The following is a 55,880-nucleotide window of genomic DNA, read 5'->3' as shown; positions in this document are numbered from 1 at the left end:
ATCCACGGCTTCGACTGACGCTTCCCCATGACCACATCAACGAGCGATCAAGCTGACAGTCACATGATCAAACCACTTTTGTTAGAGCCACTTAGAGCGGCACCCTTCGGGGTAGCCGGTCAGGGCCCGTGAGGCTACCTGCGGGGCGGAGTCGGGGCGCGGCGCGAGGTGCGTGTCCCTGCTCGGGGGTGCACGTGCCGCCGCCCGAGCAGATAGTCGGTGGCGACCGCGATGGCCGCGGTGACGAAGACGACCATCACGACCAGTGCATGTCGATCATGGACAGCTGTTCCATCCGGTCCCTGGGCCAGTGTTACGGCGACGCTGCGCTGGTCCCTCGCTCCTTACGTTGCTCGGCTGTCACGAGATCCGGTGTTGTCAGCCCCGCGTCGTACAGTCCGTGTATGAACTGGGGAGATGCACCTGCGTGGGCGGCGTTCGTAGTGTCGGTGGGGGCTCTCTGCCTCAGCATCAAGGCAAGGAGCGACGGGAAGCGCTCGGCTGATGCCGCGGAAAAATCCGCTGCGGTGGCTGAGGACGCCCTGGCCCATCAGCGCCAGATGGACGCCGAACGCCGTGCCGCAGAGGACGAGGCCAATCGTCCTCGGGTCATGCTGAGCTGCGAGCATGCCAGCAGAGCCAAGTGGCAGTTGATCAACCACGGCACGGCGACCGCGACGAACGTGCGGATTACGGAGACGGTTGGCGCCCTGCACCGTCCCTGGCCTGAGAACCTGACACTAGCTCCAGGCGAGGTATATGACTTCCTGATGGTCGGTTCCATGCAGAAGCCTCTGCCCTCTGTGATCCGCGTTGTGTGGGACGGTCAAGAAGAGCCGGTGCCTCTTCGTGTGCCGCCTCGCATTGGCTAACTGGCCGTCGCGCGTCTATGTCCAGCGCATCCCGATGCAGGCGCAGACAGACACGACGCACCCGCACATCTACCAGCGCATGTCGAGGGCGTTGAGTTCGGCTCGTCGTTGTGGGCTGAGCTTGTCTGCTCGTCGTCGGGTGTTGTCGAGGAAGGTGCCGAGCCGTACCTCGACCGTGGTCTCTACGGCCGTCTGGTGGCTGCCCGGGTTGTCGCGGGGGTGGTGTTCGGTGTCTGGTCGCTTGAGTCGCTCGACGTGTTTCCTGGGGACGTTGAGGTGTCCTTCGCGTGCGTGGTATTGGCGGGCGGCGGTGAGGTTGAGGTTCCATTTGTCGTCTCGGGTGGGGGCCGCGACAGGCTGCTCCTGGGGGTGGGCGGGTTCCAGTCCGAGGATCTCCAGTAGGACTTGTTGTCCGACGCTGAGCTGGTCCCAGCCGTGTCGTTGTGCGGTGATCCATCGTCCGAGGTCTTCGCCCTGGACGATGACGTCACCCGCAGCCAGCGGCATCGGCCCGCCGTTGTCGACATGTGCTTTGATGAGTTGGAAGTTGCGTTGCCAGTTGGTGTCCCATGCGGGGCACCAGCCGGGGTCGAGGTCGTCCAGGGCGTCCATGCGCGTGGACGGCATCGCTCCGGCCGCATCGATGGGCAGCCCGGCCGCCCGGCGCGCGATGTTCACCAACGCCCGCCTGCCCGCCGCCCGCTGGTTCTTGGCCCACACCCCGATCGGATAGTCCTCCCACACGGCGGTGGCCGGGGGCAGGAAGTGCCCGTGCGCGGCCGTCCAGGACCGCGCCACCGCGAGCCCTTCCTCAAACGCCACGCCCTGGTGTGACCACACCATCCCCAGTGCATCGAGCTGGGCTGCGCGTGTCGCGGGTCAGTGGAACTGGCTAGTCGTCACGCTTCTGATCTGGGGTTGTTCAGTTTGGTTGAGTGGGGTTGCCGACTGGCTGGCTGCCTGAATCTGCGCAGGAAGCGATGCTGCCAGTCGTCTGACCTGCGGCGCTCCTAGCTTCTGGTCTGGCTGCGCAGTTTGGTTGAGTACTGCGCAGTTTCACTGTTCCTCGACAGGACCACCGGGTACATGCGGACATCGGGCGGCAGTACCGGGGACCACCCCCGCATGCGCGGGGACCACAGCCGCTCCGAATGGGACAACATGTAGGTGACGGGACCACCCCCGCATGCGCGGGGACCACCGGCGTCGATCAGGGCCTTGATCATCCGGGGCGGGACCACCCCCGCATGCGCGGGGACCACCGCGCGCATGGGGCGTCCCCGCGTAGGTACAAGGGACCACCCCCGCATGCGCGGGGACCACGTCCGCCCCGCGCACGCCCGCGGACCGCAGCTGGGACCACCCCCGCATGCGCGGGGACCACAGGTACCCGGCCCCGCCCACCCGGGTCAGCTCACCGCGCTGCGTGAGGGACCACCCCCGCATGCGCGGGGACCACCTGAAGTCCGGCAGCCAGGTCTGCACGAGCGGGGGACCACCCCCGCATGCGCGGGGACCACATGAGCACGGCGTAGTGCATGTGCTCGTAGCCGGGACCACCCCCGCATGCGCGGGGACCACGCGAGATCCACATCTCCGTCCCGTTCGAGGGCGGGACCACCCCCGCATGCGCGGGGACCACTCGTCGAAGCTCTGCTCGTCCTCGGCGCTCAGGGGACCACCCCCGCATGCGCGGGGACCACGAGCTGCCGCACGAGCGTGTCGCGGTCCGGCAGGGACCACCCCCGCATGCGCGGGGACCACGGTCCCGGAACCAGGCGGCCAGTGTGCAGGCCGGGACCACCCCGGCATGCGCGGGGACCACTTGAACACGTCGTGGCTCATGTTCGCGGCGGGGGGACCACCCCCGCATGCGCGGGGACCACCGGCAGGCGCCGCAGGTGGGGTACTGGTCGCTGGGACCACCCCCGCATGCGCGGGGACCACCCACCTTGTTGTCAGACCACTTCGCGGCGAGGGGGACCACCCCCGCATGCGCGGGGACCACGTGGAGTCGTCGGTGGCCGTGGTGTCGGCGGGGGGACCACCCCCGCATGCGCGGGGACCACAGGCGGCGACCTGCGGGTTCAGTCGGTCGCGGAGTGGAGTTCACTTACTTTCATCGAGTCCGACATTCCCGTCAAATCGCTTGTTCTGTCTCAGTGCTGTGTTTTCCAGCGGCAGTTTATCGGTTCTGCGGGGGGCCCCTATGTGTTTGGTCAAGGTCAAAGGCCAGTAGATTCGTGCGGTCGAGTGCGGGCTGAGTCGGAGGGGCGTGCATGAGTGATAGCCAGGTCACGATCAAGCTCACGAGTGACGAGGCACTGTTGCTGTGGCACTGGCTGGGGAAGCTCCAGATGAAGCCCGCCACGCTGCTGAAGCAGGCAGGTCGACCAACGGCCACTGGACGACGCCCGCTCCCCGGCGGAGGGCGCTCACCTGGCGTATCCAGTGCCTCACCCAGCTGTCCACTCCGTCCGACCGAGCATGAGCCGCGCGCTACCAAACGGTCCTGGCACCCGTATGGACCTCGCGGCCCAGCGTCAGCCGCTTCCTGCGCAGCAGCCAGGCTCGGCGCGGGGAAACGGCAGCCGCTGACTGCCAAGCGCTGCGCGTCGCCCAGCGCGAGCGGTCGGCCTTGCCAGACCCGGCCCGCCGTTGGGCTGCCATGGGTACCGTTCTGGGGGAGACGCCTGAACGGACGGAGGCACCATGCCCTGCCGCACGCTTGAGCCGACCCGGCCCATCAACAGGTCGGGGGCGAGCTGATGCTGGAAGAAGCCGAGGAGATCGGCCGCCGGGCTCGTCGTGCCCGCCTGCGCCTGGGCATGCCGCAGGCCGACCTTGCCGCCGCACTGGGCAAATCGCAGGGCTGGGTCTCCAAGATGGAACGCGGCTTGATCGAACTGGACCGGGTCGGCGTACTGAACCTGCTGGCGGCCGAACTGCACGTCCATCCCAATGACTTGATCGGCCGCCCTTACACCAGCTCTCCTGACGAGAACCAGTGGCAGGTCGCCGCGACCTCGATCCTGCGGGAGCTGCGCCGTTACGACCTGGCGCCGGTCTTCGACGGCATCCCGCGTCCGGCGTCGAGGCTGTGGCGGGAGATGACGCGGCTGCACCGGCTGCGGGATGCCGCTGCGAACGTGGCCATCATGCGTGTCCTGCCGGATCTGCTCCGTGAATCGCGTGCCCTTGCCGAGGTGGCCACTGGTCATGAGCGGGAGGAGGCTTACGCCATTTACGCGGTGTGCTGCAAGTTCGCACATACCGCCGCGCACTCTCTGGGCCATCCCGAGCTGGTCGCCATGGCCTGCGAGCGGGCGGCCTGGTCGGCACGGCTGTCCGGCGACCCCGTCCTGCCGGCGGTCGCCGACTGGATGCGGGTCTGGGACATGTGGGCGAGTGCGGACTGGGAGGACGCCATCGCCTTGTCCGACAAGGCCATCAGCACCGTTCAGCAGGGCTACGAGCGGGGCGAGCCCCTGGCCGTACGGGCGTGGGGCACGCTCCAGCTCCGAGCCGCCGTCTCCGCCGCGCGAGGCGGCCGGTCGTCGGAGACCGAGGACCGCATCGGTCTCGCCAAGGCGGCGGCCGACCGCATGGGCGAGTACACCGGTGCCCCGGTGTACGACCGGCACTCGCTGACGTTCTCCCCCGGCAACGTCCAGATCCATGCCATCAGCATGGCACTGGAGATGGGCCAGCAGCGCAAGGCGCTGTCGCTGAACCACCGCACCAGCCCGGAGCTGGTCGCTTCACTGCCCAACTCCCGTCAAGGGCATCACCACATGGATCTCGCGCGCGCCTGGCTGTGGGACGGGAACCGCGACAAGGCGCTGGGCGAGCTGGAGAAGGCGGAGCGGATCGCACCCCAGCTCATCCGCAACCACCCCATCGCCCGCTCCACCCTGCGCGGCATCGTCTACGCCGAACGGGCTTCCACGCGAGAGAAGTTGCGGCGCATGTCCGACCGCTTCCACCTGGACGGATAAGGGTCGTATTCCTCTGCTTCATATTCGCACCCCGGCCCCTCCCTAACGTCAGGGGCATGAGCAGACGACCAACTCCCCATCTGCCTTCGCAGGGGGCCGAGTTAGGCACGGCGGGCCCCCTTCTACCCGCAGCTCGGCGAACTCGCCGCCGACACCGCCAAGGACGGCCGCGTCGGCGTCGTCGTCACCCTCCCCGGCGCAGGCGCCGCGACCTACCACCTGCGCCCGCCGGGCGGCGGTGCGCAATGGTCCGCGCCGGCCGACGCCAGCACGTTGAAGCCGGTCCTTGCCAAGGTGACCCACGCGACCTTGCTCCTCACCGACGCGGTCTACGACCCGCGAGCCAAGCAGGTTTCGCTGCCCATCCTCGTGCATCACGAGGACGGCGACAGCAGCGAGGCCGCGCTGATCCTCACGCCGTCCGACATGGAACAGCTACACGCCCACACCGGGCGCATCCTCGCCGACCACGAGTGGTTACCGGGAGGGGCACCGTGATGCCGCACGGGCGGCACCGCGTCCCCGACCTCTGGCGAGCCACCCCGGCCCGCTGCGACTCCGGCGGCGTCGCCCTGACCGTCCTGGCCGTGCTCGGCCTCGCCGGACCCGCGTGGACCCTGCGCGACCAGGCCGCCGATCTTCTCTCCGCCGACCGGCCCGCGGCCATATCCGTGCCGGACACCGCCGAGCCGGAAACGTAGACGGCTCGCCAGGACCACAGCTGGTTGCCGCGCACGAGACGGGGCATTTCGGAGATGTGCACGGTGTCGCCCGGCCGGGCGTAGTCGAGGAGCGCGCGGAACCTTGGGGCGCTGGAGGGGGTGGAGGCGGCTGGAGGTGCCCGGGTCCTCCTCGAAGACGACTGGGTCCTCGATGCCGGCCTCGTGAAGGACGAGGTTCTGCCGGGCGGCGGACTGCTGGTCGGTCGAGACCCGCTTGTAGACCAGGTTCGCCACTCGGGGCCCCTTCCGTACGGAGGATCGGACCCTATCTGTCGTCAAACCCTGTCAGCAATCACCATCGGATCTGATTGGATTCGCGGCGCCGCGAACCCCCGGATTGCGGGGGTTCATTGGACGCGTCGCCCGCCTGTCGTCAAACGATCGTTTAACGACAGAGGGCGGACGCCGAGCCGGCAGGGCGCGTCACCCGGATCCACCGGGGGTCGGAGCATGTCGTAGGTGCCGATTCAGTCGGCGGATACGACGACCTTGCCGGCTTTCGTCTTGCCGGCCTCGACGAACGCCATCGCCTGCAGGGTCTGTTCGAAGGGGAAGACCGTGTCGACGACCGGGCGCAGCGCGCCGGCGTCGTACAGATGGGCCAGGTGGGCCAGTTGCTTGCCCCCAGCCCGCATGAAGAAGAAGGAGTAGCGCACTCCAGCTTTCTTGGCCGCGCGGCGGACCTTGCGGCTCAGCAGCGACAGCACCAGCTCGAAGACCCGGGGGGCGCCGAGCTGCCGGGCGAAGCCGACGTCCGGGGGGCCAGCCACTCCCAGGGCCAGGCCGCCGGGGGCCAGCACGGTCAGCGACTTCATCAGGTTCTCCCCGCCGAGCCCGTCGACGACGAGGTCGTAGCCGGAGAGCAGCGAGGAGAAGTCCTCCTTGGTGTAGTCGACGACGCTGTCGGCGCCCAGGGAGCGCACGAGTTCCTCGGACGAGCCCCGGGCGGTGGTTGCGACCTCGGCGCCCAGGTGCTTGGCCAGCTGGATCAGAGTGGACCCGAGACCCCGGCGCCGCCGTGGACCAGTACCTTCGACCCGGGCCCGATCCCGGCCGTGTCGACGAGGATCTGCCAGGCCGCAAGGGAGACCAGCGGCACTGCGGCCGCCTCGGGCATGGTCAGCGTGGCCGGTTTGTGCGCAACGTCGTCCTCGTCGATGGCGATGTACTCGGCGAAGGTGCCGATGCGCAGGTCACGGGGGCGGGAGTACACCTCGTCGCCGACGGCGAAGCCCCGTACCTGCGTCCCGACCGCCGTGACGGTGCCGGCGAGATCGTGACCCAGGACGAACGGCGGCTTGTACTTGAGGAGTTGTTTGAACTCTCCGTCGCGGACCAGCTTGTCCAGCGGGTTGACGCTGGCCGCGGCGATCTTCACCAGCACGTCCCGGGGGCCGGGCTGCGGTTCGGGCACGTCTACGGCGCGCAGGCCGTCCTTGCCGTAGTGCTCGACGACGAAAGCCTTCATGGTTCGCCGGTCCTTTCTTGGGGTTGCAGTTCCTACGGCCGGGCCAGAAAGGCTAGGGCCTTGGCGACGAACTGCTGGTGGTACTGGAAGATGCCGCCGTGACCGGCGTCGGGGTAGATCGCCAGCTCGCTGTCGGGCAGCCGCCGGGCCAGATCGGTGGAGTTGTGGGAGGGGACCATCCGGTCGGCGTCGCCGTTGGCCACCAGCACCGGCTGGGTGATCACCGACAGGCCCTGCGGGGTCTGCAGGCCCCAGCGGTGGATGGCCTTGAGCTGGGCGAGGTATGCCTTCGGAGAGATCGCCTTGTCCCGGTCGGCGGTGCGCTCCTTCAGGCGTGCCAGGAACTCCTGGCCGGCGCGCTTGCCGGCAGCAGTGCGGGTGAAGAACAGGTACTGCTTGGGGTCGGTGAGGGTCAGCAGCGCCCGCAGGGTGTCCAGGTGGGAGATGCGGGTGACGTTCTTGATGCCCTGGCCGCCGGCGGGGCCGGTCCCCGCCAGGATCATCCTGCGGACCAGCTGCGGCTCGGTCAGCGCGATCTCCTGGGCGATCATGCCGCCCATGGAAAACCCGTGCAGGTCGACGCGGTCGAGTCCGAGGGCCTTGATGAACGCGACGGCGTCGCGTGCCATGTCGGCGATGGTGGCCGGGGTGGTGCCGGTGGAGGCTCCGACGCCGCGGTTGTCGAAGGTGATGACGCGACGCTCGGCAGCGATGCCGTCGACGACGCGAGGGTCCCAGTTGTCCAGGACGGCGGCCAGGTGGGTCAGGAACACCACGGGAGTACCGGTGCGCGGGCCCAGGTCGCGGTAGGCATAGCGCACCCCTGCGGCATCGATGGTCCGGGTCACGGCGTCCTTGTAGGTTGCGGCAGGGGCCTGGTTCGCCGGGGGCGGGGTCGGGTGTGCATGCTTCGGGGCGTTCATGATGGCGCGCTTCCTCCCTTGGGGGTGCGGTCGTCGCCCTGTGACGGCGGTATGAGGGAAAGAGGAAAAGAGGTGTGGGCCGTGATGCCGTGCCTGGCTGCCGCTGTACTGCGGAGTCCGGCACGTTCCAGTAGCGCACGGGGCCGCGGCGCCTGCCCTGTGCGGGCAGGACGGCCTTCGCGGCTCGGCCGATGCGGACGGGCCACCGGTGGCCCCTGGGCCGCCGCGCCGGACGGGGTGCGCCTGGCGCGGGAGGTTGGGGCAGCGGCGCCCGTCGGCCCGGCGGTCAGGCCGCGGGTTCGCCCAGCTGCGGGTACAGCGCCTCCAGCGGCTGAGACAGGGCGGCCTTGACCTGTACGGAGACGTCGTCGGCGAGGACCTCGCGGCGGCCGGCCTCCGTGGCGTCGAACACCGTCCGCACCAGGTCGGCCGGGTCCGTCTTGGGGCCCTCGGCATCGGCGGCCATGGGGGTGTCGACCCAGCCGACATGCACTCCGACGACCTGGACACCGGCCGGGGCGAGCTCCAGGCGCAGGGAGTTCGTCACCGACCACAGGGCGGCCTTCGTGGCGCTGTAGATCCCGGCCACCGCGTACCAGCTCAGCGCGGAGTGCACGTTGATCAGTGCCGCCGGTGCGTTCCCCGACAGGATCGGGGCGAAGGTGCGAGACAGGTTCAGCGGGCCGACGAAGTTGGTCGCGACGTTGCGCGCGATGTCCTCGTCCGTGTGGGTGAGGATTCCCGGGCTCGGCACCGACGCCCCCGCATTGTTGATCAACACCGTGACATCCGGCGCGGCCTGGACCGCGGCGGCGATGGAGTCGGGATCGGTGACATCCAGGGCCAGCGGGACGACGCGGTCATCATCCCAGGCCCGGGGGGTTCGGGCGGTGGCATACACCTTCGCCGCGCCCCGCTCCAGCGCCTGCTGGACCAGCTGCGTACCGATGCCGCCGTTGGCGCCGGTGACCAGGACGACGGATTCCTTGAACGAAGTCATGACTTTCTTGCCTTTCAAAGAGGGCGTAAGAGGCGGAACGGGCCGTGGGCGCGGGCTCAGGCCCGATCCAAGGCCGGGTAGTCGGTGTAACCGGCGGCGCCGCCGCCGTAGAGGGTGTCCGGGTCGGCCTCGTTGAGCTCCGCGCCGGTACGCAACCGCACGACCAGGTCGGGGTTGGCCAGCGCCCACCGGCCGACCGGGGCGATGTCGGCCAGGCCCGAGTCCACATACTCGGCCAGTTCCTCGCGGGCGCGGCCGTAGCGCAGCACCAGCAGCGCGGTGGGCCACGCCTCGCGCAGGGAGCGAAGCAGCTCGTCGTCGCCGAGGTGGTGCACATGCAGGTAGGCCAGGTTCAACGGAGCCAGCTCACCGACCAGGTGCCGGTACTGGGCGCGTACCGCCTCCGCGTCGCCCTCGTCGATCCCGCCCAGCGGGAATCCGGGCGAGATACGAATCCCGACCCGGTCGGCGCCGATCTCCTCGGCGACGGCCGCGGCGACCTCGACGACGAAGCGGGACCGCTCGGCGACCGACCCGCCGTAGCCGTCGGCGCGGCGGTTGGCGTTAGGGGAAAGGAACTGGTGCAGCAGGTATCCGTTGGCGGCATGGATCTCCACGCCGTCCGCGCCGGCCTGCGCCGCGGCGTGCCGGAACTCCCCGACCACACCGGCCAGCTCCTCGGTGGCGAGCTCCCGCGGAACCGCGGTCTTCTGCATGCCAGACGCGGTGAACATGTCCTGCTCGGCGCCGATCGCGGACGGGGCCACCGGCTGCCGATGGTGCGGGGTGTTGTCCGGGTGGGACATCCGCCCGACGTGCATCAGTTGCACGAACAGCGCTCCGTCACCGGCGTGCACCGCGTCCGCGACCTTCCGCCAACCCTCGACGTGCTCGGGCGTGTACATGCCGGGAGTGTTCAGGTAGCCCTGGCCATCCGGCGAGGGCTGCGCGCCCTCGGTGATGATCAGACCCAGGCCCGCACGCTGCCCGTAGTACTCGGCCATCAGCTCGGTCGGAGTTCCGTCCGGCAGCGCTCGGCTACGGGTCATCGGGGCCATTTGCCAGGCGGTGCGGGAGCTTGACGCGGCTCAGCGCGAATGGCTGCCAGAGGGTGGAGGACGTGGTCATGGCGGAAGTTCCTCTACGTGGTTCGGTGTGCGGCGGCCGAGCCCCGACCCTCTGCAGGCGGCTGCGTGCCAGAATGGATCTGAACCCGATCGCTTATGACTGCAATCGTAACTGAGTCCAGTCATTAATTCATTCCCTGGAGGACCGCATGCCGTCCACGCCTGCCCCGTCGGGTCGACGGGAGCGGAACAAGCAGCAGAAGCTGGACCGCATCACCGCCGCCGCCCGCGAGCTGTTCGCCGAGCACAGCGTCGAGGACGTCACCACCCAGCAGATCGCCGAGAAGGCCGACATCGGCACCGGCACGTTGTTCCTGTACGTCAAGAGCAAGGGTGAGCTCCTGCTGCTGCTCCAGAACTCCCTGTACGCCGAGGCGCTCGCCCGGGGCCGGGCCGCCGCCGAAAGCGTCGACGACCCCGTGGAGGCGGTGCTCGCACTGCTGCGGCCGGTGGTGGAGTGCAACCGCGTGCACACCGGCAACGGCCGCACCTACCTGCGGGAAATGGCCTTCGGCGACCCCGAGGAGCCCCGGCACCACGAGGCGCTGACGATCGTCGGCCAGACCGAACAGGCTGTCGCCGAGCTGCTGCAACGCGACGGGAAGCGTGGCAGCGCCGACGCCGCGACCCTCGCCCGTGTCATCTCCGCAGTGATGTTCCTCGCCATGGCGGCGAGCCTGAACGCCGACCACGACGCAGAACAGGTGCTGGCCGACATCCGCACACAACTGACGGTGATCCTGCCCCACTGATGCCCGGCCGTGCCCCGGCCTCCCGTGGTCCGTCCAGCCCCACTGGTCGGACGAGCGGTCTACCAGGGCAACCGGTCCCCGGCTGCGGACGACGTACCTTCTGAGCGGAGGTGCTCGGAGCGCGTCACGCGACCGGTGCTGGACGGCGCATCCGGCACGTCCTGGCGAGATGCGCGACGATCTCCCCGCCGGTCAGGCCCTTGGAGGGAAGCGGGAGAGTTGTCTATTGCCCGCCGGCGTCGTCCTCGTCCAGCTCTGGGGCGTCCGGGTCGCGCAGCGGGCGCAGGGCGCCGGCGGCGGGGGTGGAGGCGGTGAAGCTGTAGCGGCCGAGCAGGTTCAGGTTGCGGTGCTTGAGGGGGGACAACCGGGCGGTGTCCTCGTCGCGGATCTCGTGTCCCCCGTCCTGCAGCTGGGCGACTGCGGCGCCGATGTACCTGGTGGTCCAGAGCACGATGGCGTTAAGGACGAGGCCGAGTGCGCCGAGCTGGTCCTCCATGCCGTCCCGGTACGCCTGGTGGATGGTGCCGCGCTTGCCGTGGCACACGCCGCGGGCGAGCTTGTGGCGGGACTCCTGCACGGTGAGCTGCCGGTTCATCTGCCGCCGGTAGGTGTCGTCCACCGGGTCGACCACGCGCAGCAGGTGCTCGGTCTTGGCGATCCGCCCGTACTCCGCGAACGCCGCCCCCAGCGGGGTCGGACGCCCCTCCCGTCCGAACATGCGCAGCAGGTCGTAGGCGCGGACCTGATTGGTGACCAGAGAACCGGCGTCCTTCAGTCGTCCAGGTCCAAAGAATCCGTGCGGCGCAGTTCAGCCAGCAGGGCGGCATGCAGGCGCGGCCAGACTCCGGCTTCGGTCCAGTCCCGCAACCGGCGCCAGGCCGTGACTCCGGAGCAGCCCACGGTCTCGGCGGGGACGTCGCGCCAGGAAGCACCGGTCCACAGAATGCCGGCGAGAGCTGTCCTGTCTGGAACGCGAAGTCGCCCGGGGTGGCGGTGGCGCCGCACGGGGCAGGTAGCAGAAGCGGAGGCACGCTGCCACAGGTCGTCCGAAACAAGAGCAGCACGCACCTGGCCATCCTGCCGGTCAAGATCTTGGACACGGGCTCGGGTGCAACTCATCCGGAAGGGGGCGGCCTGGAAGAAGGGATGCGGGAAATCCGCCTCCGGACAATCCCGTGACGGTTGCCGCTGCCCTGAGGGGCGCCGTGTGGGCCGGGGCGGTGGCCCGGACCCACACGGCGCGGTGGTCAGGCTTTCGTGCCGGAGTCCCCGCCGGACGCGGGGGTGGTCCCGGACGCCGGCGCGGGCGTGGGCTTGGGTGTGTCGGTCTTGCCGCCCTGGTTGAGCATGCCGCCAAGGGCGCTGAGGTTGCCGCCTCCGGCTCCGCCGGTGACGAGCGGTGCCGCCTTGCTGGCCGCGTCGACCGCGATCTGGGCCATCTTCTGGAGGTGTTCGGTGGCGGTCTTCAGGGCTTCCTGGGCGCGGACGCCGGCTTCCTTGTCATTGGTGGCGGCGGCTTCGATGCCCTTGCTGAGGACCTGGCTCATCTGGGCGAGGCCGCTCATGTCGCGGAACAGGTTGGCCGTGGTCATGGCCTGGACCGCCTGGAGGCCGTTCGGGTCGGGCATCGCCACCAGCGGGGTGAACTTGGCCTGGGAGGCGCCCATGCCGGCCGCTGTGGTGTCGAGGTTCTGCGCGCGTGAGGCGGTGGAGACGGGAGCGATGTCGGCGGGGGTGATCTGGAGGGGCGAGTCCTTCCAGTTCCAGAAGCGGGTGAGGTCGATCTTCTCGGCCGAGTTGGACCGGCCGAGGACGGCCTCGGCGAAGACGCCGTTGGTGGCGATGGCGATCGTGTTGGTCGCCGGTGCCCCGAACGTGTTGTTGCTCGCCTTGCGGGAGTCGGTCCACTCCTGTCGTTCCTCCTCGCTGGCGAAGTTCCAGCGGAAACCGAGGTAGTTGCCGGTGGCGGCGATCGGCTTCGGGTCCAGCAGCATGCCGAGTGGGACCGGCGCGGCAGTCGAACCCACCGGGGTGTACGAGTAGTTGGCGAGGATGCGGCTGAGCGTCAACTCGTCGGCGTTGGCCCACACGGCCTGGCTGTAGTGCCGGCGGTTGTCGTTCAGGTGGTCCAGAACCGCCTGGGGCACGTTCCCGCCCCGCACGTGGAAGCCGAGCGACGCGACGTAGGTGCGGCTGCCGGACTTCACTGTCGAGCCGAACAGCCCGCAGATGGCCGAGGCGCCCCCGGCGTCCTCGGACAGGTCAGGTGCGACGGTGGTGGTCGCGGCGACGCCGAAGTTGGCCACGCCCGAGGTCATCTTCAGGCGCAGCCCGGCGAGGCTGCCGCGTGCTGCCTTGCCGGACCAGGCTTCGTAGGAGAGCAGCTTGTCGGCGCCGGCGAAGGTGTAGGTCGCCTGCTGCGTGCCGGAGGCGGCGATGTCGCCGCAGCCGAAGGTGTGGCTGGGGAAGACGATCTGGATGCCGCGGATTGCGGTGTCGTCGGACCAGACGTCGATTCTGGACGCGTAGGAGGAGTCTTCCTTCGGCTGGTCGTCGAAGGCTACGGGTGTCTCTCGTCCCAGGATCCGGCGTACTGTCCCGTTGTTCATCAGTATCCAGTAGTCGGCGGCGGCGGCTGAGGCGATCTGTGCCAGGCCGGTGACGCTCTGGAGGCCGCTGGCCGTGGGGCGGACCAGAGTCGTCGCGCCGGACTCCACCAGGAGGGGCATGGTTTCGGTGCTGGACTGGGGTTGGACGACGGCCCAGAGCGCGCCGTCGGACGTGGCGGACAGACGCTGGACGCCCGTCGCGCTACGCTGCACCCAGTTGGTGCCACTGCGCTCATAGATCACCCCTCGCCGGGAATACCACAGCTTGTCCTTGCCGGTGACGGCGATGTCGTCGGCGGTGACGCCCAAGCCCGTCCATCCGTTCTGGCCACGCTGATAAATTATGTTGTCGGTACCGACCATGTAGACCGCGTCGTCCGTGCCGCATGCGATGCGCAGCCCCCCGGTGGCCGGGTCGGTCCGCCAGGTCGTCCCGTCGAACTGGACAAGCAGGTGGTCTGTGGCTCTGAATGCCCAGACGGTGTTCTTGCCCGGTGCGATGCGTGACAGGCCCCCGACGAGCCCCGTGGTGGGCAGCGCGTTCCACCGCTGCGTCGCCGGATCGAACCGGACCGGGATGCCGTCGGCCTTGCGCACCCCGTACACACCCATCGCCGAAGCAGCGATGTCGGCCAGCTCCACCCCGTCGAACTCCTGCTTGGTCGGCACCTCCGGCGCCGAGCACGCGTCGAGCCTGCGCACGGTGGTGTCGAACGGGTTCGCCGCGCGGATCTTCGCCGCCCAGTCGACCGGAGCCACCGACGCGAGCACCTCCTTGTACCGCTGAAGGCTGGTGTGGGTGAAGGTGAGCTCCTGCAGCGGGATGAACAGGCAGCGTTCCAGATTGGTCGGCCTGGTCGTCACGTTATAGACCTGGACGACCTCGTAGTACTGCACCGACATCGCGTGCATGTGGTTGTAGTTGGTGACGACCCGGGTAAGGACCTGGTCCTTCTCCGTCTGTGTCGTCTCGCGCACGACGGTCATGTTCCGGCTGCGGGCCGCGGTCGCCAGTTGCTGCGTCCGCGCGCTGATCCGCTGCGTCGCCTCCGCCGCGACCGTTTTCACGCCCGTGGAGCGCGATACCGACGTCGCGATGCCCGTGTTCGACGACTTGCTCCAATTGCCGCCGCCGCCGATGCCGAGGAGCGCGACGCCGACGCTGCCGCCTGAGCTGGACGACTGGCTGGACTGGAACCCCAGGGAGTTGCCGTACTGCTCCTCGCGGGCGATCGCGTTCGCGACCTCGCTGATCGACCGGTTCTGCTCGGTGGTCCCGGACAGTGCCTCGGCCTCGGACGCCGTCTCGGTGCCGGTAGCCCTGGTGGTGCGCTGCCAGTCGACGACCGCGACCCTGGTGCTCTCGCCGGGTGCGAGCGCGAGGCTGTGCAGCAGCCGGCCGAGCGTGACGCCCTGGGCCGACCAGCTCTGCTCCGTCGTGACGATCATGCCCTCGGCCGGGCGGTCGTAGAACGGCAGGTTCTCCTCGCCGAGGTCGATGGCACCAGTCAGGGCGCGTGCCGGCTTCGCCCCGGGAATGTCGGTGAGCACCACCGAGCGGTACCGGACGATCTCCGTCGGGTAATTGCCGGTGGTGGGGAGCAAGTCCTTCGGCGTCGGGCCGTCGAGCATCGTCTTGTCCGCTTCGGACGCGGCAGGCGTACTCGCCGAGGTGGGCGGGGCGGTCGCGGGTGTTCCGGCGCTCGGAGTGCTCATCAAGTGTCCCGTCTCAGGAGGGGAGAAGGGCAGTCGCCAGGGCTGCGCCAGGCCCCCACGGCGTCTGGCGCAAAGGCAACGACGCCTTCCGTACCGCTCGAAAGCTACACAGCTTGATCACAGCAGCAGCAAACTCTGCCGGAAGTGGCCAGAAATGGGCGTCTGAGAGGTCAATAACGCTTCCACAGCATGGAGTTGAGGGCGGTGTCCTCCCACCTGACGGGCTTCATGACGATGACCGCACGGCCTTCCTGGTCTCGGAGCACGGATCAAGGCCGCAGCACGTATGGCGCGGTGGCCTCTGCCCTCCGGTGAGAACTGAGGAGCGGAGTAACCACGCGCCAAAGCCGGTTGTTGTCCATGGAGGGGACCAGCCTGTGCTTGATCCGGGTTGGCAGCGCATGACTCCAGAAGCTCCGAAGCTCTTTCTGAAACGAGCAGTAAGGCTCTTGAAGCCGTCGGCCTCGATCGCCTTGAAGTGGACGAAGAGGTCATCACCTCCGCCTTCGGGGGTGATGAAGCCGAACCCCTTCTCATCGTTGAACCACTTCACGGTGCCTTGCTGGCGATTACTCAATGTATTGCCGCTCTCTCTGAGGGTAGTGATTGGCTCTATCAGACCACGGCGTTCCCGCGCAGTTGAAGCGATCAGGCGCCTATGCCGAGACCTTGCCGTGGTCGGGCGGCGGCTGGCAGGACGTAGTAGTTGTCCAACTTCCCTGGCAATCGGTCCAGGTTCAATGTCAGGGGACACCCGGGCTGCCCCGGCGGCTGGCGCCCGTCCGTCTGTCCCCGCGTGAGCTCGCCCCGGGCGGTAGCGCGCCGGCCGTGCCTGCGGCGCACTGTTGGTTCTACTGCTTCGTGGCCCACTGCCGTTGCACCACGCGGGGACGGACCACATGGGAAGGGCATGTCAGATGGTGTAGCGCACGTAACGCTCGCCCTTGAACAGGTAGACGTCCTTTCCGCTGCCGGGGACGGCGCAGCCGGCCTGGAGGTTGTAGGCGAACTCGGTGTCGGCCAGTCGCGGCCAGCCGGTGATGATGTTTTGGACGCCGTTGCGGATCCGTTCGTTGCGGCAGTCGTAGCGTACGTACTTGTCGCCTTTGAACAGGTAGACGTCAGTGGAGCTGCCGGGAACGCTGCAGGCGGCGTCGAGGTTGCTGGTGAAGTCTGTGCCCCTCAGGCCAGGCCAGCCGTCGGAGAGCCTGCCGATGCTGGCCCGCTCATTGCGGCAGTCGTAGTTGACGTACTGGTCGCCTTTGAACAGGTAGACGTGGGTCGTGCTGCCCGGAATGAGGCAGGCGGCGTCGAGGTTGCTGGTGAAGGTTGTGCCCCTCAGGCCAGGCCAGCCGTCGGAGAGCTTCTTGGTGCCGTAGCCGATGTCCTCGCTGCGGCAGTCGTAGCGGACGTACTGATCTCCTTGGAACAGGTAGACGTCTGTGGCGCTGCCCGGAGCGAGGCAGGCGGCGTCGAGGTTGCGGGTGAAAGAGGAGCCGAGCAGCCCGGTCCAGCCGGTGGCGAGGAACTGGAAGCTCCCCTCCGGAGGAGGTCCCGGAGGGGTGTCGCCCGTGTACTTCACACTCAGGGCGAAGTGGCCCATCCCCGAGGAGCGGGCATTGAACTGCAGGGTCATGCGTCGGCCTTCGGTGTAGTACAGCGCCTTCAGATCCGATCGGTTGAGGGCGAAGCCGCGGGTGAGGACCATGTCGTCGTGGTTGCGCAGGGCTTCCCAGAACGTCGCCAGGAGGTCCATCGCGACGATCATGTAGCCGAGCATGTCCGCACCAGGGACGAAGTTCAGCGCGAAGTCGACCAGACTCAGCGAGTCGACGGCGTCCCCGAGCGCCTTCCCGAGCGCGGTGTACCACGCGTCGTTGGACTGGTCGGCCTCCCAGCATGTGATCATCAAGGCGCTGAGGTTGCCGGTGAAACTGGCATCGAAGAACGCCATCCTCCCGGTGCCATGTTCGCCGGGGATGGGGTAGTCGTTGTTGCCAGACACACTGCCTGTCTCGCCGGTGCGCGTGTGGAACTTGTAGTTGTGGGACTGACAGGCCGCGGTCCAGTAGATCTCGTCCCGTCCGCCCCACTGGTCGCCGGCCGCCTGGCGGCAGCGGAACCCGGCCCACTCCAGCTTCGCCCTGAACGGCGTGTTGGATGCCGCCTCATCCGTGGGCGCGCTGCCGTCTGTCTGTTCCTGAGCAGCGGTACCGAACTGGGCGCCGTCGAACAGGGTCAGGCCGTAGCCGTAGGCATCGGCTGCTTCGCTGAACGCATCCGTCTCCAACTGCTCCCCCGCCAGCAGGCGAGTGCGATTGACCCACGCGACGTTGGGCTGGTTGGCCGCCAGTTCCCCGACGGCCCGGATGCGCGCAGCGACGTCCTCGGGCGTGAACGGCTCGTCGAGGCCACGCCGCGCGACCGCCTGCGGCACTAGCGCCACCGTGCCGACATCCCGCTGCTCACGGTAGGCCCGCCCCAGCGCCCACACCTCGCCCTCCCCCAGCACACCGACCAGCGGCGCCAAGAACGACTGCTCCCACTCGGTCAGCTCCAGCCCCATCTCCGCGCGCGCCGCAGCGTGCAGCCATACCCCTGTCGCCACATTCGTTTCCGGGTTCTGGCGCCGCTGCCGTCGACGTGACGCGACAGCCGGCGCTCCCGCCAGCATCCGCCGCCACCGGTCCAAGCGCTCCTGCCCGCCCTCGACAGATGCTTGCCACGTACTGGTGTTTGCCGTCATCTGATCTCCATCTCGAAGCACTTCAGCCGCGGCATGAAGCCGCGTTCCGTATCGAACTGGACGCATCCCCGTCTCGGACGAATCGACGGAAGCATCACTCGACTGAGCGGGCCCCCGCGGCGCATCCGGTCGTAGCCGACACCCTCGACTACGGTCTGCGCCGGCTCACTCTTCTGCGTCGTCGTCATCGTCAGGTGCAACCGCGTCAGGGTCCCGCAACGGACGCAGGGCGCCGGCGGCGGGGGTGGAGGCGGTGAAGCTGTAGCGGCCGAGCAGGTTCCACGAGCTGTTCTCGGCCGTCCCCGGACGGTGGGCCGCTTTGGGGCCTCGATGGGACCTCGCCGCACCGTATCTGCTGCGACATCTTATGGAGCATGCCGTCGCTGTACCTGGCGGGTCCGCAGTCGACCAGTTGTTCCTGGAACCGGAGTACCTAGTCCGTGCCGACCACAACAGCATCTGGGAAGCCGTTCACCGGACGAAAACCCCCACAGCTCGGCGGGCCGGAGCCGCGTACCAGAAAGCATTCGGCCGTGACGGCCTCGTCGGCCAGGACGGATTTCTGGAGACACGGCGTGCGAGGCTTCAGCAGAGCCTTGTGACCTACCGGGCGGCCGGACTCGCGCGCCACCTCCAGGACGAACAGGCTGTGCTCTGCACGCGCTGGAGTACGGGCTTGCCTGAGGAGGCCCTGCTGCACGTCATCAGCAAGGACGAGTTGGGCGCCACAGTGTCGGCCCTGGCACTGGGAGTTGTCAATCGACGGCTCCCCGCCGTGTTCGGCGGCACCGACGGCTCCCTCCAAGCGTGGGACATCACACCGAGCCGTGCCGGCGCGGTCCTCCGATATTCCTCGACACTCCGGACAAACAAGGATGCCATTTCGCAAATGGTGATCGTGGATCTGGAGGAGCGGGTCGTCGTTGCCTTGGTGACTGACCAGAACGCTCTCCGGCTCCACGATCTCGCCACCGGTGCGATCGTTGCCGAAGCGCACCTCGACGGCACGGAGGTCTCAGCCCTGACAGTCGTCGGCACCGGCGACGAGGCGTCCCTTGCGGTCGGTCGGGTCAGTGGTGAGATCAGCCTGGTCGGCCTGCTCGGCGAGTCATTCGGCAGGGTCCTCGACACCGTCGAAGCCGGGGATGCCGCCATCACTTCGCTGCTCAGTGTGGAGTCCGCAGACGGGTCCTTTGCCTTCCGCTGCGTTTCCGCCGAGCCCCAGGGACGTGGGCCGAAGGTGCTGCGGAATCTGGGCCAGCGGCCCGTCACCGTCTCGTCGGAGGGACCGCTCCAGGAGGTGCGGATCCAGCCCACCAACGAGCGCCTCCCGCTGTTCTCCCTCATCGCCTACCACCCCGGCATGTATGCGGTGAGAGGGGACGGCGAGACCGTCTACGTCGTCACGATGCCCGAAGACCGCGGGCTGACACTCGCAGACATCAGTTATGTCGACCGCTTTCAGCTCGCGCTGACCGCCCATCGCGACGGCAACATGAGGGTGTGGGACCTCGACGTTTGCCCGCGGTTCGGGCACGGGCAAAACCACTGGGACCACGCTGCAATCCTCGGCACCATGCGGCTCGGCGGCTCGGAGTTCACCCTCAGCGCCGAACTTGCGTCCGGCGAGATCAAGGCATGGGACTTGAGCACCGGCGCCCAAGAGCACGAGCTGACCGACTTGGGCACGCTCAGCCATGCCGCCGCCGTAGCCGTTGGCGACGCGTCCTACGTCGTCACCGTGACCTCGGAGAACGAGCTTGATACCTGGAATGTCCGTGAGGATGCCCTGGAATCGACCATTCACCTCCCCGCCCGGGCCACCGCACTGGCCGCTGTGCCGCACGGCGATTCTGTGTGGGCCGTGATTGGCGGTGCCGACGGCGGTATCCATGTGTGGGACACGACCAAGGAGTCGCCTTCCCATATCCTCGCCGGAGCGGAGGGGCCGGTCACGCAGCTGGTCGCGGGCGACATCGGCGGCGAGTCTCTCCTGATCAGCGTCCACAACGAACGCAGGGTCTGCCTCTGGTCCCTGGCTGACAGCATCCTGCGACAATCGATCACGCTGAACCGGATCGGAGCGATCGTGATGCAAGGCGGGCGCCTCTTTGCTGCTGAGCAATCGCCGGACGACGATCAGGTGTGTATCTGGGATCTTGTGACGGCCTCACGCGTGGGCTCCGTCCCCGTGGCCAACCCTCGGGCGATGACTGTCAGCCAAGTCCACGGCAGGCCGGTACTCGTAGCCGCTGTCAACGAGGCGGAGGTCCAGGCATGGGATGCCGAATCCGGCGTTCCACTCGGACCTCCGGCCCCAGTACCCGATCAAGTGCACACGATCGCCCCCTACGAGAACGGCGTGCTGGTAGGCAGCAGGGCCGGCCATGTCACGGCCCTCGGCTGGGCCGCATCGGCGTCGGCACTCCGTCCGACGCGGCCGGCCGTCCACGTCACCCACGTCCTGGCATGGTTGCCGGGCGAACTGCTATGTGGCGATGCCCGTGCAGACGGGTGGGACTTGCACACAGTCAGCGAGTGGGAGGGAGGACAGCCGTCCTCCGCCGGACTGATCTCCGCCCGCCCCATCACTGCGACGGCGGCCGAACTCCACAATGCTCTCGCCGACGTACTGACGCCCGACGGATTTGAGGTCGTGTGGCTGGAAGCACACTGGTACGAGATCGCCAAGGTCAACGGCGTGGCCACCGGCGGCCCGTGGCGATTCCCGGCGTACTCCGTTTATTGCCACGTGGAGGAAGGACCAGAGCAGTGACGATTGTCGCAGTGCACGGCATCGGCAACCACCTGAGCGGCCGCTCGCCGGAACAGGCGGCTACCGAACTAGCAAGGCAGTGGCGGCTCAAACTTCAGCATGGGTTCGCGGCCGCTGGACTGAACGACCACCGGCTCCCTGCCCTGCACGCCGCGTACTACGCCCACCACATCCACGCCGCGGAGCGGCAGGGTGCCGTGCCCGACGTACTTGCCATCGACGAACTAGAACAGTCAATCGTCATCGACTGGGCACTGGCCCTAGGGTCACCCATCCTCCAGGAACGGCAGGGACTCATGACTGCACCACTGCGGCAGATCCTGTCCTGGGTTTCCCGACGCCGCAACGTCCCCATCAGCACGGTCATCCGGCTCGCCGTCCACCTGGCGGGCGAGGTCCGCCGCTACCTCCACGTTCCGCAGATACGGGCTGCCACCCAATCCGCCGTGGCCGAGTCAATCCGACGGGTACGCCCCCGCGTGGTGCTGGCGCATTCCCTCGGCTCCGTTGTCGCGTACGAGGCTCTCCATGCTCACCCAGAACTGACCGTGGATTGCTTCGTGACCTTGGGCTCCCCCCTTGGCCTGCCGGGCGGGATCTTCGATCACCTGGTGCCCGCGCCCATCGCCGAGCGAGGTGCCCGACCTGCCGGGGTCCGCTACTGGGTGAACCTTGCCGACACAGGTGACCTGGTGGCAATTCCTCGTCGGCTCGGCGACCGATTCCCCGTCGACCAGCACGCCGACACTCCGATCGGCCGTATCGACTTCCATACCTTCGGAGCGTACTTGTCCTCCCCACTCACCGCTGTGGCGATCACTCCCTTCGTTCGCAACCCGACAATCCCGGACCAGATCGCCTGAGATGTCAGCAGGTGCGTCGTACATGACCGTCGTCGCAGGTAAACCCTTGCACGCAGGCGCACTCACCTCGCACGACTAAATTGACTGTCAAACGACTCGATTGGATGGCAAAAGACGGCAGCGCACCCGAGCTGCACAGGGCGAAGCCCGGCTGCTGGGGCTGCGTCCGCTTGATGGCGCCGGGCTGGCTGGTTCGGTGGAGATCGACGGCCCGGTCCACCACGGCGAGGTCCTCACCCTCACTGGCGACTCCTACCGGACTCGCCAACGACGCGAGCTCCTGGCGAAAGAGAACCGGTAAGGCCGGCCATCGGCAGGACGTTGTCCTGTTTTCCTGGTCAGCGAGGGTCGGCTTGCTGGTCGTTCGGGCCGTGGATGGCCTGTGCTCGCGCCTCCACTCACGCATTCAACCCACCTGAGAACCGGGTTCTCACCCGCTGCCATCATCACGGGGAACCAAGGGGCTGCTGTCCCTCAATGCGCAGTGCCCGGCATCGTCACCGATGCCGGGCACTCCATGCGTTCAGCCGGGTCTGGGCTCAGAGCAGATCGCGCTCCATGAAGTCGTCGGCCTCGGCCCACGTGATGAAGTCACACACCCCGGTGGCGAGGTCGACACAGATCGGCAAGTTGCCCGCAAGCCGGGAGTACTCGTCACCGTGGTCGAGGAACTCGATGCGGTCGTACGGCGCGATGAATCGCCCTCCGTCCACGAAACAGTACTCCGAGATAATCCGAACGTTGTTGGACGGCCAGGATTGGCTCTGTTCGGCAAGGTACGCCGCAGCCCGTCCCTGTGCTTCTTCCCGGTCGAGCATCAGTTGGTCCTCATGAGGTAGTAGTTCTGGTAGGTCGGTTTGGCAGGATTCGCCCGCCCTACCTGGAAGTCGAGGAAGACAACCTTGCCATCTACGTTGATCACGTTGAAGTAGTGGCCAAGGCCCTTCTTCGGCCACGCTCCGACGATCCCTCGGGCTCCAGGCCCCCACCTAAGTACATCCTGCACGATGGGATTCAGGCCCCCCTTCTTCTCGAAGGAACGTCCCGTCAATGCCGAAACTTCCGTCATGGTCATCGGGCGGTCAGCTCCAGGAACCGAATTGGGGTTTCTGCCCGCCATGAGGTCATCGCCAGCCGTCGCGCAGAGCCCGCAGTTCTTTGTACCTCCCTCGGGGTTGATCAGTTTCTGCGAGGAGGGATGATCCGGGGTATAGTAGGGCAACCCGAAACGGGTCTCGCTTCGGCCACCGTAATACCGACCGCCTGCACCTGGATTCACCGCCTCGCGGCGCCAGCCACGGAGCCCGCTGAGCCCCGTGACAGCGATCTGGCCGGTCAGATCCGCCGCAGCTGTGCTGTAGACGTCGTAGAGCGCCTCGCACCCCTGGTCACGGAACATCTCCGCAGCGCGGTAGAGCCGGTAGGCGGGGCGGACGGGCAGGTACTTGTCGAGGAAGCCGCCGGCACCACCGTTCTTGCCCGTGAAGGCGTCGTAGATGTCTCCGACGAACTCGAAGGGCATCTTGAGGCCCTGGACGAAGCCCTTGCCGAACTCCTTGAGCCCCTCGCCGAAGGACTCGACGTGGTCACTATTCGGGTCGTCGGGGGTACGCCCAGTGGGGTCGGCGTACTGGGTTGGGCTGTTGTTGGCGTAGGCGTACGCCGAGATGTAGGGGGTACCGGCCGGGAGGGGTGCCGGGTCGGCCGCTGTGAGGCGTCCGGTGCTGGGGTCGTAGTTGCGGGCGCGGAGGTAGTAGCCGGCGCTGTTGGTGGTTGGTTCGGTGTACGCGCCGGTGTAGGTGAAGGGGTTGGACGGCGGGCTGGCGGCCATGTCTGTCCTGGTGGCCTCGCCGAAGGCGGAGTAGCTGTAGCGGATGCGGTTGGCACCGGTCGCATCCGTCACGTCGGTGACAGAGCCGATCTGGTCGTGGTGGAGGTAGTAGCCGCTGCCTCCCACCGTCTCGGTCTGGGGCTGGCCGAGGGGGTTGTACTGGTACTCGGCGGTCATTGCGCCGCTTGCGTCGTACTCGGCGCCGATCGTGGCGAGCGGGCCGTTGGTGTCCCAGGAGGTGGTACGGAGCGCCGTTGTGCCCTTGGACGCCTTGGTCCGGTAGCCGTCCGCGTCGTAGGTGAAGGCGAAGGTGTCGGCCCCGGCGGTGACTGATGTCAGCTGGTTCTTGGCGTCATAGCCGAAGGTGTTGGCCCCGTCCGAGGTCTGGTTGCCGTCCGCGTCGTAGGCGAAGGTGCGGCTGGTCGATCCGGCGGCCGTCGCGGTGAGTTGGTCGGCACCGTCGTACGAGTACGTAGTGGTGGTGCCGTCCTTGACCTGGGTCTTGCGGTTTCCCACGGAGTCGTAGGTGTACGTGGTGGCACCCGCGCGGTCGGGACAGGACACCGCTTGTGTGGCGGATGTGCAGTCTGTGAGGAGCCGATCCGCGCTGTCGTAGGTGTAGTACTGGTAGCTCGCGGCCTGGCCTGCCCGGGTGACCGCGGTCCTGGTGGGACGTCCTGCGTCGTCGAGTGTGAGCTGCCATCCCGCGAGGGTGTTGCCGGCATTGCTGTTGGTGACGGAGGTGAGGCGGCCTGCGTTGTCGTAGGCACGGTTCTCGATGTGGCCGTTGGCAGCGGGAAGGGTGCTGCTGGTGAGGTGGTTCGCGGGGTCGTAGGTGTAGGAGATCGCGCCGGCCGACCCCGACTGGCTCGTGCGCCGGCCGTCCGCGTCGTATCCGTAGGTGACCTTGGTTCCCGTGGCGGGGCCGGTTGCGACGGCGGCGCCTGTCAGTGCCCCCTTGCCGTCTCCGTTCCACTTGCGCAGGTGGTTACCGGTGTCCGGCGCGACGATGCCCAGTGTGGTGGCGGAGCCGAAGCGCCCCACGCTGGGCGTGCCGAAGGGAGTCCAGTCGTCCGGCTGCAGCACGTGGTCGCCGAAGCCGCCGGTTCCGTTGCCCGGATAGAACCGCAGCCTGTGGTTCGCCGTATCGACAGCGAGGAAGTCCGGCTTCCCGTCGCTGTTGAACTCGCCGGGTACGAGTTGCATCGCGCCCCAGCCGCTCCCGAGGTCGGCACGGGTGCCGAGGCCGCCTGCCCCGTTGCCGGGATACAGGTACAGATGGCCGTCGGAGGGGTTGATGGCCAGAACGTCGAGTTTGCCGTCACCGTTGAACTCGCTGGGGATGAGCCGGTAGGTGGCCCATCCCTGTCCGAGGTCGACGCGGGCGTTGAAGCCTCCGCTGCCGCTCCCGGGGTAGAAGTAGAGGCGGTTGGCGGTGGAGCTGATGGCTAAAAAGTCCTGCTTGCCGTCCTTGTTGAAGTCGCCCGGCGTCAGGGTCATCGGTCCCCAGCCGGAGCCGAGGTCGTACGGTGCAGCGAAGCCGCCTTTGCCGTCGCCGTCGTAGCGCAATAGGTGACCGGTTGCCTTGTCGATGCCGAGGAGGTCGAGCTTGCTGTCGCCGGTGTATTCCAGGGTGAATATCTGCTGGAGTCCGCTGCCCGAGCCCGCGAGAGTGGCGCCCGTCGCAAAGGTGCCGTCGGAGCGGCCGAGGAAGGTGCGGATGCCGTTGGCGGCGTCAGCGCGGATGACGTCCGTGAATCCGTCGGCGTTGAGGTCCCCGGACGTCGTCTGGGTGGCCCCGCTCCAGTCGAGCTGCTGGGGCGCGGTGTAGTCGATGCCCCGCGAGGTCAGCTGTCCGGCGTCGTCGTAGGTGTAGCTGTATGCGCCCTTGCTCCCGCTCGGTGTGACGTTGGTGAGACGCCCGGCGGCGTCGTACGCCAGTGTCCGGGTGCCCGTGGCGTCGACAACCGTCTTGCGGCGCCCGAGGGCGTCGTAGGTGGCCGCTACCTGCGGGGTTGTGTCGCTGTAGGAGACTGCGGTGGGCAGTCCCCGCGCGTCGATGGTTGATGTGGCGCTCACCCCGCGGGCGTTGGTGATCCGGTTGCGGTTGCCGTCGGCGTCGTAGCCGAAGGTCTTCTGGCGGCCTAGCGGATCGGTGACGGAGGTCTGACGGCCCGCATCGTCGTATCCCCAGGTGGTGGTGTGCCCGTTGGGGTCCTTGCGCGTGGTGAGGTCACCGGCTGTGTTGTAGGTGTAGTTGGTCACGGCGCCGTCCGTACCGGTGACCTTGCTGATCCGGCCGAGTTCGTCGTAGTCGGTCTTCGTGGTTCGCCCCAGCTCGTCCGTGACGGAAGCCGCGTGGTTCGCCGCGTCGTATGTGGTGCTGATGGTCTTGCCCAGCGGGTTGGTCACCTTGGTCTGGTTGCCCGCGGGGTCGTAGGTGTAGGAGGTGGTGAACTGCGCCGGGTCCGCTCCTGCGATGTTGCCCCGGGGATCGACCTCGGAGGCCAGGCGGCCATCGGCGTCGTAGGACCAAGTGGTCTTGTACCCCAGAGGACTTGTCTGGCTGGTGCGGTTGCCGTCGGAGTCGTAGCCGAAGGAGGTGACCTTGCCCAGCGGGTCGGTCGAGGAGGCGAGCAGTCCGGTGTCCGTGTAGGCGTGGCGGGTGACCTTGCCGAGCGGGTCCGTGGAGGTCAGGACGTTGTCGTTGCCGTCGTACGAGGTCTTGCTGACCTGCCCCAGGGCATTGGTGGTCGAAACCGCCCGGCCCAGCGCGTCGTACGCGGTGGTCGTCACCGCCCCTGACGGATCCGTCACCGTCGTCCGGTTGCCATTGGCGTCGTAGCCATAACTCGTGGTGAAGGCAGCCGGGTTGGCTCCCGTAGCATTTCCGCGCGGCGAGACCGTGCTGATCAGCCGGTTCGCCTTGTCGTAGGCATAGGTGGTCTTGTTGCCCAGGGCGTCCGTGGCCGAGGCGAGGTTGCCATTGGCGTCGTAGGTGCGGGTTTGGGTCTTGCCGGCCGGATTGGTGATGCTGGTGAGGTGGCCTGCGGAGTCGTACGCGTACGTGGTGGTGCGGTTCGCCGGGTCCTTCGCAGAGGTAAGGCGGCCCGCGGAGTCGTAGCCGTAGGTCGTCGTGTGCCCCAGCGCATCCGTCACGGAACTGAGCAGTCCGCGCTCGTCATAGGTGTAAGTCGTGGTGAAGGCGTTCGGGTCGGTGTTCGCGACGTTGCCCCGGGGGTCGGTGATCGCGGTGACCCGTCCCGCGTTGTCATAGCGGAAGGTCGACTTCTCGCCGAGCGGGCTCGTTACCGCGGTGCGGTTGCCAGCGGCGTCGTAGGCGTAGCTCGTCGTCTTGCCCTGCGGCGTGCTGACGCTCGCCAGAGCGCCGAGGGGCGAATAGGTGTAGGTGACCTTCCCGCCAGCGGGATCCGTACTGGAGGTAACCCGGTTCGCGGTGTCGTAGGCGTACGTCGAGGTCTTGCCCCTGCTGTCGGTGTGGCTGGCGATGTTGCCCGCGGTGCCGTAGGTCCAGCTCTCCGTCAGCGCAGCCGAGGAAGGAGACTTCCGCGTGGTCATGCGGCCAGCAGCGTCATAGGTCATCTCGGTGGTGTTGCCGGCCGCGTCCGTGATCGACACGGGATTCAGATTCCGGTCGTAGCTGTACGAAACCTTCTTGCCGTACGGATTGACGCTCTCCAGCAGGACGTTGCCTGAGTACACGTCGGTCCACACGCCGCCGTTCGGATCGACCGTGTGGGACTCCCGCTGGTTCTCCCAGGTGAAGGTCGACACCTTGCCGGAACCGTCCATCTGGGAGGCGACCCGGCCCGATGCGTCGTATGTGTTCGTGACCTTGCCGCCGCCCCGCCCGGTGGCGGTGGTGACCCTCTTGTTCGCGTCGTAGGTGTAGGTGGCTTGCTTGCCGGCCTGATCCGTCACGGACGTGAGCAGTCCACTGGTGTATCCGTAGGCGACCGACGTCCCGTGGGGGAGGGAGACCTTCGTCAACAGGCCGGCCGTGTCGAGGGTGAACAGCACGGTACGCCCGCCTGCGTCCTTCACCGAGGCGAGGCGGCCGGAGGAGTAGGTCAGTGTGAGGCCCTGTCCGCTGCCGTCGGTGATGGAGGTTAGCTGGCCCGCTGCGCTGTACGTGCGCCGGGTGTGGTCGGGGCTTGTGACGGTGTACGTCGTGCTCGTCTTGGTGAGATGAAGCGAGGAGCCAGCCGGGGGCGTATAGGTTCCGCCTGCCTGCTCCTTGAATACCACCTGGGCGCCGTCTGCCTCGCGCAGCGTTGCGGTGCTGCCTGCAGCGATCGCTAGTTTGGAGTCGAACGGAGTCGACCAGCCCCGGCCGAGGAGCCCGGTGTCGGTCGAGCTCGACCGGTAGGCCCGGTCCATCGAGAAGGGCGTGCCGACTCCGACAAGAGACGCGTCCGTGCTCCGGTCGTAGAACATGCCGGTGGCTGTGTTGACCGGGTCCGCACGGTACGCCTGCCCATAGCAGCTGCACAGCCCGGCCTGCGTCCCTGGGATGTCCGGCGTATAGAACGCCTCAACGAGGGGTGAGGTCGTGCCACCGGGGCTCGACGACCCGTCCGCGCCCATCAGGAAGATCCACGCGTAGTACTTCTTGCCGTCCTGGAGGTGCCCGCCGAGCAGGGACGAACTCCACCAGAAGCACTGGTCAACGGGGTACTGATTGGACGCCCACCAGCCGTAGCACCAAGCCCCGTTCTCCAGGTACTTTCCCGACGGGTCATCGGTCGCGCGCTTGATCTCCTGCTGATGTACCGGGTTTTTCTGCTCGTCCATGACGTAGAGCCACAGGCCCGAAACGGACGACGCGGCGACGGACGAGAACTTCGTCTGCCCCCCGATCGACAGCATCCCTGGATAGGCGCTCGCATAGGCGGAGACCCAGTCCGGGTTGGGCACGGCGGCTGCCGCACGCGACCCTGAACCGGACGTGGGCGCCGCAGCAGGACCGTTCTTCAGCGGCTTGTCCGGCTTCGGCGCCGGCACCACGGGCAGTTTCGGCGCCTTGGGGCGAACGAACTCGCGCATGGGCGAGTTGCTGCCTTGAGAAGCCTGCATCTGCGCCTTGCGCTGCGCCAAGGTCATCGCCTTGGGCGGCTTGGGCAGGTCCTTTTCTGTACGACTCGGCGCCGCGACAACCGCACCCGGCCCATCCCGGCCGGTCGTCGACTCCGCCCAGGCAGCATCAGCGACCCCAACCGTGGTCAATAGCGCCGTGGTCAGGACGAAGACGATCCCGCGACGTGTGGATCTGAACATGGCTCACCCCACCCCCATAGGAAACAGAAAGATCGTCTGTCACAGGTAGCGCGTGAGGTGGCGCAACTCGAACACGAGGCCGAAAAGCTGTTGGCTGTCGTGCGGTGTCCGTCCGCCACCAGCGGGTTCGTAGCCTGATGGGGCTGGGGTGATCCAAGTTGGCTAAAACCCTTCCCGGACAGCACCGACCCCCCCGAATCCTCACGCCCCTGAAATAAGGGTTGTGCGAGATCTCATGAGACGCAGAAGCCCCGCAGGAATGTTCCGGCGGGGCTTCTGGGCGCGGTGGATCACGCTGGCTCGATGTGTGCGTCACGGGTTCCGCTGTACTCAGGCTCACCGCTGTCGAGGACACGGAGCAGGGAGGCAGTGACGACGCGGGTGCTGCGGCCGATGCGCAGGACCCGGCAAGGGAACTCGCCGCGCCGGACGAGGTCGTAGCCCTTGGCCCGGGAGAACCCGAAGGCTGCGGAGGCGTCTTCGACGCTGCCCGTACCGCCCCAGGTAGCGCGGATATGGGCAGGGGTGTTGAAGACTCTGTGCGGCTGGCTGTCGTGGTGGTTCATGTCGTGCGTGTTGGTCCTTTTTCGGGGCGGCGGTGCTGCCGGAAACATCCGGATGCTCTGGCGTTGCCCTCTGGCATCGTGTTGACGAGGAGAGTGGTCGGTTTGAAGCTGTTCAGTACGGCAGGTGGTGTTGCTGAGGTGATGCTGCCTTTCGGAACCTGGTCGGCGATCGGCTCGGAGCCACGGCGGCATTCCGGATTGTGTGGAGCGGACCGAGGCTGATCTGTGTGGTCGGTGACTTCACCCGCTACGACGCACACGCCGTCCGTGAGTACCAGCGTCCGATTGACCCGGTCCGCTACCGCTATTTCGGTAGCGGCCACTTCGGCCAGGACCGTCGCCCCGGTCACACAGTGCTCGGCCGCGGTGTTGCGGGCACGCCGCTGTGTGGGTGGAAGTGCCTCTGGTCCGGAAGCAGGGCGGCGCGATGGCTGAGCTGGCCGACGAGGTCTCGGTCGACTTCGTCCCCGGCCTCACCCGGGATGTGACGGGGCTCGGCCCCCACTGCACTGGCGATCCGGAGATGCAACTGCGTACGGAGTGGGACCTGGAAGCTCAGGACATTTTCCGCCTCAGATACACCATGGTGAAGAGCTACCTCGCTGGTGCGCTCGCAGAGCGCGGGAGCTGGTCGCCGACGGCTACCAGCAGTACGCCGGGGTCTTCCTCGACACCGAGCAGAGCGACGCCGCTGTCTCGGACTCCTTCGACATTCTCTGGCTGCGCTGGAACGACGCCCTCGCCAGCTCCGACACCCGCCGCTTCGCGTGGGAGGTCCTGCGGGCCACCGTCATGACCCGCACCCCCCACATCGACGGCCGGCCTGAATTCACCAGCGTCGCCTTCGACACCGTCGCCGTCAGATCCCTGACCAGCGAGAGTGAACGGCTGGACCAGATCGCGGAATCCCTGGAGCTGTTCAAAGCCATGAGCCGGCTGCCCGAGACCCAGCTCGACGTCACGGTCCTGCGCCGCCTGTGCGGCATCACTCAGAAGAACACCTCCGCCCTGATGGGGATCGCACTGGCCACGGTGCGCTCCAGCGAACGCCATGCCGAGCACTTCCTGCAGGGCATCCTGTGCCCGCCGCCCGAGACCGAAGGGAACCCCGTATGACCTGCATCGACCACATCCTGTCCCGGGCGCTGCTGGTCCGCGACCGCCAGGTACCCCGCGACATCATCCCCCCCGCCCCACCCGTACGGAGCGGTGACGACGTCCCTGCCGATACGGCCGGTCCCCGGGAGGCTGCCGAAGACCTGCGGGCCCTGTGCGAGACCCTGGTGGGCTACACACCCGCCTGCGAAGTCGCGACCTTCGTCACCGACCAGGTCCCCGCACCGCGCAGCGCGCTGGTCCTGGCCTGTGTCCTGCAGCTCACCGATACCCCCGACGGCGCCCGCTTCTGGTGGGAGTACGCCGCCGGCGCCGGACAGGCCGCAGCCGCCTACTGCCTCTACCTCCACCACCTCGCCCTGGGCGAAACCGAGGCAGCAGCCTGGTGGTACCACCAGGCCGACGGCCCCTCCAGCCCCCCGGGCAGCCCAGCTCCCCGCGTCGGCGCCAGCCCGCCCCCGGCGGTCAGGCAGTGGCATGCGGACAATCACCGCGTCTCCAGCGCCTCGACCACGACGATACTGCGCGTCCTGCGCCACCTCGCGAAGTGCGTGGAGCGTCCCCGCACCGCCGTGGTGACCGAGCTGATGACCTACGTCCCCACCGCCGTGGCCACTGGCTACCTGCGCGAACCGGAAATGGATTTGCCGATGCCCGGCCCCGGCTTCGCCCAGCAGATCCGCACGCTCCTGGAGGCGGCCGCCCACCGGTCCCCCGTCCCCAGGTCCCTGCCCGCCCGTCCTACGGCTTCGGCCCGCGCCTCCGCCAATCCCGGCCATGACGCCCCGTCCCCGGCACTGACGCCGGGGCAGCCGGTGCGCCCGGTCGGAGAAGCTGCCGCGCGCTGAGACAACGGACCGTGATGGCCACCCTGTCGCGGGACTGCAGCGGGCTTGCGGTCCCGTGACAGCGCAGCCTTGCCCGCCGGCTCCCCCCCCGGGGGGCCACTGGTGCATGGAGCCGGCGCCGCCAGCTTCGCCCGTGGCTGAGGGGAGAGCCGGGAGGGGGCGACTGCGACCGGGGCCTTGTTCCCGTCTGGGTGTGGGTTCCTGGTGGCGCCGTGGCGGCACGTAGTAGATCTCCTGGGGGTCAGGGCAGAGCGATAGCACGGTGGGGGAGCAGGGCGGCAGGTGGGGTGAGGGGGCTGGGGGTGGGGTGTGGTGTGGTGAGGAGGCGGGTGAGGAGCAGGCCGGTGGAGGCGTGGCTGAGTGCCGTGGCCGCGCGGATCAGATCGTGGCGTCGATGGGCGGGCAGGGCGAGGGCGATGCAGGTGGCGTCGTGGCCGGGCAGGGTGAGGGAGAAGCCCGCGCAGACATTCAGGTGGGAGTATTCCAGGACGTCGAACTGGGCGGCGTTGGGGCCGTGGCGGTCGAGGGCGTCGAAGAGTAACCGCGGGCTGGTGATGGTGCGCTCGGTGAGCGGCACGGGTGCGTAGCGGGCGAGGTGTTCCATCCGGGCGGTGAAGTCGAGGTCGGCCAGGAGGGCTTTGCCCACCGCGCTGGCATGACCGGCCTGGGGGAAGGGCGCCTTGAGCCGTACCGGGGGAGCGGTGGTGCTGTGGGAGGACTGCAGGACGTCGATCTCACCATCAGTGTATTTGGCCAGATAAACCGCGGCGCCGATCTGATCGCGCAGGCTGTCGAGGACCTGCTGCATCAGCTGCTCATGATGGTCGGTGCGGGCGGCCATCTCCAGGACGGGCCCGGCGAAGTGGGCTCCGCTGACGGTTTTGATGAAGAACTGGGCGCGCAGCCAGTGCAGGAGCCAGGAGGTGTCGGCCATGCTGATGCCGGTGCGCCGGGCGAGGTCGCGGGTGGTGATCCCGCCGGCTGTCTGGATGTGCAGGACGAGTTCGAGGGCCCGGTAGGCGGCTGCCTGCTGAGCAGGTGCCTGCGCCGGCAGCGTCTTGGTCCGGGTCATATCGGTCAGGACCGCCGGCCGCAGCGCGTTCGCCGACCACCACGGCTCCCGCCCGCTGCGCCCGGCGCCTGCGTGCTCGGCGGGCAGGGTGTCTGAGCGGGCAGCGGCTTCGGCGCCGGCGGCCGCGGCCGCCAGGTAGGGGGCAGGGCTGCTCAGTGGCAGGATCAGAGGAACAGTCCGGTCGGTTTCGTCATCGTCCAGTGCCCGCAGGCGCGTCTGCCGTTGCACCGTGGGAGCCTCGGTGCGGGTAGGTGCGGGCGGGGCTGCGGCTGGGAGCGCTGGGGGTGGTACGAGCACGAGCCGCACACCGCCGCCCGCCGTCACACCCTCCACGCCTTCGGGTGTGAGCATCTCCAAGCTCACGCCCAGTCCTTGACGGACCTCGTCAAAGAAGAGTGTGTCCTGGATCTGCGCGGGCGGGTCGTCGGGAAAGGGCCGGCGGTGGGCGGTGGCGGCCAGCAGGCGGCGGGCGTCACCGTGCCCGTGCCGGGCCGCCTCGGCGATGAAGAACCGCATGTCTTCGTGCCGGTCCCAGTCCGAGCGCAACGCCAGCACCGCGAGGCGGAACAGGGCGCCGGGGTGGCCTGCCTCGGCCGCCGTCCCCAGCCACTGCGCGGCGCGCAGCAGCTCCCCCTTCGCCAGTGCTTTCGACCCCAGCCGGTACAGGGAGTTTGCGTGCGCACGCTCCTCACCGCAGAGACGGTAGCTGTCCGTCAGCGGGCCGAAATAGCCGTCGGGCCGGTCCCAGAAGTCATACGGCCCGGCGAGCTGGTCCAGCAGGCGCGCGAGCGCGGCCGGGACCACCTGCGGCTTCGGGCGGCCTGCCCCGCCGTCGTGGCCGTCGTACCTGCTCACATCCGTCACCTGTCTTTCCTTGCGCGCAGCTTCCGATGCCCATCCCGAATATGCCCAGTGAGCTTGCGCCTTAGGTACGCGATCGCTTTATTGCGAAGATTGTGGATACGGCGCGCCGGTATCCCCAGCGCCGCCGCGATCTCCGCATCACTCAGCCCCTTGCTCTGCAGATCCACCACCTGCCGCCGCTGCCCCAGCGGCATCCGCTCGATCTCCCGCGCCACCAGCTCCATCGCCTCAACATCATCAACAGGCTCCCGCGGACGCAGCACCGACTCCAGACCCTTCAGGTCCCGTAACAGCCGCTCCCGGGCGGACTGCTGACGCAGCAGGTCGACGGCGAGGTTACGGGCCGTGCGGCACAGATACGCCATGACATCCGTATCCGCCGCCAGCTCCCCAGCCGCCGCCTTCCGCCCCACCTTCAAATAGGCCTCCTGCACAATGTCCTGGCACGTCGCCAGCGGCAGCGACCGGTACAGACGCCGCAGCGTGAACGGCTCCGCCTCAACAAACTTCGAATACGCGCTCAGCAGCCGCTGCGCCACGTCCTGTTCCTGCACGGGCCCCTCGCCGGTGAACTCCTGGCCTACAGCGTCATCACCTACCACAGGCCCGCTCCCCGCCACCCGCCCGGCTGCCAGCAGCCCGGACGCCACCGACGCTGAGCCGCACCGTCACCGCACCTTCCCCAGGGACGTCCACCCGCACCACAAGCACCTGCGACACACACCGCCTGCGCCGCGCCTTCCCCGAGCCCCCGGCCACCTGCACCCGCCTGGCCCTCCAGCGGACAGCGCCCGGCCGGTACCGGTGCACCAGAGCACCCAGCGCGTGCACCGCGCTCACGGCGGCCGGGATATACCCGGTCCACTCCAAGGACGGTGACATGAATGGTTCTCCATCCGACAGCGGGACACAGCCGATCCTGCGTCCTCGCCCCTCAGACGAACCCCACAGCCCGCATCTCCCCCACCCACACCCCGATTCACCCAAGCGAGTGAATTCCCCGCGCCCCGTTGCACACCCGACACGGGCAGGACCTCAACGACCCCGCCAGGCCCCGCGTCATCACATCCGCCTAGCCCGGGCTGTCGCGACCGACGCAACCGCGCTGCCACGGGGCAGCCGACGCCGAACAGCACCGAGGGGGAGATCATGAACCCGCCACTGCTGTTCCTCGGCATGGACGAGCCGCTCAACCTCTACGCGGCAAAGCTGGAGCAGGTGACTGTCCCTTCGCCTGCCCCGACGGCGAACACAGCGACCAGGACCAGCAATACGTCACCACCACCCCCGCGGGGATGGGACTGCTCCATCGCGTTCACTCGCATACCGGTCTGCGCGAGGCCGGTTTCCGTGCGCTCGCCGGCTTCGCCCGGTGCCCGCACGCTTCCGGGGCCACAGGCTGGTCACGATTCGGTCCGTCAGGCAGCTACATGCTCGGTTCCGGGCCACGGCAAGGCCCGCACTCTCCGTCCGATGTTCCGGGGCCACGCCGTACGTCTGCGTACACCCGTACCCGGACACCGCCCTGACCGGGGACGCGCCGCACCAGGGTGACACCGGAGGTCGCCCACTGCTGCTGCAATACCTCCATCACGACGCGGGCGGTGATCTCGTCGGCGGCGCTGATATCGAGGACGGCAAGGCCAGGCTGGTCAAGGTGCTGCTCGTCGATGCGAATGCCGTAAGGGACGGCACCACGCGGACCAGCGGTTGTGGGGCACAGCACGAAGCACCCGCATGAGGGACGGCTGCGCAAGGACTTGACGGGGCCGCCCGCGCCGTCCACAACTTCGGCGATCCGGCGGGAGGGGCAGGAAGCAGGGGGGCTGCTGGGAAGGGCGGACTGGCGCGGCCCTTGGCCGCAGAGCCGTCCCAAAGCCCGAGCAGCAACACAGCTCCTTGACCGTGTGCGCAGCGAACTATCCCCGGGGTGCGGGGACGACGACGCTCCGTTCGCGTACAGAACGGCTTGGCCCGAATCACCCCCGCGGGTGCGGGGACGACACCGCACGGGCCTGGGGTGTGCCCCGGTCCGTGGAACTACCCCCGCGGGTGCGGGGACGACGGGCAGACGATCTACGAGGGTGCGGACGACGGGGAACTACCCCCGCGGGTGCGGGGACGACTACGAGGCGATCCTGGAACTGCCGCCCCGTCTGGAACTACCCCCGCGGGCGCGGGGACGACGGCGTGGCCGTCATCGCCTTGGCCACATGGGGGGAACTACCCCCGCGGGCGCGGGGACGACAGAGATGATGTCGTCCGGCTGATAGGGCCCGGGGAACTACCCCCGCGGGTGCGGGGACGACGCGACCGGGCCCGGGGTTCGAGCGTCCTTCAGGGAACTACCCCCGCGGGTGCGGGGACGACGCCCTGTGCAGCGAGGACGAGGAGCGCGGTGGAGAACTACCCCCGCGAGTGCAGGGACGACAGCCGCTGTCGTACTCCGACAAGCGGTAGGAACTACCCCCGCGGGGTGCGGGGACGACAACGAGGCCGTCTACACCGACCCGTGGGAGCGCGAGCTACCCCCGCGGGTGCGGGGACGACAACTCGGCCGACGGCTGGGACAACGACAACCTGGAACTATCCCCGCGGGTGCGGGGACGACATCATCGCCGCACGAATCGGCTATCTCGGGCTCGAACTATCCCCGCGGGTGCGGGGACGACGCAGGTGGCCAGCTCCGCACGGAGTCCGGCCAGGAACCTCGCGGGTGCGGGGACGACCATGTCTCTCGGTGGTGAGGCCCTCGTTCGGTGGAACTACCCCCGCGGGTGCGGGGACGACCCGTAGGTCATCGTGGCGCCGGCCCCAGCCTGGGAACTACCCCCGCGGGTGCGGGGACGACCTCGACGGCCGCGACCAGGAAGCCCGCGAACGCGAACTACCCCCGCGGGTGCGGGGACGACATCCGCGAAGCTCAACAGCGCCGCGTAGAGGGCGAACTACCCCCGCGGGTGCGGGGACGACGGGGCGTTCGTAGAGAGCCGGACGGAGAACCCGGAACTACCCCCGCGGGTGCGGGGACGACCGGGTCATGCCGGGGGTGACGTCGACAACGCCGGAACTACCCCCGCGGGTGCGGGGACGACCGGGTCATGCCGGGGGTGACGTCGACAACGCCGGAACTACCCCCGCGGGTGCGGGGACGACCAGGGAGCGCCGTTCCCCCTGGCGGACGGTGGAGAACTACCCCCGCGGGTGCGGGGACGACAAAGGCCGCCGGGCAACCGGATCTGATCCAACGGAACTACCCCCGCGGGTGCGGGGACGACGGGTGCGTGACCCGTCCCGGTCAGGGAGCGGGGGAACTACCCCCGCGGGTGCGGGGACGACCCTTAGTCACCAGACCGGAACCAGTCATTCCGAGAACTACCCCCGCGGGTGCGGGGACGACTGAGCAGCACCGTGGCCACCCACGGCAAACCAGGAACTACCCCCGCGGGTGCGGGGACGACGGCCTGCGCGGCGGCAGCCTCAACCTGCTGGGCGAACTACCCCCGCGGGTGCGGGGGACGACTTTCTCCAACGGCAAGGGCGTTGCTGGCAAGGAGAACTACCCCCGCGGGTGCGGGGACGACGCCGCCCCCCACCACCGGGGCGGCCATCGCCGCGAACTACCCCCGCGGGTGCGGGGACGACTACCCTCATCTCCATCAAGAGGGCCCGCACTGAGAACTACCCCCGCGGGTGCGGGGACGACCGCTCAAACAGGTCGTGCGCGTCCGAACCCACCGAACTACCCCCGCGGGTGCGGGGACGACGCGATCTCGTAGGTCAGGCCAGCGTGCAGGTAGGAACTACCCCCGCGGGTGCGGGGACGACTCCTCCTCGTCGTCTTCCGGTACGAGGCTGCTGGAACTACCCCCGCGGGTGCGGGGACGACCACGTTGTCCCCGCACATGCGGGGGTGGCCCGTGAACTACCCCCGCGGGTGCGGGGACGACACTTGTTGACCTGGGCTGTTGTCAGGTGATCATGCCGTTTTCGTTTACTTGGTTCGTGGTCTTCCATGGCTGCGTGCTGGTGCCTCGTGGTCTGGACATGAGGGTGAGTCCGTCGAAGTCGGTGGGGGTCCATCGGTCCTGGCCGGCGGTGCGGATGGTCCAGCCTTGTTCGTTCTGGGAGGGTTCGATCATGACGGCTTGGCCGTCGCGGATACGGTCGGCCATGATTTTCCAGAGCCCGTCGCGGATGCGTGTGTTAGGGCTGCCGACGAAGACGCCCGGGGCGGCTTCGGTGAACCAGCGGGTCAGGTGGCCCCGCAGACCGGGAGGGGCGGCGATGAGGACGACGACTGTCGTTGCGGCGCTCATGGTGCGGTGCTTTCGCCGGGGTCCGGCACCACGTCCAGGTGACGGTCCGGGCCAAAGGGGTCGTCACCCCAGTTGCGGCCACTGCTGACGACGCCGTCCTTGTCGTCCCACAGCCCTCCCAGGTCCTCTTCCACCAGAGCGGCGTCTTCGGGGAGTAGCAGGTTCTTGACGTCTGTGACAACGCGGGGCAGCAGCTTGCCCTGGACGACGGCGTCGCGGAAAGCTGTGCGTGCGTCGCGCTCGGAGGTCAGTGCCTTGGCTGCGAGGTCGAAGGCGAGGGGGATGGTGAATTCGGCTTTGTAGAGGTCGGCGATGTCCAGGACGAAGGAGAGTGCGGATCCGGTGTGGACGAAGCCGAGGGCCGGGCTGGCGCCGATGCCGGTGATGACGGCGTGGCAGATGCCGTAGAGGGCGGAGTTGGCTGCGGACAGCAGGCGGTTGACGTCGTCACCTGCGGCGAAGGCGTCGCCGGGTTTGTAGTCCCGTTTGGTCCAGGGAACGCCGGTTCCTCGGGAGTGGTGGGCGTAGAGGCGGCGGATGCGTGTGCCTTCCCGCCCTCGGAGCTGCTGGAGGGTGAGGCTGGTGGTGTCTTCGTTGGGGAAGCGCATGTCGTACATGCGGCGGGCGACTTTGACGCGTTCTTTGGGCCGGGTGACCAGCCATGCCTGGCGCAGCTGGAGCTGGGAGCTGCGGGCGATGCCGTGGCCTGAGGCGTAGAGGCGGACGCCGTGCTCGCCGACCCAGCACAGGGCGGTGCCGGAGTCGGCGAGCAGGGTGACGGCTGCGTGGGTGATGCGGCTTCCGGGGCCGATGAGGAGGACGGCGAGCCATGCTGCCGGGACGTGTACGACGCGTGCTTTGTTGACCAGGACGACGGCGTTGTCGTCGCGGTCGATGTGGCAGCGTTCGGCGTAGAGGCTGGAGACGCGGTCCTCGAGCCTGTGTACTTCCTGCGGGCCTGCTCTCCACCAGGGTTCAGGCATGGGTGACCGCCGTTTCTGCCCGTAGCGGGGCCAGGGTGAGCAGTCCCTGTCCGTAGCCCTTGGCGGGTCCGATGCCCTGGAGCAGTGCGGTGCGCAGCGCGGTGGGATCGGTGACGTGCAGGCGGCCTTCGAAGGTGGCGGTGGAGAGCGTGAGCCGGGGTCCGTTGCGGTGTTTGTGGAAGCGCAGGATGTCGCGGCTGGTGATCGATACCGCCGGTCCCGCTGTGAGGGGGGAGTCGGTGGTGAGTCCTGGGATTGCTGTCTGGAGGGAGGCTTGGGGGATGGTGAAGCCGTGGCGTTCGGCGCGGGCGAGGAGCCAGTTGAGCTGCTGGGCTGCGGTGCGGTGGGCGAGACGGAATCCGCGCGGGCGGCGGGCCGGATCGGATTGTTCGGCGTGGGTTTTGAGGCGGGCGCTTTGCTCCTCGCTCGGTTTGGCGGGGTGTGGCACGCTCTGGACGGGGTTGGCGGTAAGGCGGAAGCCGAACTCCTTGCCGAGCACGAGGCGTTCGAGCAGGGGCGTGTAGTCGGCGATGCGTGGGTGGCCGCCGTCGGCGCCGGGCCAGCCTGCTTCGTCGACGAGGTGCTGCCAGGAGGGTCGGCTTTGGGTGAGGACGAGGATCTCGGCGCGGTGCGGGGTGTTGGATTCCATCCGCCACAGGACGCGTTCGGTGACGGGCTGGATGGCGAGACCGGCGAGGATCGCTGCGTGCATACGGTGGGGGCTGGACAGCAGCAGGACGGCCTGACGGCGGTGCGGGTTCAGCGCGATCTTCGAGAGGAAGGGCATCGAGTATCACCAGCCCAGGAGAGCGAACGGGTCGTGGTCGAGGTGCGCCGTGTGGGCTTGCCCGCCGGCGGGTGAGGCTGCGGGTTTGCCGGTGGGCAGGGTGATCCACAGGTGGCGGACGGATCGGCGGCCGAAGAGGGTGCCGGTCTTGAGGTCGTAGGTGTCGGGGACGTCCACGGCGAGTTGGTCGCCGGCCGGATCCTCGACGGTGGCCTCCAGTGTCACGTCGGTGGTGCGGGCCTGGCTGCGGCGGTGGGCGGATGCCTGCCAGGGGACTGTCGTGAGTGCGTCGGTGAGTTCGGTGCCGGGCTGCAGTGCGAGGATGACCGGTCCGGTGGGAGGGCAGGAGCGGCGGCCGAGGTAGAGGGGGTAGCGGGGGTGGCGCAGTGCGTATTCGAGGCGTTCCAGGAGGGGGGCCGGGCCGCGCAGGGCCGCGACGAAGACGGCGTCTTGGAGGTAGAAGCGCTGGGTGACGCCGGTGTACTTCGCAGGGCTGGTCTTTGCCTGTACCCCTTTGGCGTTCACTTTGGCGGAGGGCAGGGGCAGGCCGCGGTGGTCACTGACGGTGTGGTAATCCCGCAGCAGCGTGCCCGGCTGGTCAACGCGCACGCCGAGTGTCAGGCCGAGGAGGTCGGTGATCGAGGCGTCGCGGGAGCGGCCCTCGGCAGCAGCGAGGAGACCAAGAACACCGGACTTGGTGGGCTGCGGGCGGGTTTCGCGCAGGTTGTAGTGGGAGGGCCCGCCCCAGGACTGCAGGGGGGCGGCCAGTTTGAGCGTGAGGACGGCGTGGCTGGCCATTACGCGTCCGCCTTCGTGCTCTGGCCCTTGGCCAGCCACTGCCCGACCTGTTCACCGAGGGAGTCGAGCAGCTGGGGGAAGGGGAGGGAGGGGCCGAACGCCTCGGTCAGTTTGTCGCCGCCGAGGCTGTAGGCGGCCAGGGTGGTGGCGGGTTCGGTGCCCCAGGTGGCGGCGACCGACGTCAGCTCGTCCGCCAGGCGCAGCGCGGACTCGCCCGCCAGGCCGGTGGTGCCCACGACCGGCTGCTCGTAGGCGGAGACCAGGTTCACCGGCTGGTCGGTGCGCACGGTCAGGAGTACCAGGTGGGGCAGGGTGCGGTGGGCGAAGGAGTTCTGGTGGCCGGTCGGCATGGAACGGGTGAACGCATCGACGAACTGGACCGTCGTGTCGCGTGCGGCCTCGGCGGAGCTGAGGTTGTCGCGCAGCTGGTGCACGCCGAGGACCGCGTAGCGGTACAGGGTGGAGGAGTTGAACTCGACGGTGCCGATCATTCCTGCCCCGTGGTCCTCGGTGTTCTCGTCGTCGACGGCCGTGTAGTAGTCGAACTCGGTGCGCACCGCATGGGTGGACAGGGCGTGGGCGACCTGGACGGCGGCGTCCACATTGAGGGAGGGCAGGTCGGCGACCATGCGGCCGAAGAGCGCGACCTCGGCGGGGTGCCCGCTGGAGAGGGTGGCGACGACAGGGAGCTTGGCGACCTCGTCTTTGAGGTCCGCATCCGGGAGGGCGCAGAGGTCTGCGGCACGGTTGTCGAGCAGCTTGACGATCTCGTCGAGCTGGCGTTTGCCGAAGAAGAGGAGGTAGGCCGACTGTTCCTCCTTCTTGGACGACTTGGTGATGCCCAACGGCACCAGCAGGGCGGCGGCCAGCCGGTCGGCCTGGGCGCTCTCCAGGCCCGCACCGCCGTGGTCAGCGGGGCGGGCGAGCCGCTCAGCGAGCAGGGCGGCGATCTTCTTCGTGCGGGTCGCCCGGCCGGCCGGCTCGATGGCCTTGGCGAATTCGGTGCGCGTGGCGCGCTTCCAGGCTTGCGAGGAAACGCGGGCGCGGCGGGCACCGCCATAGAGGGCTTGCTTCGGCGTCCCGGAGTCGTCCCGGTTGGCGTTGGAGGGGGGCAGGCTCTGCAGGATATGGACCTCGACGAACAGGGTCTGGGACGGCGTCATGGACGGGCTCCTCGGGGAGATGAGACATCGCCGACGGGGCGATGCGCGGTGAACCGGGAAGGCGATGCGCGGCACCGGCGCTCAAGGCCGTGCGGCGCTGGTGTCAGGCGTGGTTGGCCTTGGGCTGGATGCGGAAGTCGCGGTCCCAGCGGTCACGGAGAACACTCTGCAGGTCGGGCTGCTTGGGGTCGTCCCAGGACCGCAGGGCCCTGCGCAGCAGGTCGTAGTCGAGCCCGATGCCGGCGCGCGACAGCAGCGGGACCAGGCCCCGCAGGTGCATCGCCAGCTCACCGGTGTCGAGCGACGTGATCAGGGCGCCGAGCCGTCGTTCCAGCGCCTCGTGCCCGCTGCCGTCCTTGGCCAGCAGCAAGCGGGCGCCGGTCCCGGGACTGTTGCCGGGGACATGCATCGTCCGGCTGCGGCCCTGCTGGTGCTGCCCGAAAAGAGACAGCGCAGTGTGCTCGGCGGCCAGGTCTTTAGTGAGGGCACCCTTGTCCCGCAGGGCGGCGGACATCCGGGTGCGGTAGTACGGCCACATCGCGGGGACGGCCCCGGCCTCACGCCCGGTGCCGGACCGCAGGGCGGCGAGCTGTGCACCGCTGTCTGGCTTTTCCGCTGTGAAGCGCTCCCAGTACGGGGCGGCATCACTGTCGTCCTGGGCATCGGGCGGTTGGGTGTACTGCAGCCCCCAGGACCGCACGATGCGGTCCTGCGCCGGGCTCTGCCAGGCGGCGAGGTCGAACATGAGCCGGGTGTAGTCAAGACCGATGCCTGCCCGTCCCAGCAGGGGGACGAGCCGGTACAGGTGCTGGATCAGCTCATGGAGGTCTTGCGAGGTGGCGGCCGCGATCAGCCGCTGCTGTACGGCGGCTTCCGCGAGCGTCTCGGCGCGGCGCAGGTGGCGGCAAGCCGTGCCCAGGCCGGCCCGAGGCGTGTGGGCGGGCTCGCCGGCTGTTTGCTGGTGCCGGCCGAACAGGGTGAGGGCGGCATGCTCGGCGACATACAGGTCGGGCAGGTGGTTTGTGTCCCGGGCGGCATCTGTCAGGCGCACGCGGTGGGCGTCCCGCATGGCGGCAACAGTGCCCGGCTCGCCGCTGATGCCCTCGCGTAAGCCCCGCAACTTGCGGGCGATGTACTCCGAGAAGCCGGAGCGGCCGTCCTGGAGGCGGGTGTGCCAGTCTGCGGCGGCCTCTTCCCAGAAATAGGCGCGCAGGCCGCTGCGGGCCTGGCCGGTTGCAGGACTCATGCCGCGGCCTGCCCGGTGTCCGAGCTCTGGGGGAGCAGGGTCAGGGTCTCGGCGAGCTTCTTGTAGAACAGGCCCACCGCCTTGCCGCTGCGGTACACGACCTCTTTGCCATTGGTCTTCTCTACCCGGCCGATTGTCGCGCGCGGCGGCGCGGCGGCAAGGAGCACGTCGGCCTCGCGGGCGGCGGCCGCGCGCAGAAACTGCTGCCAGGCCAGTTCGGCCCGCTCCAGCAGGTCGTCGTCCTGACCGACGGTGCACAGCCCGGCGAGCAGACGGCGCATCGTTGCATCGAGGCTGTGCAGCAGCCGGGAGGAAGGGCGTTGGCCCTTGTCCCGTGGCAGGGGCTCACCACCGGAAGCACGCCGCAGGTCATTGTGGAGATTGTCCAGGGCGCGGCCGACCTGGTCTGCTTGGCTGACGCATTCCAGGACCGCAGCACGCAGCCATGCATCCTCGGCAAGCAGGCAGGACAAAGGGAGCGGCAGGCTGTCCCCGATGGCGTTCTCGACCACAGCGGACTGGGTGCCGTATTCGAGGCCGCAGATCTCCACACCGAGCGGGTAGGCGGCAGGCAGGACCTCATCGGCCGCCAGATCACCGGCTTGGCGCAACAGTACCGAGGTGTAGGGTCCGTCACTCTCGACGGGCAGAGCCAGCGCGAGCAGCGTGCTCAGCCCCTGCCAGGCCGAACGCCCGGACATGTGCCGGCGGGGGCGCCGTGCAGGCTGCCCTGCTTTCGGCTTCGCCGTGTGCGACCACGCCGTGTGCGGGTCCTCTTCGGGAGTCCGGGCCAGGCGGTCACCGGCGCAGACGATCACCCCGCGTACGCGCGGCCCCTGCTGCGTCTCGCACGGGACCAGCCGGATACGGCGAGACTGGAAGGTGAGCAGATCCAGAAGCCCCCCGGCGGGGCGCACAGACCACTGGGGGCCGGACGGAGACTTCCAGCCAAGCGAGGCGGGCCGCTCCTCCCACGCCCACTGCGGCCGGTCCGCCGGGTCCAGGCCAGCGGCCAGCACTGGTGTATTCAGCATCAGCGTCTCGAACAGATTCTTGCCCACCGGGGTGATCACCCCGAGCGGTCCGAGCGGGCCCGTCGGGTTGCCGGTCGTCTTCCCGTTCTTCGCCTGCGGATCGCCCACAGCCCCGGTCTTGATGGACGCCGTATCCCAGCAGTGCGCATGGAGCAGCCACAACAGCGCCTGGCCCGGCGCCAGCAGCACCTCGTCGCCCTCGCTGACCGCACTGAACAGCGGCACATTGTTGCCTGATGCGAGTGAAGGCACCAGCTGCCCGGCCGATTTCACATCCCCATTGAGCGCCTGCAGACCCGCGACCTGCGCGAACGGGCGCTCACCGTCGAACAGCCGGAAACGGTCGCCGTACCGGGGACCCAGGTATTCGGTGAGCTGCTCCACCTCGGCATCCGAGAACCGGCCGCGGTGAAAGCGCTCCGCCCACGCCTGCCGCGTGCGCGGCACACCAAGGGCGTCCCACACCACCGGCAACAGCAGCTGCCGCAGCAGCGCGGGCAGCATCGTGGGCACCGGCAGCTCCAGCCTGCGGACCGTGTGGGCACCAGTCAGCCCGCCTAACAGGCCGGTCGTATGTACGGTCCCGTCGGCGTCCGTTGTACTCAAGCAGTCGCCGTCGACGAGATCTCCCGTAACGTCCATGGTCGAATTCCCCTCCAGGAATCATGCGTGCCCCCGAAGGCGCAGGCCGGAATCTCAACTCGCCCTGCCTGTAGATGATTTGACCACTGAGGGGACCCGGCAAGGCTGGCAGGGAATGTTTAATCCTTGCAACTGGTTTGGGATGTTCGAGTGAGCTTGCTTGTCTTTGGCTTGTTCGAGCGAGCGAGCGGGTACCCTGCCCCACGGTGCGAGGAGCCTGTCCCTCCCCACGTCCGGGGGTGTTCCCGTTTAGTGCTTCACGCTGTCCCCGCAGTGCGGGGTGAGCTCAACTCCGGGCCCGGCTCCCCGTGCCATTCAGCCTCGCTCGACGACAAGTCCGAGCACGTCGTCGTACCCGATCCGGTCCTTGCCCAGAACGGCTGTCCCCTCTTCTTCCAGGACCAGCGCCCGCGCGTAACGCAGCCACGGATGACCGGCCCACCCAGGCAAGGGAGCGAGCTGCGCCTCGGCGGCCTCCGCAAGGCGCGCAGGAAGCCGCACCGTGCCGCCCAGCAGCCGGCCGACGGCCGTCTCGTCATCCACCTCGCCGTGCACGCCCATCCAGGTCCCGTCGACCGCCCGGTACCCGCCGGACGAGCGGCGGACGATCACCGCCTCCACCGACCGCGCGCCATCACGGACCACGGCGTCCAGGTCCTCTTCGGAGGCCGCTCGGCTGCCCGCATAGTGCAGCCCCTCCAACGTCGGCGCCCCCCACTCCCGTGGGCGCGTCAGCAAGAAGCCCTCCGCGCACCTCTCCCGCTCCTGCTCCTTCGCCAACCACGTTTCCCAGGCTGCATACTCATCCCAGTGCGGCGGGCAGACCGGCGCCTGTCCATACGCCCTGGCCACCAGAGCCGGCACACCAGCCGGAATGCTCCACCCGTCCTCGCACACCGTGCCGGCGTCCAGCGGGCCGGCTACCTCGGCGACCAGAGCGGCTGCCCTCAGCAGCGCCCACTCCCCATAGATCCCCTTCGATGCCGCAAGGAAGCGGGGCCGCCCGCTCTGCCCTGCCGCCGCCCCCGTCACCAGGACCCGCGGTTCAGCGAACACAGGCGGCCTGCGGGTCCCGCTGTGCCGGTGAAGCCGCCCGATGCGCTGCAGCAACAGGTCGACAGGAGCAAGGTCCGTGATCAGCAGATCCGCATCTATGTCGAACGACTGCTCGGCCAGCTGCGTGGCGATCACCACCATCCGGTCGGGCCTACCCTCACCCGCCTCTGGTCCCAGCAACCGCAGACACTCCTCGGTCCGCTGAGCCCGGTGGGCCGCGCACAGCCGCCCGTGCAACAGCCGCACCCGCCCCTCGAACCCTGTCTTCGTCAAGGCTCGGTGAATAGCCTGGGCACGGTCGACCGTATTGACCACCACCAGCACCACACCGCCGTCAGCGACCTCTTCCATCACCGTCGAGGCGATCAGCTCCCCGTCCTGGGCGATGTCGGGCAGCCAGCCGATCCGCGTCAACGTCGATGGCCGCCAGGACGGCACAACATCACGCGGACTCACCGCTACGGGCGCTCCGTTAAGGGCATAGGCCACGGTCACACACGGATAGCCGGCCGGCTCCGGCACCGGGCAGTGGACATCCGCCGCGCTCAGAGCACCTGACAGATACGCGTCCACGAAAGCCTGCCGCTGCGCCGGCGGAAGCGTCGCCGAGAGCAGGACCACCGGGACCCGGGCCTGCCCGAGCCAGCGCAGCGCCTCCAGGAGGAACTGACGCATGTAGACGTCTGCGGCATGCACCTCGTCAACCACCACAACTTTGCCCAGCAAACCCGCGAAGCGCAGCATCACATGGCGCGTGCGGGTCGCCGCGTGCAGAAGATGATCCACAGTGCCCACACCAAACGCGGTAAGCAGGCCCCGCTTATTACCGAGGAACCACTGGGCCGGGCCGTCAGGTCCCTCTTGCGGGCTGCCGCTGCCACCCGAGGTCCAGGAGGGCATGCCGTACTCCGCGTCCTCCTCGGTCGCCCCGTAGACATCGAACGGGTCCAGAGCCCCCGACTCCTCGCCCGTGCCAGGCTCTCCAGACAGGCCGGTCCGCTGGTCTTCCCAGATCCGCAGCCATGTCGGATTGAAGCGGCGCTTGCCATGCAGCAGCGCGACCTGCGCTTCCAGGTCCGGACCGAAGGACCGCACCCACTCCAACACCTGCTCATACATCGGATCGCTGGTCGCCTGCGTCGGCATGGCCACAAAAACACCATCCAACCCGAACCGGGCCGCCAGCACCTCAGCCGCCGCCAGCGCAGCCTTCGTCTTCCCCTCGCCCATCGGCGCCTCGGCCACCAACAGCCCCGGCGCCGGCATCGCCCACGCCCGCTCCACCAGCTCCCGCTGCGAGGCCCTCGGCTCCACCTTCAACCGCCCCGCCAGCGGAGCAAACCGATCCTCGGGAACCGCGAGTGCGCCCCACCCACCCCGCAGGCCCAGCCGCTGCCACGCCCCCTCCGCCCGCCGCCGGGCCCCTGCAAGAGAAATCTCGTGCGCATCCGAGAGCCCTTCGAACTGCTCACTGTCACTGGCAATCCAGTCCGCCATCACAATCAGCCCAGACAGCCCCAACTGCTCCGCCCGGTTCAACGCCCCCACCGGGCGCACATCCGCAAGGTCCTCGAACCCCACGGCCTGCGTGAATACGTCCACGACCGCCTTCTGCGCCTCCGCCCACGCGGCCCCGCGCCCCTGCACCTCCCGATGCTTCGGCTGCAGCCCCTGCACCGACGGGAACGCCCCGTGATGACCGGCCACCAACGGCCACACCCAAGCCGCACTTTCCGAGCTGCCCCACTCCGCTACCAGCCTCGGCCGCAATAATGCCGCACCCGCCACGTCATGCCGCCAGCCCTGCCGCCGGTTCGCCGGCAGCCGCCCCCACGACAACCCAGCCGCCCTGACCCGGGCGGCCTCAACCTCGTCTATCGCCTGGAACGCTGGACACGCCTTTCCGCAGTCATGAATCCCGCAGATCCACATGAACCACAACCGCCCGCGCCCACCGCTGATTTCCTCAAGCCGCTGCCGCAGCGCGCCCGACAGGTACCGCCCCCACATCACCTCGGCCACGGCAGCCGTATCCAATAAGTGCCCGAGCAGCAGATGAGACCGCCCCCCGTTCCGCGCAGCGGACTTCCCCCACAACCGCGACACCCTGGCGACCGCCTCATCCGGCAGCCCCATCCCTCGCATCAGGTCGACAATCGACCGCATGTCCTCCATTGGCACGACCCCTTTCGTACAGTGGACCCGCACCATAGACCCGCCCACTGACAACAACCGCCAAGCAGACGCCCCGAACCCGACGCAAGCAAAGGAAAAGGAGCTCCACCGCTCGCATCAGCCCAGGTCAAGAAGTGTCGTCCCCGCACCCGCGGGGGTAGTCCCTGCTGCCAACTGACGCGCGGAATGGCGTCAGTGTCGTCCCCGCACCCGCGGGGGTAGTCCTCCTCCGGCCTCGGCTCACCGGCCGGGATCTCGGTCGTCCCCGCACCCGCGGGGGTAGTCCATGGTGCGGGCCGTCGTGCTGCACACGATCGGGGTCGTCCCCGCACCCGCGGGGGTAGTCCCTCCCGGTGCCGGTGCCGCCGGTATCGGGGGTGGTCGTCCCCGCACCCGCGGGGGTAGTCCGGGCTTCAGCGGCGTTTCCATCGGCCTCGGCAAGTCGTCCCCGCACCCGCGGGGGTAGTCCGCCGGGTGTCGAGACGGCGCCGCCGAGCAGCGTGTCGTCCCCGCACCCGCGGGGGTAGTCCCGCCTGCCAGACCACGCCGGGATCGTCCCCGGAGTCGTCCCCGCACCCGCGGGGGTAGTCCCGGAGTGGGCGGAACGGAAGGGTTCCGCTACTTGTCGTCCCCGCACCCGCGGGGGTAGTCCTGGCCAGTCGGGCAAAGGCGGCGGCGAACTCCGGTCGTCCCCGCACCCGCGGGGGTAGTCCGGCCGAGCGGGAGCGGCGCCGGGCCGCCGAGTCGTCGTCCCCGCACCCGCGGGGGTAGTCCGACCAGAGCGCCGGAGACGCCGAGTGCCGTCACGTCGTCCCCGCACCCGCGGGGGTATTCCGCCGCTGGCGGGCGCCGTCGCGGTCACGCAGAAGTCGTCCCCGCACCCGCGGGGGTAGTCCTCGCACCGTCGGCGATCTGAACCGAGCCGACAGGTCGTCCCCGCACCCGCGGGGGTAGTCCCCGCTGCTCAACGTCGTCGTACGCCGTGTCGTCGTCGTCCCCGCACCCGCGGGGGTAGTCCGTATGGCCCGTCTTCTGCCCCGGAAGGCGGGCCGTCGTCCCCGCACCCGCGGGGGTAGTCCGTGCCAGTAGGTGATCTGCTCCGTCCAGATCTCGTCGTCCCCGCACCCGCGGGGGTAGTCCCTGGCCCCGTCCGGGCGGGGTGTCGGGGCAATCGTCGTCCCCGCACCCGCGGGGGTAGTCCCTTGTCGTACTGCGCGGCCGTGCCGCCGGTCTTGTCGTCCCCGCACCCGCGGGGGTAGTCCCGCTGCTCGGCGCGGATCCCGCTGTACGGGGCCGTCGTCCCCGCACCCGCGGGGGTAGTCCCGCCACGGCGGTCTGGGTCCTGTCCCTCGGACGCGTCGTCCCCGCACCCGCGGGGGTAGTCCCTTGTCCTCAATGGCGTCAGCTCCAGAGAGGACGTCGTCCCCGCACCCGCGGGGGTAGTTCGCCCGGGGTGCCGGACTTGCGATACCGCGGCTCGTCGTCCCCGCACCCGCAGGGGTAGTTCTGCAGTTGAGGCCCCATCAGGTAGAGGCGGTAGGTCGTCCCCGCACCCGCGGGGGTAGTTCCACACGTCTTCGGCCCGGATGAGCTGCGGGCGCGTCGTCCCCGCACATGCGGGGGTGGTCCCGGGCACCAAGCCATGACCACCTCCAAGACATGGTGGTCCCCGCGCATGCGGAGATGGTCCCCGATCGCGATCAGGACCCCGTGCACGGCGGCGGTGGTCCCCGCACCCGCGGGGGTAGTCCCGTCGTGCGCGGCCGCTACAGCCTCCCCCCGAGGTCGTCCCCGTACCCACGGGGGTAGTCCCCTGGACTCCCGGCTCTTGCTGCGCGATGTCGTGTCGTCTTCGTACCCGCGGGGGTAGTCCGTACAGACCGGCGGTGTCCTTGGAGGACTCGACGTCGTCCCCGCACCTGCGGGAAGGGTCCTTCCGCAGCACTATCCGCCTCATCGAGCACGTGTGGTCCCCGCGGGCGCGGGTAGCACGGCCACCTCACCCCGGACGGCGCGGTCGTGGTGGATCATGCCCGCATGCGCGGGGAGCACAGGCGGTGACTTGCGGGTTCAGCTGGCTGGCGGTGTGGATTTCACTCACTTTCATGTGGCTCGGCGTACCAGTCAAATTGCGTGACGTTTCCGCGTGTTGTGCTGTTACGGCCACAGGCTCCCGGTTGGGGGCAATCGAATGTGTCGACCAGCCCGGCCTCGGCGCGAAGGCCCGCGCGCGGGCCATGCCGCTGGTCCGGCCGTGTCTGCCTGAGCTGGCTGCCGTCGGGCTGATCCCGGCGGCAGCCACCGGCTAGCGGGCCGCGAAGGCGGCCTGGACCTCGTCGGCTCGGTCGGTCCACCAGTGCAGCAGTGCCTCGTCCGTCAGGAACATCTCAGCGAAGGTGGGGTCCTGGCGGTCGAGGTAGAACTCCAGCTGCCAGAAGTCGGTCAGCCGCTTCCACCACAGCCGCTTCACGGCGTCGGCAAGGTCCCCCTGCGACAGGTCGATCACAGACCGGTAGCCGGAGCAGAAGGCGGCAACACGGTCGAGGTCGAAGACGCCGCCGACCCCGAACTGCACCTGCGCGGTCCGCGCGACCTCCTCCCCATACGGACGGATCCCGAGCCGGTCCCAGTCCAGGACGGCAACGACCCGGCCCTCCCGTCGCAGCAGGTTGCGGTACTGGAAGTCACCGTGCGTCCACCCGTGGGGCCCGGCTGGCACTTCGCCCTCCGGCCGGGCAACGGCGTACCGGGCGAGGAGGGCGCGCCGGTCGGGCAGGGCTTCGATGGCAGCTTTGTCGAGGTCGGTCACCGGCTCAGCGGGCAGTCGGACCAGGAGAGCGGCGGCCGTCTGGTCTGCATCGGCCACGTCGCGGACCTTAGCCGCCGGCGCCGACTCCGGGACCGGGCCGGGGCCGTGCCGACGCAGGCCCTCATGCAGACGGGCCAGGAGAGCGCCGAGATCGCGAACCTGGTCGAGCGGGAGGTCGGTCCCCTGCACGTGCTCACCGTCCACCCAGGGCAGAACGCAGTAGCCGTGCCCGGCGACCTCCACCACGACGCCCCCGCCATCAGCGGGCAGCGGCGCCGGGACCGGAATCCCCTCGCGAGCCAGGTCCACCAAGACCGCGAGGTTCCTGCGGACCTTGGGCAGAGGAACGTCGGTGATCTCCTTCACCGCGTACGCCCCGGCAGCCGTCTCCAGACGCCAGTTCCGGTTCATCAGGCCATGGGCAAGGAACTGCCGGTCGCGCACGTCGCCCAGCCCGAAGACCTGGGACAGGGTCGGCAGAGCCGCCAGAAGATCGTCTTCTTGGGTTGCATCCGTCACGCCCAGCACGCTACGCCGACGCTGCATCCCGCGTCTGGATTCCTCATCCGATTCGTCCACCGCAAGCAACAAACGCGGACATCGCCAACCGACTACAAGCCCTGTACCAGGAGTTCGCCGGAGCCGTGAAGGTCACCCGTGCGTATTGCCTGGCCGCCGTCTCCACAGCCGGGGCCACCTCGTCTGCCGGCGACAGCCGCCGGATCTGACCGATGGCCAGCAGCACAACGGCCGCTGCGCGATCACCACGGCCCCGCCCGCGAGAGTCGGCCGCAGCCCCAGGTGCCGCGACAGCGGACCGGCCATCAGGTAGCCGACCGGGACGGGCAAGATCTGGCCCAGCGTCGAGTACGACATTGTCCGGCACAACTTCTTTACCCGGATGCGTTCCTGGGCCAGGGAGGCTCACGTCGTCATGCTGAACGCCAGCCCCGTCCCGGCCGCCACTGTGGTGGCAAACAGGACCGGCAGCGGGACAGCAGCCGACATTGCGGCCAGCGGCAGGCTCATCGAGACGGCACCGAGGCACACCACCACCCCGACCAGGCGGGGGCTTCCACAGCAGCGCGAGCGCGGCACCGGCCACCAGCCCGGCGGTGAACCTGGAGACGACCCAACCCCCGGCGCTGCCCCGCCCAGCACTTCGAGTCCGTAGACCGCCCCGAGCAGCTGATAACCGGCTAGCCACACCGGCACCATCACGGACGCCCGGGTGACCATGACCCACAGCCATCGCCGGGACCGGAAATCCGCCCAGCCCTCGCGCAGGTCGGCCAGGAACCCGGTACGGACCTTCATTCGGGCAGTGTTGAGGTCCATCCGAGCGCGCAGCAAGGCCGCTGCCGCGGACGTGGCCGCGTCCCAGCCGCTCACCCAGGCCGGACCGATAACGGTCACCAAGCCGCCCGGCGCAGGCCGGCGACCTGCACTGAGGTTCTTCGAGTTGGCCACCGATCGGGGGATGTGTCGTGAAGCGCAACACGTGAGGCCCCCGGGCTGTTGATCGAGATGTCTGACGTCTCAACCACGTTGATCGGTGGCCTCGTTGGTCATTCATCCTGCCGCACGTGACCTGCCGTACGCACTCGTGGAATGGGTCACCATGCTGATCGTCACCCGTGAGGGCGACCGAGGCTCGCGTGCTTCCGGGGCCCCCAGCGCCCGGGATCACCCCCACAGGCGCGGGGACCACGGCGCCGTGTCCGGCAACGTCGAGATGATCGAGGGATCACCCCCGCAGGCGCGGGGACCACGAGCCGGAGACCGAGGGCGAGGGCTACGTGCCGGGACCGCCCCCGCAGGCGCGGGGACCACGGTCTTGGGGGCCATGGGTGTCCTCTCTTACGGGAACACCCCCGCGTACGCGGGGACCACGCAGAAGTCCGGCGCCTGCGCACCCTGTGCCGGGAACATCCCCGCGTACGCGGGGACCACACGTCGAACCCGGGCGTGGAGTGAGAACGCGGGACCACCCCCGCAGGCGCGGGGACCACCCCGAGTTCTCGCCCTGCATGGGCATCTGAGTGGGACCACCCCCGCAGGCGCGGGGACCACGTGACTGCGGTGACGGCCTTGTTGCCTGCTCGGGGACCACCCCCGCAGGCGCGGGGACCACTCCTGGACAACGAAATTCCCCTGCGTGCCGAAGGGACCACCCCCGCAGGCGCGGGGACCACTTGCGCATCACGCTCGGCGAGGACGGGAGTCCGGGACCACCCCCGCAGGCGCGGGGACCACGTCTACCTGCCCCTACTGCGTCCAGCCTGTCAGGGACCACCCCCGCAGGCGCGGGGACCACTCGACGTGAACGGCGCGAACATCGTCGGCCCGGGGACCACCCCCGCAGGCGCGGGGACCACTGTCGGGTGCCTCGGGATCAGACACCGTGAGGGGGACCACCCCCGCAGGCGCGGGGACTACGGCCAGTCACTGTCGCCCTGCTGGCGACTGCCGGGACCACCCCCGCAGGCGCGGGGACCACTTGCCATGGCGCGGCGCAGGCTTGGGTCACCTGGGACCACCCCCGCAGGCGCGGGGACCACTCTGGGGAGTTCATCGGCCGGGCGGCCGGGGCGGGACCACCCCCGCAGGCGCGGGGACCACTCGTCCACACCGAAGCAGATCGCGCCCTGGAGGGGACCACCCCCGCAGGCGCGGGGACCACACAAGGGTCTGCGTCAAATTGGTGCCTGTGGTGGGACCACCCCCGCAGGCGCGGGGACCACACCGTCCTCCTCGACGGCGCGGCCCCACAGGCGGGACCACCCCCGCAGGCGCGGGGACCACCATGCCCCATCGCTGGCTCGCGGCGAAGCCTAGGGACCACCCCCGCAGGCGCGGGGACCACGGCAGCAGGGCCTTGGAGGCTGAGCTGCCACGGGGACCACTCCCGCAGGCGCGGGGACCGCGGCACGCCGGAGGGCGCCGCCAACGTCGTCGAGGGACCACCCCCGCAGGCGCGGGGACCACCCCCACCGGAACACCGTGACCCCTCTCGCAACGGGACCACCCCCGCAGGCGCGGGGACCACCGGAACGCCTGCGCCCAGCTGCTGGTAGAGCTGGGACCACCCCCGCAGGCGCGGGGACCACCCGCGGGGCCCCGAGGCGTACGAGCTCTGTGCGGGACCACCCCCGCAGGCGCGGGGACCACCGGGAGGGCGGCGGCATGACGCACCCCCCGCTGGGACCACCCCCGCAGGCGCGGGGACCACTGATTGCGGAGTGCAGGCGGCGCTGCTGCCCCGGGACCACCCCCGCAGGCGCGGGGACCACTTGACCGCGAGCGGATTGCCGCCAGACTCCTGGGGACCACCCCCGCGGGCGCGGGGACCACTCGCTGTTGGCGTCCTTGGGGGCCCAACTGTTGGGACCACCCCCGCAGGCGCGGGGACCACCGTGCCCTCGGCAGCAACGATCTTGGTCATGAGGGACCACCCCCGCAGGCGCGGGGACCACTGGGCGGCGGCGGCAGCAGCTGCCGCCGCGTTGGGACCACCCCCGCAGGCGCGGGGACCACTCTCGACGGCACCGACGCCGCCCCGTGAGCAGGGGACCACCCCCGCAGGCGCGGGGACCACCACCGCGACTCCGGCACCACCGACTACGCCGAGGGACCACCCCCGCAGGCGCGGGGACCACCCGGTGATACGGTCCGAATGGGCCGCAATACCGGGACCACCCCCGCAGGCGCGGGGACCACTTCGACTTGCAGCCGCTTATAGTCGCGGAGCTGGGACCACCCCCGCAGGCGCGGGGACCACGCGATACGCGGGATCGCCTTGGCGACGTCGTCGGGACCACCCCCGCAGGCGCGGGGACCACACTCCATCACCCGGTCGATACCGCGGCTCAGGTGGGGACCACCCCCGCAGGCGCGGGGACCACCACGTGGCCAACCACGTCTCGCCGGGCCAGGCGGGACCACCCCCGCAGGCGCGGGGACCACATGCGGCGATGGAGCCGGACATGCCCACAAGCGGGACCACCCCCGCAGGCGCGGGGACCACAGGCCGCGACCCGCGGGTTCAGTCGGTTTCGGAGTGGATTTTGCTCACTTTCATGGAGTCCGGCATTCTGGTCAAATCGCTTGTTTTTGTCTGTGTGTTGTGTTGTTCCAGCGGCAGGATACCGGCCGGGGGGTTCTGTGGCTTCGGAACTGTTGGCTGCTGGTGGTCGACCCCGGTCCTGCGGGCCGCGGAGGGGAGTTCCTCAGTAAAGGGGGGCGTGCGTGGTGGGAACTCCCGCGTGCGTGGCGTCCACGGCGCTGCTGGTCGGTGTCTGTGATGTCGGTCCGCAGGGGCCTCTTTGGCGTGGGAGTGTGAGAGGAGGTGGGTGGTGAGTGTGGGTGGGGGAGGGGATGTGGTTGCGGGGAGGGGCTTGCCTCAACTGACCCGTACCCACCGGGCCTTGGCCGTCCTCGTGGTCGCGGGTGCGGTGATCATTGCCGGGATCGGGTTCGCGGGTTCTTACGCGGCGGTGCGCGCGCTCGCGGGGAAGAAGGGTTTCGGGAAATTCTCCCTCGTCTTCCCTATAGGCATCGACGCGGGCATCTGTGTGCTGCTCGCGCTCGACCTGCTGCTGACCTGGATCCGCATCCCCTTCCCGCTCCTGCGCCAGACCGCCTGGCTGCTGACGGCCGCGACCATCGCCTTCAACGGCGCGGCCGCCTGGCCCGACCCGCTCGGCGTCGGCAATGCACGCGGTGATCCCGGTCCTGTTCGTCGTCGCCGTCGAGGCCGCCCGCCACGCGGTCGGCCGGATCGCGGACATCACCGCCGACAAGCACATGGAAGGCGTCCGCCTCACCCCCTGGTTCCTCTCTCCCGTCCCCACCTTCCGGCTGTGGCGCCGCATGAAAATCTGGGAGCTGCGCTCCCCCTACGAGCAGGTCATCAAGCTCGAACAGGACCGCCTCGTCTACCACGCCGGCCTGAAGGCCCCCTACGGCCGCGCCTGGCGCCGCAAGGCCCCCGTCGAATCCCTGATGCCGCTGCGCCTGGCCCGCTTCGGCGTCCCGCTCGCCGAGACCGGCCCCGCGGGTCTGGGTCGAGCATGACACTGAGCCCCCGACCTCATGCTTGGAGTTCGGCGAGGCTCTGGCCGTCGCGCACGGTGAGGGCTGCGAGGATGGCAAGGCCGCTGGAGACAAGGCCTCGGTGACTGCACGCGTCCAGGGCCATGAGCCGTGCTGCGACCGTGGTGTCGAGGTCTGCTCCGCTGTCGGTGCGTAGTGGGCGTCTCGTGGTGGGTCCATTTCATTGCCCCCAGCCTGCGGCCCCTGGGGAGTGGTGTCGTGATGAGACATGTTCAACGGCACTATGGGGGACAGCAGCATCCACTATCGGCACCTTCGACGCGGCTGGCACACGCCCGGGTGGTCTTCTCGCGATCCGTGCCGAGCCGCCGCGTACAAGCAGCCAACGCGCGCTGCTTCTCCCGGGGCGCCCTCTGGCGGGTCCTCGCACGGATCCTGGTGGTACGGCACCATCAGGCGCGGCTCGCCGAATGGTACGCCGGCCTAGACGGCCTGCGGAGCACGGCGCAGACCGCTGGAGAGGCCCCCCGAATGGGCCACATCGGTCGCTAACTGGCCCTAACAAAGCCTCTGGACATGCCGATGGGTGATCAGGCAGACGGCGAGGCCCAGGAAGGCTTCATGGATGTCGTCGCGTCTTTCCCAC

Annotated in this window: 33 protein-coding genes, 5 pseudogenes and 5 CRISPR repeat arrays; of the genes and pseudogenes, 11 read left to right on the top strand and 27 right to left on the bottom strand. The window is 68.9% G+C overall.

What is annotated here, in order from left to right:
• Positions 1-134: 134 nt before the first annotated feature.
• Complete coding sequence (locus tag AC069K_RS34505; protein WP_478622685.1) at positions 135-257, bottom strand: hypothetical protein; 123 nt, start codon at positions 255-257, stop codon at positions 135-137.
• A 147-nt stretch (positions 258-404) separates the two neighbouring features.
• Between AC069K_RS34505 and AC069K_RS34500 the strand changes: the two genes are divergently transcribed.
• Positions 405-872, top strand: coding sequence for a hypothetical protein (locus AC069K_RS34500; protein ID WP_478622683.1), 468 nt, complete (start codon positions 405-407; stop codon positions 870-872).
• 69 nt (positions 873-941) lie between these two features.
• Here the strand turns inward: AC069K_RS34500 and AC069K_RS34495 are convergent, their stop codons facing one another.
• Positions 942-1,694, bottom strand: a complete 753-nt coding sequence (locus tag AC069K_RS34495) for a helicase associated domain-containing protein (RefSeq protein ID WP_478622681.1) — start codon at positions 1,692-1,694, stop codon at positions 942-944.
• A gap of 289 nt (positions 1,695-1,983) precedes the next feature.
• Positions 1,984-2,941: direct repeats of the CRISPR family, unit length 29 nt; unit sequence GGGACCACCCCCGCATGCGCGGGGACCAC.
• A gap of 699 nt (positions 2,942-3,640) precedes the next feature.
• On the opposite strand from AC069K_RS34495, the gene AC069K_RS34490 reads away from it, so the two are divergent.
• From AC069K_RS34490 to AC069K_RS34480, 3 genes are all read left to right on the top strand, one after another.
• Positions 3,641-4,870: a helix-turn-helix domain-containing protein gene (locus AC069K_RS34490; protein WP_478622679.1), complete on the top strand. Its 1,230-nt coding sequence runs from the start codon at positions 3,641-3,643 to the stop codon at positions 4,868-4,870.
• A 294-nt stretch (positions 4,871-5,164) separates the two neighbouring features.
• On the top strand, positions 5,165-5,368 hold the full coding sequence (locus AC069K_RS34485) for a hypothetical protein (RefSeq protein ID WP_478622678.1): 204 nt from the start codon (positions 5,165-5,167) through the stop codon (positions 5,366-5,368).
• The gene (locus AC069K_RS34480; RefSeq protein ID WP_101391829.1) at positions 5,368-5,571 is read left to right on the top strand and encodes a hypothetical protein; all 204 of its coding nucleotides are present in this window, start codon (positions 5,368-5,370) and stop codon (positions 5,569-5,571) included. Before AC069K_RS34485 ends, AC069K_RS34480 begins: the two co-directional genes overlap by 1 nt.
• 488 nt (positions 5,572-6,059) lie before the next feature.
• On the opposite strand, the pseudogene AC069K_RS34475 reads toward AC069K_RS34480, so the two are convergent.
• The 4 genes and pseudogenes from AC069K_RS34475 to AC069K_RS34460 form a co-directional block, all read right to left on the bottom strand.
• A pseudogene (locus tag AC069K_RS34475) lies at positions 6,060-7,060 on the bottom strand (NADP-dependent oxidoreductase).
• A gap of 32 nt (positions 7,061-7,092) precedes the next feature.
• Positions 7,093-7,983 carry an alpha/beta fold hydrolase gene (locus AC069K_RS34470; RefSeq protein WP_478622675.1) on the bottom strand — a complete coding sequence of 297 codons (891 nt, stop codon included), beginning with the start codon at positions 7,981-7,983 and terminating at the stop codon, positions 7,093-7,095.
• Positions 7,984-8,269: 286 nt separating this feature from the next.
• Complete coding sequence (locus AC069K_RS34465) at positions 8,270-8,983, bottom strand: SDR family oxidoreductase (protein ID WP_478622673.1); 714 nt, start codon at positions 8,981-8,983, stop codon at positions 8,270-8,272.
• Positions 8,984-9,039: 56 nt separating this feature from the next.
• The gene (locus AC069K_RS34460; RefSeq protein ID WP_478622671.1) at positions 9,040-10,032 is read right to left on the bottom strand and encodes an alkene reductase; all 993 of its coding nucleotides are present in this window, start codon (positions 10,030-10,032) and stop codon (positions 9,040-9,042) included.
• Positions 10,033-10,259: 227 nt separating this feature from the next.
• Here AC069K_RS34460 and AC069K_RS34455 point away from each other — a divergent pair, with 227 nt between their 5' ends.
• Positions 10,260-10,862 carry a TetR/AcrR family transcriptional regulator gene (locus AC069K_RS34455; protein WP_478622670.1) on the top strand — a complete coding sequence of 201 codons (603 nt, stop codon included), beginning with the start codon at positions 10,260-10,262 and terminating at the stop codon, positions 10,860-10,862.
• 223 nt (positions 10,863-11,085) lie between these two features.
• Here AC069K_RS34455 and AC069K_RS34450 read toward each other — a convergent pair.
• The 5 genes and pseudogenes from AC069K_RS34450 to AC069K_RS34430 all read right to left on the bottom strand — a co-directional run.
• A pseudogene (locus tag AC069K_RS34450) lies at positions 11,086-11,628 on the bottom strand (Tn3 family transposase); the annotation flags it as partial.
• A 5-nt stretch (positions 11,629-11,633) separates the two neighbouring features.
• Entirely contained in the window at positions 11,634-11,981 is a 348-nt protein-coding gene (locus AC069K_RS34445) for a transposase (RefSeq protein WP_478622668.1), read from the bottom strand.
• A 128-nt stretch (positions 11,982-12,109) separates the two neighbouring features.
• A complete protein-coding gene (locus tag AC069K_RS34440) occupies positions 12,110-15,187 on the bottom strand; it encodes a hypothetical protein (RefSeq protein WP_478622666.1) in 3,078 nt (1,025 codons plus the stop codon).
• A 418-nt stretch (positions 15,188-15,605) separates the two neighbouring features.
• Positions 15,606-15,764 (bottom strand): annotated as a pseudogene (locus AC069K_RS34435) (cold-shock protein); the annotation flags it as partial.
• Positions 15,765-16,100: 336 nt separating this feature from the next.
• Positions 16,101-17,933, bottom strand: coding sequence for a hypothetical protein (locus AC069K_RS34430; protein ID WP_184762054.1), 1,833 nt, complete (start codon positions 17,931-17,933; stop codon positions 16,101-16,103).
• A 412-nt stretch (positions 17,934-18,345) separates the two neighbouring features.
• Between AC069K_RS34430 and AC069K_RS34425 the strand changes: the two genes are divergently transcribed.
• Positions 18,346-20,709: a WD40 repeat domain-containing protein gene (locus tag AC069K_RS34425; RefSeq protein ID WP_478622690.1), complete on the top strand. Its 2,364-nt coding sequence runs from the start codon at positions 18,346-18,348 to the stop codon at positions 20,707-20,709.
• Positions 20,706-21,572, top strand: a complete 867-nt coding sequence (locus AC069K_RS34420; RefSeq protein WP_478622663.1) for a serine peptidase — start codon at positions 20,706-20,708, stop codon at positions 21,570-21,572. Before AC069K_RS34425 ends, AC069K_RS34420 begins: the two co-directional genes overlap by 4 nt.
• Before the next feature lie 539 nt (positions 21,573-22,111).
• On the opposite strand, the gene AC069K_RS34415 is transcribed toward AC069K_RS34420, so the two are convergent.
• The 3 genes from AC069K_RS34415 to AC069K_RS34405 all read right to left on the bottom strand — a co-directional run bounded on the left by AC069K_RS34415 (position 22,112) and on the right by AC069K_RS34405 (position 29,267).
• Positions 22,112-22,285: a hypothetical protein gene (locus tag AC069K_RS34415; RefSeq protein ID WP_478622661.1), complete on the bottom strand. Its 174-nt coding sequence runs from the start codon at positions 22,283-22,285 to the stop codon at positions 22,112-22,114.
• A gap of 104 nt (positions 22,286-22,389) precedes the next feature.
• A complete protein-coding gene (locus AC069K_RS34410; RefSeq protein ID WP_478622659.1) occupies positions 22,390-28,470 on the bottom strand; it encodes an FG-GAP-like repeat-containing protein in 6,081 nt (2,026 codons plus the stop codon).
• Between the two features lie 521 nt (positions 28,471-28,991).
• Positions 28,992-29,267 carry a helix-turn-helix transcriptional regulator gene (locus AC069K_RS34405; protein ID WP_478622657.1) on the bottom strand — a complete coding sequence of 92 codons (276 nt, stop codon included), beginning with the start codon at positions 29,265-29,267 and terminating at the stop codon, positions 28,992-28,994.
• Between the two features lie 146 nt (positions 29,268-29,413).
• Here AC069K_RS34405 and AC069K_RS34400 point away from each other — a divergent pair.
• From AC069K_RS34400 to AC069K_RS34390, 3 genes and pseudogenes are all read left to right on the top strand, one after another.
• Positions 29,414-29,847: pseudogene (locus AC069K_RS34400) on the top strand (transporter); the annotation flags it as partial.
• Positions 29,808-30,383 carry a sigma-70 RNA polymerase sigma factor region 4 domain-containing protein gene (locus AC069K_RS34395; RefSeq protein WP_478622655.1) on the top strand — a complete coding sequence of 192 codons (576 nt, stop codon included), beginning with the start codon at positions 29,808-29,810 and terminating at the stop codon, positions 30,381-30,383. The pseudogene AC069K_RS34400 and the gene AC069K_RS34395, both read left to right, overlap by 40 nt.
• Positions 30,380-31,231 carry a hypothetical protein gene (locus AC069K_RS34390; RefSeq protein ID WP_478622653.1) on the top strand — a complete coding sequence of 284 codons (852 nt, stop codon included), beginning with the start codon at positions 30,380-30,382 and terminating at the stop codon, positions 31,229-31,231. Before AC069K_RS34395 ends, AC069K_RS34390 begins: the two co-directional genes overlap by 4 nt.
• A gap of 241 nt (positions 31,232-31,472) precedes the next feature.
• Here AC069K_RS34390 and AC069K_RS34385 read toward each other — a convergent pair whose 3' ends face one another.
• From AC069K_RS34385 to AC069K_RS34325, 13 genes are all read right to left on the bottom strand, one after another.
• Entirely contained in the window at positions 31,473-33,167 is a 1,695-nt protein-coding gene (locus AC069K_RS34385; RefSeq protein ID WP_478622651.1) for an IclR family transcriptional regulator domain-containing protein, read from the bottom strand.
• Positions 33,164-33,769 (bottom strand): RNA polymerase sigma factor, encoded by a 606-nt coding sequence (locus AC069K_RS34380; protein ID WP_478622649.1) that lies wholly within the window; start codon positions 33,767-33,769, stop codon positions 33,164-33,166. Before AC069K_RS34380 ends, AC069K_RS34385 begins: the two co-directional genes overlap by 4 nt.
• 824 nt (positions 33,770-34,593) lie before the next feature.
• Entirely contained in the window at positions 34,594-34,893 is a 300-nt protein-coding gene (locus tag AC069K_RS34375; RefSeq protein WP_478622688.1) for a DUF6207 family protein, read from the bottom strand.
• A gap of 250 nt (positions 34,894-35,143) precedes the next feature.
• A CRISPR array of direct repeats spans positions 35,144-35,598; the repeat unit is 28 nt; unit sequence GAACTACCCCCGCGGGTGCGGGGACGAC.
• A 330-nt stretch (positions 35,599-35,928) separates the two neighbouring features.
• Positions 35,929-37,117: a CRISPR direct-repeat array (repeat unit 28 nt; unit sequence GAACTACCCCCGCGGGTGCGGGGACGAC).
• 21 nt (positions 37,118-37,138) lie between these two features.
• Positions 37,139-37,486 carry a type I-E CRISPR-associated endoribonuclease Cas2e gene (gene cas2e, locus AC069K_RS34370; RefSeq protein WP_478622647.1) on the bottom strand — a complete coding sequence of 116 codons (348 nt, stop codon included), beginning with the start codon at positions 37,484-37,486 and terminating at the stop codon, positions 37,139-37,141.
• Complete coding sequence (gene cas1e / locus AC069K_RS34365; RefSeq protein WP_478622645.1) at positions 37,483-38,469, bottom strand: type I-E CRISPR-associated endonuclease Cas1e; 987 nt, start codon at positions 38,467-38,469, stop codon at positions 37,483-37,485. Before cas1e ends, cas2e begins: the two co-directional genes overlap by 4 nt.
• Positions 38,462-39,256, bottom strand: a complete 795-nt coding sequence (gene cas6e / locus AC069K_RS34360) for a type I-E CRISPR-associated protein Cas6/Cse3/CasE (RefSeq protein ID WP_478622643.1) — start codon at positions 39,254-39,256, stop codon at positions 38,462-38,464. The genes cas1e and cas6e overlap by 8 nt, the downstream gene beginning before the upstream one ends.
• 6 nt (positions 39,257-39,262) lie before the next feature.
• Positions 39,263-40,054: a type I-E CRISPR-associated protein Cas5/CasD gene (gene cas5e / locus AC069K_RS34355; RefSeq protein WP_478622641.1), complete on the bottom strand. Its 792-nt coding sequence runs from the start codon at positions 40,052-40,054 to the stop codon at positions 39,263-39,265.
• Positions 40,054-41,217, bottom strand: coding sequence for a type I-E CRISPR-associated protein Cas7/Cse4/CasC (gene cas7e, locus AC069K_RS34350; protein WP_478622639.1), 1,164 nt, complete (start codon positions 41,215-41,217; stop codon positions 40,054-40,056). The genes cas5e and cas7e overlap by 1 nt, the downstream gene beginning before the upstream one ends.
• Before the next feature lie 103 nt (positions 41,218-41,320).
• Complete coding sequence (gene casB, locus AC069K_RS34345; RefSeq protein WP_478622637.1) at positions 41,321-42,463, bottom strand: type I-E CRISPR-associated protein Cse2/CasB; 1,143 nt, start codon at positions 42,461-42,463, stop codon at positions 41,321-41,323.
• On the bottom strand, positions 42,460-44,139 hold the full coding sequence (gene casA / locus AC069K_RS34340) for a type I-E CRISPR-associated protein Cse1/CasA (protein WP_478622635.1): 1,680 nt from the start codon (positions 44,137-44,139) through the stop codon (positions 42,460-42,462). Before casA ends, casB begins: the two co-directional genes overlap by 4 nt.
• Positions 44,140-44,454: 315 nt before the next feature.
• Positions 44,455-47,370: a CRISPR-associated helicase Cas3' gene (gene cas3 / locus AC069K_RS34335; RefSeq protein ID WP_478622633.1), complete on the bottom strand. Its 2,916-nt coding sequence runs from the start codon at positions 47,368-47,370 to the stop codon at positions 44,455-44,457.
• A gap of 136 nt (positions 47,371-47,506) precedes the next feature.
• Positions 47,507-48,999: direct repeats of the CRISPR family, unit length 28 nt; unit sequence GTCGTCCCCGCACCCGCGGGGGTAGTCC.
• Between the two features lie 676 nt (positions 49,000-49,675).
• A complete protein-coding gene (locus tag AC069K_RS34330) occupies positions 49,676-50,707 on the bottom strand; it encodes a phosphotransferase (RefSeq protein ID WP_478622686.1) in 1,032 nt (343 codons plus the stop codon).
• Between the two features lie 396 nt (positions 50,708-51,103).
• Positions 51,104-51,496 carry a hypothetical protein gene (locus tag AC069K_RS34325; protein ID WP_478622631.1) on the bottom strand — a complete coding sequence of 131 codons (393 nt, stop codon included), beginning with the start codon at positions 51,494-51,496 and terminating at the stop codon, positions 51,104-51,106.
• A gap of 365 nt (positions 51,497-51,861) precedes the next feature.
• Positions 51,862-54,206: a CRISPR direct-repeat array (repeat unit 29 nt; unit sequence GGGACCACCCCCGCAGGCGCGGGGACCAC).
• Between the two features lie 370 nt (positions 54,207-54,576).
• Here AC069K_RS34325 and AC069K_RS34320 point away from each other — a divergent pair.
• Positions 54,577-55,252, top strand: a pseudogene (locus AC069K_RS34320) (DUF2637 domain-containing protein); the annotation flags it as partial.
• Between the last annotated feature and the right edge of the window lie 628 nt (positions 55,253-55,880).

Source organism: Streptomyces sp. NPDC043908, assembly GCF_056435525.1.
Note: the sequence above shows the minus strand (reverse complement) of the source record. Positions and strands in the feature narration are given on the sequence as shown.

Bases quoted from the DNA above. Each gene is read 5' to 3' on its own strand.
- AC069K_RS34505 (WP_478622685.1), bottom strand. From the start codon at position 257: ATGGTCGTCTTCGTCACCGCGGCCATCGCGGTCGCCACCGACTATCTG.
- AC069K_RS34500 (WP_478622683.1), top strand. From the start codon at position 405: ATGAACTGGGGAGATGCACCTGCGTGGGCGGCGTTCGTAGTGTCGGTG.
- AC069K_RS34490 (WP_478622679.1), top strand. From the start codon at position 3,641: ATGCTGGAAGAAGCCGAGGAGATCGGCCGCCGGGCTCGTCGTGCCCGC.
- AC069K_RS34480 (WP_101391829.1), top strand. From the start codon at position 5,368: ATGCCGCACGGGCGGCACCGCGTCCCCGACCTCTGGCGAGCCACCCCG.
- AC069K_RS34470 (WP_478622675.1), bottom strand. From the start codon at position 7,983: ATGAACGCCCCGAAGCATGCACACCCGACCCCGCCCCCGGCGAACCAG.
- AC069K_RS34465 (WP_478622673.1), bottom strand. From the start codon at position 8,983: ATGACTTCGTTCAAGGAATCCGTCGTCCTGGTCACCGGCGCCAACGGC.
- AC069K_RS34460 (WP_478622671.1), bottom strand. From the start codon at position 10,032: ATGACCCGTAGCCGAGCGCTGCCGGACGGAACTCCGACCGAGCTGATG.
- AC069K_RS34455 (WP_478622670.1), top strand. From the start codon at position 10,260: ATGCCGTCCACGCCTGCCCCGTCGGGTCGACGGGAGCGGAACAAGCAG.
- AC069K_RS34445 (WP_478622668.1), bottom strand. From the start codon at position 11,981: ATGAGTTGCACCCGAGCCCGTGTCCAAGATCTTGACCGGCAGGATGGC.
- AC069K_RS34440 (WP_478622666.1), bottom strand. From the start codon at position 15,187: ATGAGCACTCCGAGCGCCGGAACACCCGCGACCGCCCCGCCCACCTCG.
- AC069K_RS34430 (WP_184762054.1), bottom strand. From the start codon at position 17,933: ATGACGGCAAACACCAGTACGTGGCAAGCATCTGTCGAGGGCGGGCAG.
- AC069K_RS34410 (WP_478622659.1), bottom strand. From the start codon at position 28,470: ATGCGCGAGTTCGTTCGCCCCAAGGCGCCGAAACTGCCCGTGGTGCCG.
- AC069K_RS34405 (WP_478622657.1), bottom strand. From the start codon at position 29,267: ATGAACCACCACGACAGCCAGCCGCACAGAGTCTTCAACACCCCTGCC.
- AC069K_RS34390 (WP_478622653.1), top strand. From the start codon at position 30,380: ATGACCTGCATCGACCACATCCTGTCCCGGGCGCTGCTGGTCCGCGAC.
- cas2e (WP_478622647.1), bottom strand. From the start codon at position 37,486: ATGAGCGCCGCAACGACAGTCGTCGTCCTCATCGCCGCCCCTCCCGGT.
- cas1e (WP_478622645.1), bottom strand. From the start codon at position 38,469: ATGCCTGAACCCTGGTGGAGAGCAGGCCCGCAGGAAGTACACAGGCTC.
- cas6e (WP_478622643.1), bottom strand. From the start codon at position 39,256: ATGCCCTTCCTCTCGAAGATCGCGCTGAACCCGCACCGCCGTCAGGCC.
- cas5e (WP_478622641.1), bottom strand. From the start codon at position 40,054: ATGGCCAGCCACGCCGTCCTCACGCTCAAACTGGCCGCCCCCCTGCAG.
- cas7e (WP_478622639.1), bottom strand. From the start codon at position 41,217: ATGACGCCGTCCCAGACCCTGTTCGTCGAGGTCCATATCCTGCAGAGC.
- casB (WP_478622637.1), bottom strand. From the start codon at position 42,463: ATGAGTCCTGCAACCGGCCAGGCCCGCAGCGGCCTGCGCGCCTATTTC.
- casA (WP_478622635.1), bottom strand. From the start codon at position 44,139: ATGGACGTTACGGGAGATCTCGTCGACGGCGACTGCTTGAGTACAACG.
- cas3 (WP_478622633.1), bottom strand. From the start codon at position 47,370: ATGGAGGACATGCGGTCGATTGTCGACCTGATGCGAGGGATGGGGCTG.
- AC069K_RS34325 (WP_478622631.1), bottom strand. From the start codon at position 51,496: ATGAAGGTCCGTACCGGGTTCCTGGCCGACCTGCGCGAGGGCTGGGCG.